43 protein-coding genes and 1 pseudogene (2 of these 44 cut by a window edge) are annotated in these 57,671 nt (G+C 59.6%); 25 read left to right on the forward strand and 19 right to left on the reverse strand.

The window, feature by feature from the left end:
* The 3 genes in view from KQI84_14840 to KQI84_14850 are tightly spaced (at most 58 nt apart) and all read left to right on the forward strand, a layout consistent with a single transcriptional unit that may run on beyond the window.
* Positions 1-2,642: the 3' portion of a tetratricopeptide repeat protein gene (locus KQI84_14840; protein MCB2156151.1), read on the forward strand. It extends 97 nt beyond the left edge of the window; the window shows 2,642 of its 2,739 coding nt (coding positions 98-2,739); its start codon lies off the left edge, out of view; the stop codon is at positions 2,640-2,642.
* Between the two features lie 52 nt (positions 2,643-2,694).
* Entirely contained in the window at positions 2,695-3,789 is a 1,095-nt protein-coding gene (locus KQI84_14845) for a VWA domain-containing protein (GenBank protein MCB2156152.1), read from the forward strand.
* 58 nt (positions 3,790-3,847) lie between these two features.
* On the forward strand, positions 3,848-4,468 hold the full coding sequence (locus KQI84_14850; GenBank protein MCB2156153.1) for a metal-dependent hydrolase: 621 nt from the start codon (positions 3,848-3,850) through the stop codon (positions 4,466-4,468).
* Here the strand turns inward: KQI84_14850 and KQI84_14855 are convergent, their stop codons facing one another.
* The 5 genes from KQI84_14855 to ppdK form a co-directional block, all read right to left on the reverse strand.
* Entirely contained in the window at positions 4,469-7,234 is a 2,766-nt protein-coding gene (locus tag KQI84_14855) for a helicase C-terminal domain-containing protein (GenBank protein MCB2156154.1), read from the reverse strand. It abuts the gene before it with no gap.
* Between the two features lie 54 nt (positions 7,235-7,288).
* Positions 7,289-9,013, reverse strand: coding sequence for a DEAD/DEAH box helicase (locus KQI84_14860; protein MCB2156155.1), 1,725 nt, complete (start codon positions 9,011-9,013; stop codon positions 7,289-7,291).
* Between the two features lie 214 nt (positions 9,014-9,227).
* Entirely contained in the window at positions 9,228-9,854 is a 627-nt protein-coding gene (locus KQI84_14865; protein ID MCB2156156.1) for a hypothetical protein, read from the reverse strand.
* A 193-nt stretch (positions 9,855-10,047) separates the two neighbouring features.
* Positions 10,048-11,580 (reverse strand): hypothetical protein, encoded by a 1,533-nt coding sequence (locus tag KQI84_14870; GenBank protein ID MCB2156157.1) that lies wholly within the window; start codon positions 11,578-11,580, stop codon positions 10,048-10,050.
* A gap of 225 nt (positions 11,581-11,805) precedes the next feature.
* Positions 11,806-14,772: a pyruvate, phosphate dikinase gene (gene ppdK / locus KQI84_14875; GenBank protein MCB2156158.1), complete on the reverse strand. Its 2,967-nt coding sequence runs from the start codon at positions 14,770-14,772 to the stop codon at positions 11,806-11,808.
* Positions 14,773-15,137: 365 nt separating this feature from the next.
* Here ppdK and KQI84_14880 point away from each other — a divergent pair, with 365 nt between their 5' ends.
* The 8 genes from KQI84_14880 (at position 15,138) to KQI84_14915 (ending at position 23,998) form a co-directional block, all read left to right on the forward strand.
* On the forward strand, positions 15,138-16,235 hold the full coding sequence (locus KQI84_14880) for an HAD-IIIA family hydrolase (GenBank protein MCB2156159.1): 1,098 nt from the start codon (positions 15,138-15,140) through the stop codon (positions 16,233-16,235).
* Between the two features lie 10 nt (positions 16,236-16,245).
* Positions 16,246-17,709 (forward strand): pyruvate kinase, encoded by a 1,464-nt coding sequence (pyk, locus tag KQI84_14885; GenBank protein MCB2156160.1) that lies wholly within the window; start codon positions 16,246-16,248, stop codon positions 17,707-17,709.
* Positions 17,706-18,314, forward strand: coding sequence for a nucleotidyltransferase family protein (locus tag KQI84_14890; GenBank protein MCB2156161.1), 609 nt, complete (start codon positions 17,706-17,708; stop codon positions 18,312-18,314). Before pyk ends, KQI84_14890 begins: the two co-directional genes overlap by 4 nt.
* A 107-nt stretch (positions 18,315-18,421) precedes the next feature.
* A complete protein-coding gene (locus KQI84_14895; GenBank protein ID MCB2156162.1) occupies positions 18,422-18,640 on the forward strand; it encodes a hypothetical protein in 219 nt (72 codons plus the stop codon).
* Between the two features lie 14 nt (positions 18,641-18,654).
* Positions 18,655-19,248 (forward strand): hypothetical protein, encoded by a 594-nt coding sequence (locus KQI84_14900; GenBank protein ID MCB2156163.1) that lies wholly within the window; start codon positions 18,655-18,657, stop codon positions 19,246-19,248.
* A gap of 34 nt (positions 19,249-19,282) precedes the next feature.
* Positions 19,283-19,846 (forward strand): hypoxanthine phosphoribosyltransferase, encoded by a 564-nt coding sequence (hpt, locus tag KQI84_14905; protein ID MCB2156164.1) that lies wholly within the window; start codon positions 19,283-19,285, stop codon positions 19,844-19,846.
* Positions 19,847-20,217: 371 nt separating this feature from the next.
* Positions 20,218-22,833: an alpha-glucan family phosphorylase gene (gene glgP, locus KQI84_14910; GenBank protein ID MCB2156165.1), complete on the forward strand. Its 2,616-nt coding sequence runs from the start codon at positions 20,218-20,220 to the stop codon at positions 22,831-22,833.
* 121 nt (positions 22,834-22,954) lie between these two features.
* Positions 22,955-23,998, forward strand: a complete 1,044-nt coding sequence (locus tag KQI84_14915) for a low specificity L-threonine aldolase (protein MCB2156166.1) — start codon at positions 22,955-22,957, stop codon at positions 23,996-23,998.
* Here KQI84_14915 and KQI84_14920 read toward each other — a convergent pair whose 3' ends face one another.
* The 3 genes from KQI84_14920 to KQI84_14930 form a co-directional block, all read right to left on the reverse strand.
* Positions 23,999-25,111: an aldo/keto reductase gene (locus tag KQI84_14920; GenBank protein MCB2156167.1), complete on the reverse strand. Its 1,113-nt coding sequence runs from the start codon at positions 25,109-25,111 to the stop codon at positions 23,999-24,001.
* A gap of 86 nt (positions 25,112-25,197) precedes the next feature.
* Positions 25,198-25,539 (reverse strand): tRNA-binding protein, encoded by a 342-nt coding sequence (locus tag KQI84_14925; GenBank protein MCB2156168.1) that lies wholly within the window; start codon positions 25,537-25,539, stop codon positions 25,198-25,200.
* A 90-nt stretch (positions 25,540-25,629) separates the two neighbouring features.
* On the reverse strand, positions 25,630-30,630 hold the full coding sequence (locus tag KQI84_14930; protein MCB2156169.1) for a hypothetical protein: 5,001 nt from the start codon (positions 30,628-30,630) through the stop codon (positions 25,630-25,632).
* Between the two features lie 238 nt (positions 30,631-30,868).
* On the opposite strand from KQI84_14930, the gene KQI84_14935 reads away from it, so the two are divergent.
* The 4 genes from KQI84_14935 to KQI84_14950 are packed head-to-tail and all read left to right on the forward strand — an operon-like array spanning position 30,869 to position 35,679.
* Positions 30,869-31,462 (forward strand): RNA polymerase sigma factor, encoded by a 594-nt coding sequence (locus KQI84_14935; GenBank protein ID MCB2156170.1) that lies wholly within the window; start codon positions 30,869-30,871, stop codon positions 31,460-31,462.
* Positions 31,459-32,277 carry a FecR family protein gene (locus KQI84_14940; protein MCB2156171.1) on the forward strand — a complete coding sequence of 273 codons (819 nt, stop codon included), beginning with the start codon at positions 31,459-31,461 and terminating at the stop codon, positions 32,275-32,277. Before KQI84_14935 ends, KQI84_14940 begins: the two co-directional genes overlap by 4 nt.
* Entirely contained in the window at positions 32,274-33,005 is a 732-nt protein-coding gene (locus KQI84_14945) for a prepilin-type N-terminal cleavage/methylation domain-containing protein (protein ID MCB2156172.1), read from the forward strand. Before KQI84_14940 ends, KQI84_14945 begins: the two co-directional genes overlap by 4 nt.
* A 1-nt stretch (position 33,006) precedes the next feature.
* Positions 33,007-35,679, forward strand: coding sequence for a VCBS repeat-containing protein (locus KQI84_14950; protein MCB2156173.1), 2,673 nt, complete (start codon positions 33,007-33,009; stop codon positions 35,677-35,679).
* 9 nt (positions 35,680-35,688) lie between these two features.
* On the opposite strand, the gene KQI84_14955 is transcribed toward KQI84_14950, so the two are convergent.
* On the reverse strand, positions 35,689-36,120 hold the full coding sequence (locus KQI84_14955; protein ID MCB2156174.1) for a hypothetical protein: 432 nt from the start codon (positions 36,118-36,120) through the stop codon (positions 35,689-35,691).
* A gap of 301 nt (positions 36,121-36,421) precedes the next feature.
* Here KQI84_14955 and KQI84_14960 point away from each other — a divergent pair, with 301 nt between their 5' ends.
* The 3 genes from KQI84_14960 (at position 36,422) to KQI84_14970 (ending at position 38,560) form a co-directional block, all read left to right on the forward strand.
* A complete protein-coding gene (locus KQI84_14960; protein MCB2156175.1) occupies positions 36,422-36,886 on the forward strand; it encodes a hypothetical protein in 465 nt (154 codons plus the stop codon).
* Positions 36,887-36,991: 105 nt separating this feature from the next.
* Positions 36,992-37,612: a hypothetical protein gene (locus KQI84_14965; protein MCB2156176.1), complete on the forward strand. Its 621-nt coding sequence runs from the start codon at positions 36,992-36,994 to the stop codon at positions 37,610-37,612.
* Positions 37,613-37,702: 90 nt separating this feature from the next.
* On the forward strand, positions 37,703-38,560 hold the full coding sequence (locus KQI84_14970; protein MCB2156177.1) for a site-specific DNA-methyltransferase: 858 nt from the start codon (positions 37,703-37,705) through the stop codon (positions 38,558-38,560).
* 3 nt (positions 38,561-38,563) lie between these two features.
* On the opposite strand, the gene KQI84_14975 is transcribed toward KQI84_14970, so the two are convergent.
* From KQI84_14975 to KQI84_14985, 3 genes are read right to left on the reverse strand one after another with little or no spacing between them, the layout of a single operon-like run.
* Positions 38,564-39,673, reverse strand: a complete 1,110-nt coding sequence (locus KQI84_14975) for a hypothetical protein (protein MCB2156178.1) — start codon at positions 39,671-39,673, stop codon at positions 38,564-38,566.
* 19 nt (positions 39,674-39,692) lie between these two features.
* Positions 39,693-40,748, reverse strand: coding sequence for a lipopolysaccharide heptosyltransferase II (gene waaF, locus KQI84_14980; GenBank protein ID MCB2156179.1), 1,056 nt, complete (start codon positions 40,746-40,748; stop codon positions 39,693-39,695).
* A complete protein-coding gene (locus KQI84_14985) occupies positions 40,745-41,455 on the reverse strand; it encodes an HAD-IA family hydrolase (protein MCB2156180.1) in 711 nt (236 codons plus the stop codon). The genes waaF and KQI84_14985 overlap by 4 nt, the downstream gene beginning before the upstream one ends.
* A gap of 151 nt (positions 41,456-41,606) precedes the next feature.
* Between KQI84_14985 and KQI84_14990 the strand changes: the two genes are divergently transcribed.
* On the forward strand, positions 41,607-43,631 hold the full coding sequence (locus tag KQI84_14990; GenBank protein ID MCB2156181.1) for a prolyl oligopeptidase family serine peptidase: 2,025 nt from the start codon (positions 41,607-41,609) through the stop codon (positions 43,629-43,631).
* 6 nt (positions 43,632-43,637) lie between these two features.
* Here the strand turns inward: KQI84_14990 and KQI84_14995 are convergent, their stop codons facing one another.
* From KQI84_14995 to KQI84_15005, 3 genes are read right to left on the reverse strand one after another with little or no spacing between them, the layout of a single operon-like run.
* A complete protein-coding gene (locus KQI84_14995) occupies positions 43,638-44,426 on the reverse strand; it encodes an SDR family oxidoreductase (GenBank protein MCB2156182.1) in 789 nt (262 codons plus the stop codon).
* Between the two features lie 12 nt (positions 44,427-44,438).
* Entirely contained in the window at positions 44,439-45,149 is a 711-nt protein-coding gene (locus KQI84_15000; protein MCB2156183.1) for an arginyltransferase, read from the reverse strand.
* A gap of 5 nt (positions 45,150-45,154) precedes the next feature.
* On the reverse strand, positions 45,155-45,607 hold the full coding sequence (locus tag KQI84_15005; protein ID MCB2156184.1) for an Rrf2 family transcriptional regulator: 453 nt from the start codon (positions 45,605-45,607) through the stop codon (positions 45,155-45,157).
* 311 nt (positions 45,608-45,918) lie between these two features.
* On the opposite strand from KQI84_15005, the gene KQI84_15010 reads away from it, so the two are divergent.
* Complete coding sequence (locus KQI84_15010) at positions 45,919-46,536, forward strand: hypothetical protein (protein ID MCB2156185.1); 618 nt, start codon at positions 45,919-45,921, stop codon at positions 46,534-46,536.
* Positions 46,537-46,608: 72 nt separating this feature from the next.
* Positions 46,609-47,154, forward strand: a complete 546-nt coding sequence (locus KQI84_15015) for a type II secretion system protein GspG (GenBank protein ID MCB2156186.1) — start codon at positions 46,609-46,611, stop codon at positions 47,152-47,154.
* Positions 47,155-47,238: 84 nt separating this feature from the next.
* Here KQI84_15015 and rpoD read toward each other — a convergent pair whose 3' ends face one another.
* Positions 47,239-49,119 carry an RNA polymerase sigma factor RpoD gene (rpoD, locus tag KQI84_15020; GenBank protein MCB2156187.1) on the reverse strand — a complete coding sequence of 627 codons (1,881 nt, stop codon included), beginning with the start codon at positions 49,117-49,119 and terminating at the stop codon, positions 47,239-47,241.
* A gap of 515 nt (positions 49,120-49,634) precedes the next feature.
* Here rpoD and KQI84_15025 point away from each other — a divergent pair.
* Positions 49,635-50,081 (forward strand): hypothetical protein, encoded by a 447-nt coding sequence (locus KQI84_15025; protein ID MCB2156188.1) that lies wholly within the window; start codon positions 49,635-49,637, stop codon positions 50,079-50,081.
* A gap of 47 nt (positions 50,082-50,128) precedes the next feature.
* On the opposite strand, the gene KQI84_15030 is transcribed toward KQI84_15025, so the two are convergent.
* Positions 50,129-51,550 carry a sigma 54-interacting transcriptional regulator gene (locus KQI84_15030; protein ID MCB2156189.1) on the reverse strand — a complete coding sequence of 474 codons (1,422 nt, stop codon included), beginning with the start codon at positions 51,548-51,550 and terminating at the stop codon, positions 50,129-50,131.
* Between the two features lie 207 nt (positions 51,551-51,757).
* A complete protein-coding gene (locus KQI84_15035; protein MCB2156190.1) occupies positions 51,758-52,279 on the reverse strand; it encodes a YkgJ family cysteine cluster protein in 522 nt (173 codons plus the stop codon).
* Between the two features lie 106 nt (positions 52,280-52,385).
* Between KQI84_15035 and KQI84_15040 the strand changes: the two genes are divergently transcribed.
* The gene (locus KQI84_15040; protein MCB2156191.1) at positions 52,386-53,444 is read left to right on the forward strand and encodes a DnaJ domain-containing protein; all 1,059 of its coding nucleotides are present in this window, start codon (positions 52,386-52,388) and stop codon (positions 53,442-53,444) included.
* A 91-nt stretch (positions 53,445-53,535) separates the two neighbouring features.
* Positions 53,536-55,773, forward strand: coding sequence for a heavy metal translocating P-type ATPase (locus tag KQI84_15045; protein MCB2156192.1), 2,238 nt, complete (start codon positions 53,536-53,538; stop codon positions 55,771-55,773).
* A gap of 68 nt (positions 55,774-55,841) precedes the next feature.
* Here KQI84_15045 and KQI84_15050 read toward each other — a convergent pair whose 3' ends face one another.
* Positions 55,842-57,053 carry a hypothetical protein gene (locus tag KQI84_15050; GenBank protein ID MCB2156193.1) on the reverse strand — a complete coding sequence of 404 codons (1,212 nt, stop codon included), beginning with the start codon at positions 57,051-57,053 and terminating at the stop codon, positions 55,842-55,844.
* A gap of 287 nt (positions 57,054-57,340) precedes the next feature.
* Between KQI84_15050 and KQI84_15055 the strand changes: the two are divergent.
* Positions 57,341-57,671 (forward strand): annotated as a pseudogene (locus KQI84_15055) (GxxExxY protein) (it continues 86 nt past the right edge of the window).

The raw sequence follows: 57,671 nt of genomic DNA on the forward strand, positions 1-57,671 counted from the left end.
ACGTGCCGGAACCAATGCAGGATGTGACCACGGATAGCATGGTGATCGAAGCACCGACGATGGATGAGCCGGTGGTCGAAATGGCCCAGGTCGAGGAGCCCGCCGAACAACAGAAGCCTCAGAAGCCGGAGGTCAGCGCCGAACCGACCCCGATCCCAGCACCCACGCCGATCCCGACGCCGGTCATCACCGACACTCCCCCGCCAGAGCACTACCTGTTCCCGGCGCCGCTCGGCCCGATGATCGTGCCGCACACGGTGGTGGAAATGGACGATGCGGCGGAAGCGCCGCCAATCTTCGATGCCCTCGGTGAGAAGGCCAAAGAAGCGTATGTCCAGGGCGCGTTGAAGAACCAGTCCGGCTATCCGACGCAGGCGTTCGAGTATTTCATGGAGGCCGTGGAGCAGGATCCGGAGAATCTGTGGCTGAAGAATCGCGCCGCAGAAGCCGCGCTCTATCAGCACGATCTTCCGCGGGCGCAGAAACTGTCCGAGGAAGTCCTCGAAGCCGATCCGGATAATTACACGGCGATGCTGCTACTGGCGAAGCTGAGCACCTATCGCGAGAAGTACGACGAGGCCAAGGAGTGGTATCATAAGGTCCTCGACGTGAAGGACAAGAATATCGAGGCGCTGCAGAGCCTGGCCCGGATTGCGTATAGCGAAGACCAGGATCTGGAGAAAGTCAAAGAGTACGCCGGGCGAATCCTGAAAGTCGACGGACGCAATTACGAGGCGATGTTGCTGCACGCCGAGGCCAGTGCACTGACTGGAGATATTCAATACGCAGCCGGCCTTTATTCGCAGTTGGTGAAGTACAACCCCGCGATCATCTCGCGCCTGATGGGAATGGCGCAACGTCTTGTGCAGATGGATCGTGTCGACGATGCGACGGAATTGCTGCGCGAAGGTGTTATCATGCAGCCGGAATCGGTGGCTGTACGTCGCCAGTGGGAAACGATCCTGATGAAGGAAGGCGGCGACGAGGCGGTCATTGAAGGCTACGAGGCGCTTCTCGCGCCGAATCCGCTGGAGATCGACCTGCACGAGCTGTTCGCGGATTACCTGGCTCGGGCGGGCGATGTCGATCGCCTGGAAGAAGAACGCGAGAAGATGCTGGAGATCAATCCGCGCCATGTTCCAAGCATCCTGTCTCTGGCGCGAATCGCGATGATTCGGGGCGACCAGGAGCATGCGAATGAGCTGTTTGAGCGCGCCCTTGAGGCGGGACCTGAAGACGCCTCCACGTATCGCGAGATCGCGCTCGTCTACATGGATCAGGGTAAACTGGACCGCGCTGAAGACTTGCTGCGCACGGCGATGACGATCGATCCGGAAGATCCGGACACGCTGCTGGCAATGGCGGCGCTGAGTGAACGTTTCGATGATCCGAAGCAAACGGAGCGTTTGCTGAAGCGCGCTCTCGATCTCGCGCCGGCCAACGATCACATGCTGAAGCTGCTGGGCGATTTCTACCGCCGGCACAACCGCACGGAAGAGGCTTCGCAACTCTACGAGCAATTGCTCGCCGTCGATCCCGAGAACACTGAGAACCAGGTAACTCTGGCGGTCCTCTACTTCATCCTGGAGAACGAGACGGCGCTGGACCGCGTGCAGAAAGCTGCGCCGGCCGTCGTTGCTGACAAGTTCGGTTTCTTCTTCGATTACGGCCGTATGGCGATGCAGTACGGCGAGTGGGATCGCGGTCGCTGGGCATTCGAAAAGGCCCTGCAGATCAGCCCCAAGAATATCAATGTCCGTCGCGATCTGGCGACAGCGTATCTGCATCTGAACGAGAACGAAATCGCCGAGCGTACGTTGCTCGAAGCGGAGGGCATGTACACCGAGGGCGAATCCCACACGACGTGGCTACTCTCGATGGTGGGCCTGTACCAGGATTTGAGACAGTACGAGAAGGCACTCGAGTACATCCAGAAGTTGCTGGAAGAAAACCCGGATGAGCCCGTGTATCGCGAGCAGGAGATGATTTTCCTGGCAACGCTCGGTCGCACGGATGAAGTCACGGAGAAGCTGAACAGCTACATTCGCGACTACAGTATCGACGAGCCGATGCAGACGAAACTGACTCGCGCGAGCGTTTATCAGGCGCTTGGGGAAACCGACCGTGCGATCGGCGTGTTGCGGCCGCTCGTCTCGGACAATCCGAATGACATCGAATTGCTGTACCGACTCGCCAATCTGTACGGCGAGCAAGAGGAGGTGAACCTGGCCGAGCATTACTACGACGCCGTCATCGAAGAATCGGAAGGCAATCCCGAGTTGGTCGGTATGCTGCTCAATGCGTGCAACAACCTGGCCTACCTGTACGCCACCACCGGAACGGATCTTGATCGTGCAGAGGAATTGGTCGGGCGGGCGCTGGAACTGGCTCCGCGTGCAGGGTACATTCTGGACACGATGGGCTGGGTAAAATTCCAGCAGAAGCAGTACGCGGAAGCGGAGGACTGGCTGAAGCGCGCCGAGAAGTTGAGCCTCGACGATGCAGAGTTGCTCGAGCACCTTGGCGATCTTTACGAGGCGACAAACCGCCCGGAACTGGCGCGTCGATATTATGAGAAGGCCGCGAAGATCGATCCGAAGAGCGCCGCGGCCGAGAAGTTGAAGGAACTGGGGACGGAGTGAAGCAAAATGCCGCCTGTGCTACAATCGCAGCCGGCAGGGATAGGTGCTTCCTTTGGAGTTTGAATTCACATCGTTCGACCCGGAAGTCTCGAAAGAGATCAACCGCCAGAAGCTCCTGAAGCTCTTCCTGGAACTGCTGAATCGCACGTCCGGCGATGCCCAGCAAGCGCTCGACTACATGGAAGACATGTGGGAGTCGAGTCGCCTGGAGAAGATGACGGGCATCTCGTTCGAGGAGTTTCGCGATTACCTCGAGCAGCAGGGCCTGCTGGAACACAACCCAGCCACCGGCACGCTGAACGCCACGCATCGCGCAGACATGGAAATCCAGAAGCAGGCTTTCGAGGAGATCTTCCAGGACCTGTCGAAAGGCGACATCGGGGAACACTCAACGTCGCATTCCGGCCAAGGCGGAGAGAAACTGGCCGACACACGCCCGTACGAATGGGGCGATTCCATCCAGGACATCAATTTCCCGAAGTCGATCGGGAATGCGCTGGTGCGAAGCGGTTTCGATTCGTTCTCGCTGCAGGAAGAAGACCTCGAGTCCCATCAGACGGAGCACCTTACGACGACCGCGACGGTTATCCTGATCGATATCAGTCACTCGATGATTCTCTACGGCGAAGACCGCATCACGCCGGCGAAGAAGGTGGCGATGTCCCTGGTCGGGTACATCCAGCAGAAATACCCGAAGGACACGATCGACGTCGTCCTGTTTGGCGATGAGGCCTTCGAAGTGCCGCTCGATCAGTTGGCGCGCATCAGTGTCGGGCCGTACCACACAAACACGAAGGCTGGCCTGCAAATGTCGCAACGGCTTCTGATGCGTCGCAAAGCGCTGAACAAGCAGGTCTTCATGATCACGGATGGCAAGCCGAGCGCGATCACGGAGCAGGGACAGATTTACAAGAATCCGTTCGGGCTGGATCCGAAGATTGTGAATCAGACGATCAACGAAGCGACGCAATTGCGACGCAAGGGCATCACCATCACGACGTTCATGATCACGACGGATCCGTATCTGCAGGATTTTGTCGATCGGCTGACGCGCGCGAATCGGGGACGTGCGTATTACGCGACGCTGGACAAACTCGGTTCTTTTATTTTCGCAGACTACGGACGAAACAAAAAGAAACGGGTGTAGCAAATTCCGTTGGCATCCGTCCATCTCCGTCCCCATATTATGGGCGGAGGACGTTGCGATGGACTTTGTGACGCATACACTCGTTGGAGCCGGCGCCGCGCGACTTGCCTGTCCGCAGAAGGAATGGCTGCCGCAACTCACACTCTCCGCGGTCCTCGGCAGCCTGCTGATCGACGCCGATCCGTGGCTCTACCTGATCGATCCCGCATACTACGGCAAGTACCATCGCGTCGCGTCTCATTGCCTGATGGGGCTGGTAGTGATGTCGCTCGTCTGCGCCGGTCTTGCGTGGTCAATGAGCAGTGTAAAGCCATGGCGGAGATTCGGCTGGTTCGTGTCGGACAATCTTCAACGCCAGGAAGAACCGCCCTCACGCGCACCATTCCGACTCCTGCTGTTTGTTGCGGCGTGCGCGGTGGTGCTGCACTTCCTCGGCGATATCATCACGGGATTCGGAAACATGCTTCCCTTCTGGCCGTTCAGCAACATGGACTACTCCATGCACGCGGTCAGCAGCTTCGATGTGGCCATCTTCTCGACAACACTGCTCTGGCACGTATTATTGAGAACTCTAAAACTAAGCCGACGGAGAGAAGCGATTCTCTCCGCCGGATACTTCGTTCTGGTTGTCGTTTACATTTTGTTCCGCTGGAAGTTCGGCCCGACCACGGTGTGGTAATCAGACCAGCTTTGACTCCATGATCCGATCGACGCGATACACGGAATACGCGTCGCGCGTGCGGCAATGCGCATACAGGCGATCGCGCTCCAGGCTCTCCGGCGCGATGAGTTCATCCACTTCGTCGCGGTTCGCCTTGATGTAGTGAATCTCCACCTCGAACTCGTTTTCGATAGCGAAGTCCAACATGCGACGAATGTCGGAAGCCTGCTCGGCGGGGTTTGGTCCAGAGAAGTTGTACTTCGACGGCCCCGTCGGTACAGACGTCGTCACAAGGTGAGAGATCTGCTTCTTGTATTCACGCTTGACGTTTGAAACGCGGGTTTCGGTGGCGGTCTCGACGGCCTTCTTCCACGTGCTGACAAGCGGATCGGCAAGATCGTTCAGCGCTGCAAAGGCGCGCGGATCGATCTTCAGGCGCTCCAGCAAGGGCGAGAGGCGTTCGTCTGCGACCTGGCGTCCCTTCTCATTCTTCGCGACATCGAGCGTAAAGCGCAGCGACGCGATCAGCTTCACCATGTCCTCGCGGGTCAGCGATAAATTGAAGCGTTCGTCTTCGCGAACGTGGACATGTTCGCTTTCCAAGCGCGGCATGAAGCCGACCTTCTGCAGTTCGCGTGCGACCTTCTTCAGATCGACGTCGGTGTTCAGCAGGACCACGCGTTCGTCGTAGATGTTCTTAATCGATGGTGAGATACGACGATTCGCACGAATCTGCGTCAGCAAGACCTCGTCATCCATGATGATGAAGCCGCCGGCGTAGCCCATGTTCACCTCGCCGTGCTTTTCACTACATTCGCGAACCAGAATCGTCAGCGAGTCGGGGATCGGAGTCCGGCTGTGCTTCTTCAGGAATTCCTGAATCTCGTCTCCGCTCAAGCCGCGATCGAGTCCTTCGCGAATACTGCTTTTCGTGATTGTCAGCAGCGACATCACGTCGATGGATTTCACGTGGCCGATCTCGTTCAGGTGATAGAACGTGCGCAACTCCAGGTCCGGTGGCACGATCACTTCGTGGGTCGGCTGAACAATGAATGAATCAACGTCGTACCGCAGTGGCAGCACTTCGTTCGGGTGTTCCTTGTCGAACAGGTTGTCCCAACGATCCATCGGACGGGAGAAGATGAAACGCCCCAGGTCCGTGAATCGGAACGTGTACTGCAGTTGCTTCTGCTTGCGCGGGCGCCCACGGCTGCCACCGCGAGCCTTCATCGTTTTGCCGTCGCCAAGGCGCATCCCGACAAGGTCGGCATCCTTCTCGTTCTTCAGACCGATCGCCAGAATGCCGAGCCAATGCAGGCACTCCGCCATAATCGATTCGATCACAAGCTCATTGCTTCGCGTATGCTTGTCGTAACTGAGCGGCTCGTTCCGTCGCGGAATATCCTGCTGAATACGAGGCAAGACTTCCTCATAAAAGCCGTCCTCGACGCACCAACGATCCCGCGGCATTTCCGTCAGCACATCCAGCACGACCCGGCGGAATGCAACGATCGAAACGAGGCCGGTCGGCGCAGGCTCAATATGCACCGTGTTGCCTTCGACGAATTCCTCGTTCCAGCCGGTCGTTGTGAGCCACCAACTGAAGATGTCCTGGAACGCATTCTGACTGTTTTCCAGCCACTCCAGGAACGTGTGAGAAACTCGATAGGACTCGCCGGTCGAGGCGAGGAACTTCTTCTGAATCAGGAATAGCGACAAGAATTCCGCGTATTTCAGCGACTTGAATCGACTGAGCAACGGCATGATTTTCTTCAGGTCGTTCTTGCCGATTCCGCCCGTCGCCAGCACGCGCACCGGATACCGATCGACGTAGTTGCAGAACACGACGATATCGCGCAGCAACGTGTTGGAGTTATCCATAATCGCCGTCGGCTTCTTTTCCTTCTCAACGACGGTGACCGAGTCCAGTTCCTTGAATGTGCGCGTGTCGGACTGGAAGTGATTCGAGATGATGTACATGATGTCGCGCGGGATCATCAGGAGGTTGTTGTACTTGTTGCCTCCCGGAACCGCCGTGAAGACGAGACCGCTGGTGTTCAGCAACCAGTGGATCGAATCCCCACGCGAGTGATCGTAGCGCCGCTGGACATTCAGCTCGAGCAAGTCGCGATAGACGGAAACGCCTTTTCGCGAGGCAAGGCTCTGGAATACGGAGCGCTGTCCGTCGGTCAAACGATCAAGATACCGGCGCAGGAATTTCGGATCCAGGAGCGCCTGGCGGATGATGTGAATCAGATAGTTCTTGTTCGCCGATTCCGGATGCAGCCGAAGGCCCTGCGTGGCAATGTGCTTCAACTCGTTGTTCGAGAGTTCCTTCAGGAAGTGGCCGAGATAGCCTTCCCAGAAGGACGGCAGATCGATGTAACGCAAGAAAGGCTCGGGAATACCGACGAGGTTCAGCGGCTGCGTCACCGGCACTTCGTCGTTGAACACGATGCCGCGCTGCGCCAGCGAGTCGATCGTCTCCGTCATGGTCTTGCGATCGCCCTCGAAAAAACGCCGGAGGACTTCTTCTTCCTCCAGGTCGCCGCCATGAATCGTCAGGAAGTTGATCAGGTTTCTCTCGCGCTCGGAGAGACTCTCCGTGGCCGTTTCCCAGGCGTTTCGGTTCTGCAGACGCTGGTAGAGGTTGTTGATCAGGATGTCTTGCTTTTCCTGTTCCGAATCGGCCACTTCCAGGTCCGCTGGAGCAATACCCCAGTGCTCCTGGACTCCTTGAAGTTGCTCTACGGAGAGTGTTTTAAGAATGCTCTTCAGCTTCATCTTCTTGTTCTTGTCTCACCCAGAGTGGGATCGCCGGAAAAGATCGGCGGTCGCTTACTTCTTCTTAGTTTTCGTCGACTCCGACTCGGCCTCTTCCAGCTCCTCAAACTCGATCTGGTAGGCATAGCCTTGCTGTGTCAGGAACATCTGGCGATTGTACGCGAATTCCTGTTCCTTCGTGTCGCGTGTCACGACCGAGTAGAAATGCGCGATGTTCTCGACGCCTTCTCCCTTGGGCCGCAGCACACGCCCCAACCGTTGCGCTTCTTCCTGTCGTGATCCGAACGTGCCGCTGACCTGGATCGCCACATTGGCGTCTGGCAGGTCGATGGCGAAGTTCGCGACCTTCGACACGATGATCATCTTCAATTCCTTCGTCTTGAAGCGCGAGTAGATGTCCTCGCGCTCCTTGTTGGGCGTCTTGCCGGTGATAATAGGAGCTTTGAACTCCGCGGCAAGTTTGTCCAACTGGTCGAGATACTGACCGATGATCATGATATTATCGCCGCGATGGCGTTCAATCAGCCGATGAATCACGCCCATCTTGGCCGGATTCTCGGATGCCATCCGGAATTGCTCACGCTGATCCGCCACGGCGTAATCGACACGCATGGGCTGGGGAAGTGGGACGCGGATCTCGACGCAGATCGCCGTTGCGATCCAGCCCTGTCCTTCCAGTTGCTTCCACGGCATGTCGAATTTCTTCGGTCCGATCAGCGAAAACACGTCATCTTCCCGTCCATCCTCACGCACGAGCGTCGCGGTCAGCCCGAGACGGCGGCGTGCCTGGATGTTGGCCACTGTTCTAAATACCGGCGCCGGAAGCATGTGGACTTCGTCGTAAATTATCAAGCCCCAATTTTCGGCGTTGAACAAGTCCATGTGGACGAACTCGTCACCCTTGCTCTTCCGATATGTCAACAACTGGTAGGTGGAGACGGTCACCGGCCGGATATCCTTGCGCTCGCCGGAGTACTCCCCCACCTCGTCGCGGGTCAGTGTTGTCTTGTCCACCAGTTCATCGATCCACTGGCGAAGGGCTGTAATATTCGTCGTCAGAATCAGCGTCCGCTGCTTCACACGGGCCATCGTGGCGATGCCGATCACGGTCTTGCCGGCGCCGCAGGGCAGGACCAATACGCCGCTGCCACCCCGAACTCCGCCCGCCGCGTAGAAAATGTCCGCGGCATCCTGCTGGTACTCGCGCAAGCGGAAGGGCTTTCCGTTGGAGCCCAGCGCCCCGCGGATCGAGATGTCGAGGGCTTCGCCTTCTGTGTAGCCGGCCAGATCCTCGACGGGCAGCTTCGCCTTAATCAGAGCCTGCTTCAGCAGCCCCCTGTTGGCTTGCTCAACGCGGACCTTCAGGTCGTCGATAACTTCCGCAATGAACGGCTTGACCGACTTCAGGCGAACGACCTGGGCCATGGTCGGTTTGTCGGTAGAACTGAGGAAGAGGGAATCGCCTTCCTTGGTGAGTTGCAGCCGACCGTAGCGACCGACCTGCTCGCGGACTTCGATCATCACGTTTTCCGGCACCGGGTACTTTGCGTACTGGTACAGGGCCGTGCTGATTTCCTCCGCGGTCATCCCCGAAGCCGCTGCATTCCACAGGCTCAACGGGGTAATCTGGTAGGTATGTATATGCTCCGGGGATTTGACGAGTTCCGCGAAACGCGCCAACTGATCCCGGCAGTCGGCATAGTGCGGGCTGTTGACTTCCAACAGAACCGACATGTCTGCCTGGGCAATCAGGGGATTATCCGGGTTGTATCCATTCATGGTTTCGAAAAGTCCACTCAGTAAGGCCGTATATCCTGCACAACTTCCCAAATACTTCGACGGAAGGTCGATTCCCTCCGACACCCGCAAAAAAGTTCACTCTCGCCGGGGAGGGTGAAACCCCACCTCCTGCGTATCGCTCCACTCGATAGCGGTGTCGAGCGAACCTGTCAATTCCGAAGGCGCCTCTGCCGCGAATGCGGTCTGCCTCGGATCAGCCGGACGGCGTCGGCTTTGGCCGTGTGCCCCGGCCGGAAGGAACGGGAACGGCCCCCCAGTACACGGGAGGCCCGTCGTCGCCTTCGGCTGCATCACCCGACTCGCCGGATTCGCCTGTCGCCCCATCGGAGGCCGCCGGTGCGGCTCCTGGAGGCGCGGGTCTCGGTGCTGCGGATGAGCCTTGTCTTCCATCCGGTCCCGCCCCGGCCTGGCCGTCGGGACGTTGATCCGGAGGACGCCCGGCAGGATCAGGCGATGAATCTGGAGCACCAGGCCGGTCCGACCGGTCATTTCCTCGGGGACCGGGGCCGGAGGGGCGGGCCTGGGCCAGTTGCGTTCCTGGATTCAGTGTGCGTGCATCCGAGGTCGTTTGCCCACGGGGATTGAAGCTCGTCTCAGAGCCTGGGGCGCTTGGATTGTAGTCGGTTTCATCCTCGGGATTGGAGATGGGCTGATCCGAGGGCGATTCGTCGTCTGCGGGTTCCGTATCGTCCGCGTGGACGATCGGAGATAGCGTCGTACTCGTATCGACTTCAACCGGTCGACTTTCGAGAAGCACGACAAGCAGGAGCCCGACGGCTGCCGCGACGAGGAGTATCTGGAGGGTAAGTTCCCTCTTCATAGTCATCCAATCTCAAGATTACTGACACGGCCGCCCTTGGGAGGCGACCTCTCTTGCACCATAGCCGACTGTCCTCGGGCAGGCAAGCCCGACAATCGCCTGCAGACGCAAAGAATCCGAAGACTAGGCTCCCCCCATGGGAATGTCAAACGCGGATCGTGCGTTTGGACCGGTTGACTTTGAGAGAAATCGACTAAAGGGGACTGGTCGGCGGTGCTTCCATTAACAGACGTTTCCAGTCCGCCTCAAAAACCCAGGGCAGAAGGTCTGAGAGTGGCTGGAGTCGCTCAGCGGGAAATGCCTTTGGGACTGGTCGGATACTGGATGGGCGCAGGAACCGGCAGGCATAGTCCTTCACAATCTCACACAGCATTCCACGGACCAAAGCCAGAGCCTCAAAGACATCCTGGCCAGGTGGGTTTCGGCTGGCGCGCAGGATGTGCTCCAGGTCCCGAAGCGGGAATATCACGCCGGATCGATCGGCATACTGGATTCGTCGGCAAACATTCGGGCAGGAGATAGCCCGCGCGTGAGTCCACTCCCCTGCCTGGCAGAGCAGGTGAACCTGGTAACTCTGGATCATCGCGGCGGTACGCTGGCAGCATCGATCTGCCAGTTCGCGCAAGATTGGCCGTGATTCGTTGAGGATCTCGGTCAGGTCGTGCGCCATTCGAGCTCGGCCGATCCAATAGATCGTTCGCACATGCAATTGAACATGGTCGGGATCATCCGCGGTCTTCTCCAACAACTGGCGCAACTGGCGCATGGCTGCCGGCAAAAGCGCCGGGCGATCCCGCTCGAAGGCCTCACCCAAGACTCGATGCAGATGGTAGGCCTGCAGCGTGTGGGCATCGCTGGGACGGCCCGCGTCGTAGGCTTGGGAGACGAATGCCTCGATGTGTTCTTCAAACTCAGCAGTGTTGTCGGCCCCTTGCGCGATTGACCGCACGAGCAGTCGCGCAATTCGGAAGTAGGCCTGCGGATCGCTCGACTGCAGACCCTCGCGTTCGATCTGGTGGAATTGTTCCTCCAGGAAATCATGGATCTGGCAGAGGCCGCTGACGGCGTCAAATGCCTCTCCCCAAAGGGCAATCAGGCGCCAACGTTGCCGCTCGTCTGCTTCAGGAAGTGCGAGGCGAACAAGCCGCTCGACATCATGTCCCGAGCCGTGGCGGATGAGGCTTTCGCCGCGCCATTCAGGTCCGTCGCTGTGGTAGGATTGCGATTCGGCGATTTCGTCCGTCAGCCAGCGGGCAAGCCGCTTGCCCTCTGTCGGAGTCGCTCCCAGCAAGGCCCAGCGCGATGCGACCATCGTCTCGGTACCGGACAAGACATCGTGGCTGCGGCAGGGGTTTTCTCCGAGGTCTTCCTCATCGAATCCAGTTTGTGTCGGCTCCGTCATTCCGAGCGACAGCGTTCCGTCGGCCCGGCCGCGCTTTGCCAGGATCAGGCGCCCGTCTCCGGGAGTCAGACGATTGTACTCGGCAATGTTTCTTCGCAAGTCCGACAGCAATCGCCGGAAACGATCTTCGCGCTTGAAGATCTCATCGGAATCCGGGGATTTGCCCAGTTCCCAGATGGCTTCCTGAAGTTGGGGGACAGAAAAAGTCAATGTCTCGGAACCCATGAGTTCCGCGATCAATGCAGACTGGTTGCGCGCCCTGGGATGGACGTCGATCAACCATGACTGGAACTTTCCCCACGCCTCGCGGCTGGAAACTGCCACCGGTAAAACCCCGCACTCAGTTTTTGATACGCAATGATAGTATGCGGCCAGTACCCACTCGACAAGGGGAAATGCAAATTCTGGACATTCTGTGGTAATTCACACGACTTATTCATTATCAAGATTGCAAGACGCCGCGCGGCGATTCGATTGCCCAAAAAAGCCGCCCGCGAGGAGGAGTTCCTCGCGGGCGGTGGTTGTCCGACGATTAGCCAGAGTCAGCGCTTAGCGCCTACGTCCCTTACGGGCCGCCTTCTTCGTGGCCGCCTTCTTTGTGGCTTTCCGGGCCGTCTTCTTGGCAGCCTTGGCCACCTTCTTCACGACCTTCTTGGCCGTCTTCTTCGCGGCCTTCTTGCCGGCTTTCTTAGCCGTCTTCTTCGCCGCTTTCTTCACGACCTTCTTGGCGGCTTTCTTTCCGGCGACCTTGCGGGCCTTCTTAGGAGCGGCAGCGCCGCCCTGGCCGGTCAGTTCGCCGTGCGAGAACTTGATTGCCGCCTGCGCAGCCGCCAGGCGTGCGATGGGCACGCGGAACGGCGAGCAACTGACGTAATCAAGGCCTACGCGGTGGAAGAACTCGACGGAGGCGGGATCGCCACCGTGCTCGCCGCAGACACCAACCTTCAGGTTTCGGCGGGTTGCGCGGCCGTTCTGAGTTCCCATCTGCACCAACTGGCCAACGCCCTGCTGGTCGATCGACTGGAACGGGTCCTGAGGCAGCATCTTCTTGTCGAGATACTCGGGCAGGAACGTGCCGATGTCGTCGCGAGAGAAGCCGAACGTCGTCTGGGTCAGGTCGTTGGTGCCGAAGGAGAAGAACTCGGCGCCGGAGGCGATCTGTCCGGCGGTCAGAGCAGCGCGCGGCAGCTCGATCATCGTGCCGACCATGTAGTCGAACTTGATCTTCTTCTTAGCCATCACGTCCGCGGCAGCGGCGTGAACGATCGCGGCCTGGTCCTCGAACTCGGCCAAGGTGCCGACGAGCGGGATCATGACTTCCGGCAGCACCTGAACGCGTTTCTTCTTCAACTGAGCGACAGCCTCGAAGATCGCGCGGCTCTGCATCTCGGTGATCTCCGGATAGGTGACGCCGAGGCGGCAGCCGCGATGTCCCAGCATCGGGTTGAGCTCGTGAAGCTGCTCGATGCGGGTCTTCAGATCCTTCGCGGTAATCTTCATCTCGTGGGCCAGCTCTTCAATCTGTCCGGGCTCGCTCGGGGCGAACTCGTGCAGCGGCGGATCCAGCAGACGGATGGTAACAGGCAGTCCCTTCATGGACTTGAAGAGGCCGGCGAAGTCGCTGCGCTGATAGGGCAGCAGCTTCATAATGGCCTTGCGGCGCTGGTCGGCATCCTTGGAGACGATCAGCTCGCGGATGGCCTTGATGCGGTCCGCTTCGAAGAACATGTGCTCGGTGCGCGTGAGGCCGATGCCCTGGGCGCCGAAGTTGCGCGCCATGGTCGCATCGCGGCCGGTATCGGCGTTGGTGCGGACCTTGAGAACGCGGCGGGCGTCCGCCAGCTTCATCAGTTCACGATAGTGCTTGTTCTTGTCGGGATCGGCGGGGAGGAGCGGAAGCTGGCCGGCGTACAGCTTGCCGGTCGTACCGTTCAACGTCACCCACTCGCCTTCTTTGTACTTCTTGCCACCGACGCTCATCACGCGGGTGCTGTAGTCGATGGAGATCTCGCCGCAGCCAACGATGCAGCACTTGCCCCAGCCGCGGGCAACGAGAGCAGCGTGGCTGGTCATGCCGCCGCGAGCGGTCAGAATGCCTGCCGCTGCGTGCATGCCGGCGACGTCTTCCGGGCTCGTTTCGACGCGGGCCAGGATGGCCTTCGTGCCCTTCTGGGCCATCTGCTCGGCGCGATCCGGGGAGAAGACCAACTGGCCGGTGGCTCCACCGGGACCGGCGGGAAGACCACTGGTGATTGGGGTTTCTTTCTTCTCGGCCTTCGGATCGATGGACGGGTGCAGCAGTTCGTCGAGCTGCGAGGGCTTGACGCGCATCAGGGCCTCGTCGGCCTTGATCATCTTCTCATTGAACATCTCAACGGCCATGCGAACGGCGGCGGTGCCGTTGCGCTTGCCGACGCGGCACTGCAGCATCCAGAGCTTGCGATCTTCGATCGTGAACTCGATGTCCTGCATGTCGCGATAGTGCTTCTCCAACTTATTGCGGATGGCCACCAGTTCCTTGAAGGCCTTCGGCATGGCCTGCTGAAGGCTCTTCACGCCGCTCTTCTTCTGGTCCGGGGTCTTGTCGCGGTTGGAAAGCGGGCTCGGCGTACGAATACCTGCCACAACGTCTTCGCCCTGCGCATTGACCAGCCACTCGCCGTAGAACTTGTTCTCGCCAGTGGACGGGTCGCGGGTGAAAGCAACGCCGGTTGCCGACGTGTCGCCCATGTTACCGAACACCATGGTCTGTACGTTGACGGCGGTGCCCCACTCGTCGGGGATTCGCTCGAGGCGACGATAGTCCTTGGCGCGCTTGCCCATCCAGGAAGCGAACACGGCGTTGATGCCGCCGTAAAGCTGCTCCATCGGATCGTCCGGGAAGTCGGCTTTTAGGATCTGCTTCACCTTCTTCTTGTACTTCTCGCAAAGCTCCTGCAGATCTTCGGTTGTCAGGCCAGTGTCCAGTTCGCAGCCGCGCTTTGCCTTGGCTTCATCGAGGAGTTCCTCGAGCTGAATGCGAATGCCACAGTCTTCCTTCACTTCGACGCCGGCGGACTTTTCCATGACGACGTCGCTGTACATCGTGATCAGACGACGGTAAGCGTCATAGACAAACCGGGGGTTGCCGGTCTTCTTGATCATGCCCGGGATGGTCTTGCTGGTCAGGCCGATGTTGAGGACGGTTTCCATCATGCCGGGCATCGACTGGCGAGCGCCGGAGCGAACCGAGAGGAGCAGCGGGTCTTTCGGGTCGCCGAACTTGCGGCCCATTTCGCGCTCAACCTTCTTCAGGGCTGCGCGGACCTGGCGATCAAGCCCCTGCGGCCATGCACGATTGTGCTTGTAGAAATAGACGCAGACTTCAGTGGGAATCGTGAAGCCGGCGGGGACGGGGATGCCGATCTTGCACATTTCGGCGAGATTCGCGCCCTTGCCGCCCAGCAATTCTTTCATGCTGCCATCGCCGTCAGCGCTACCTCCCCCGAAAGAATACACCATCTTCTTTGGACTCATCGAGTGCCTCCTGTGACTACGGTGAAATTAGTTAAGGGCATTCCGCCCGTGACTTCGCCGTTCTGTTTGTGGGTTGAAATCTTATGCATTGGTAGACAAAAAAAAGGTGGCTCCAAACAATCGGTGCAACTCCCCTCGTGGCGGCCCGTGTTGTCAACCATATACAGTGTGAATGGCAGTGTTGGGGAAATCTTTCAGTCTTGGAATCGCTCAGGTTGCCTCTTTGTCCCTCGTGCAAACCGCGAAAAAAGTTTGTCGTCATTGCCCCCGATGGTGCAAGGATTCGTCTGGAGCGAGCGGCTCGCGGCTTGACGCGGCGCCGGGGCCCACCGAACCATTCGCACCGCCAATTCAAGGAGTTCACCGTGACCACAGAGAATAAGTACCGCGCCCTTGCACTGATCGATCGCGATGGTTGCCTGATCGAGGAGAAGAACTACCTCGCCGACCCGGAGCAGGTTGTCCTGCTGCCGCGTGCCGCGCGTGCCATCGAGCTGCTGCAGGAGCAAGGCGTGGCCTGCGTGCTGTGCTCGAACCAGTCCGGCGTCGGCCGCGGTTACTTCGATGAGGACACGATGCGTGCGGTTCACGACCGCGTGGTCAAAGAGCTTGAGGCCCAGGGCGTTTCGCTCGACGGCGCTTTTTACTGCCCGGCCCATCCAGAGGCGAAGCACGAACAATACCTGACGGGTCTGGAACGCCGCAAGCCACAGCCAAGCATGGCGATCGAAGCCCGACGCGAGCTGGGTCTCAACGATGTTCCGGTCTTTTCGATCGGCGACAAGGTGTCCGATATCGAGTTCGGACGCGCGGCGGGGGGCACGGGAATCCTGGTGCGAACGGGGTATGGTGAGAAGAGCGAGGAGGAACTCCGCCAGCGCCAGGATGACATACTCGTTGCGCCGGATGTGTACGATGCGGCGCGGATTCTGCTCGCCGAGCTCCTGAAGCGCGAAGCGAACGATGAGACGCTCTCGCGCAAGCTCCGGTCCCTCGGCCAGTTGCGTGATATGGCCGCCGAAGCACAGGTCGCCGGCAAGAAAGTTGTCCTTGCAAACGGCTGTTTCGACCTTCTGCACGGCGGGCATGTCAGCTTCATCGAGAACTCCAAAGCTGCGGGCGATATCCTGGTACTGGCCGTGAATTCGAATACAAGCATCAATCGCTTGAAGGGCGCAGGACGACCGATTCTGCCGGAACACCTTCGCCTCCAGGTCCTTTCAGGGCTCGAGTCGGTCGATTACCTGACGATCTTCTATACGAATTCGGCGGACGAGGTTCTGGAGGATCTGCGGCCCGATGTGCATTCGAAGGGCACTGATTATCGTCACGATAACGTCCCCGAGTTGAAGACGTCTCGACGGCTGGGAATCCAGACCGTAATTGCCGGAGCGCCAAAGGAAAACAGCACCCGCGACATTATCGAGGTCGTCGTTGAGCGAGCGCACGCGGGTACTCTCTGAAGGAGCGGCCATGCCCAAAACTCCCCCGATGCAAAAGTCCCGGACGAAGGTCGTCGTCACCGTCGGTCCCGCGTGCGCGAAGTTCTCCCAACTACGCGCGCTGGCCGACGCAGGCGCGAGCGTCTATCGCCTGAACTTCTCCCACGGCGATTACGAATCTCACTCGGCGGCGATTGCGAATATCCGGAAGGTTTCGGAGAGGATTGGGCGCCCGCTGGCCATTCTGGCAGACCTCAGCGGGCCAAAATTGCGCATCGGAGAAGTCCCAGGCGGCGAGGTCCCGCTCACTCCTGGCGACGTGATTACGCTGACTTCGAGCACCCCCGGCAGCCGCAATCGGACCTACCGGGTGAACATCAAGGACTTTGAGAAGTACGTCCAGGCGGGCCAGACGGTCCTGCTGGACGATGGCATGGTGAAACTGAAAATCCTCGAAACAGGCGACGAGGACGTCACATGCGAGGTACAAAACAAGTGCGTTCTCCGCTCGCGCAAGGGCATCAATCTGCCGCACACAAGTCTGCCAATACCGGCGCTGACACCGAAGGATCGCCGCGATCTGGAGTTTGCGCTGAAGGAAGGCGTTGACCTGGTTGCGCTGAGTTTCGTCCGCAGCCCCAAGGACATTGAGTTGGCCAAGCGCGCCATGCGACGGATCGGCCGCGAGGTCCCCTTGATCGCAAAGATCGAAAAAGGCGAGGCCCTGGCGGCTCTGGACGAGATTCTGGAACTCGCCGACGGCGCCATGGTCGCCCGCGGCGATCTCGGCGTCGAAATCCCCATTCACGAGGTTCCTTCTGCCCAGGTGCGCATCATTCGCCAATGCAATTACCTCTGCAAACCGGTCATTACGGCGACGCAGATGCTGAACAGCATGGTGACCAATCCGGTCCCGACACGTGCCGAGGTAACCGACATTTACAACGCGATTCTGGACGGCACAGACGCTGTCATGCTCTCAAACGAAACGGCGATGGGAGACTATCCGATCGATGCAGTCCGCGTGATGCACAATGTCTCCAAGGAGGCCGAACGCGATCTGGAGTGCTGCCGCGAGATGCTGTGGAAGACGGCGCCGGGTGAGACTCCACTTGTCGCCGAGGCGGTGAGCGAAGCAGCCGTCGATATGGCGCATGCCCTGGAGCTGGATGCGATCATCTGCCCGACCCAGTCCGGGGCGACGGCCATGCGCGTCGCGCGATTCCGTCCGAAGTGCCGCATCCTGGCGTTCAGCACCGAGCCCTCGACGGTCGGGCGCCTTTGCCTGAGTTGGGGCGTGCAGACGCGTGAAATGCGTCAGTTGTGGGGGACGGAAGAGGAATCGAGCGAGACGGACGCGATTATTACGGCCGCCCTCCGGACGGCGCGTGACTACAAGTTGCTCAAAAAGGGCATGCGGGTCGTCGTACTGGCGGGGATGCCCCTCCGCACGCCTGGAAAGACCAACTTCCTGCGAGTTCTCGAGATCGAATGACACCACCGGTGGCAGCCATTGTCCTGGCGGCCGGCCATTCCAAGCGCATGGGCCGGCCGAAGCCATTCCTCCCCTACCAGGGAACGACGTTCATCGCTGCTATCCTCGGGAAGCTCCGTGATGCGGGCTTCTCTTCGCTGATCGTCGTCGCGAATCCAGCCCATTCCGAGCAGTTTGATGCGAATCCACTCTCGGATGTCCGGCTCGTCTACAATCCAAACGTGGATGCCGGAATGCTGAGTTCGCTCCAGCAGGGAGTACGCCAGGTGGATTCGAGTGCGAGCCATGCAGTGTTCTGCCTCGTCGATATGCCCGAGATTCAGGCCGAAACGCTTCGGTCGGTATTCCTGGCGTGCCGAGAGAACCCCAAACATCTGATTGTGGCGACATTCGATGGGCGATGGGCGCATCCGGTGGGAATTCCAAGGGAGTTATTCGACGCGCTTCTCTCCTACAATGGTCCGAACGGTCCTCGGGGGTTTATCGAAACCCACCTGAGCCGCGTCGTGGAGGTGGATCAGACCGATCCCGCTACTCGTGTCGATGTGGATACGCCCGCAGAGTTCGAGGCCCTGCGCCGCCGAGAGAACGATTTTGCCCAATAGGCGACTCCGGGCTTGCCCGCCGTTCCCTGCTTTGTCACATTGCCGTTGCCCCGCGTTCGCGAGGAACTAGCCCCGGCCAGTCCGAGTCGGCAGGAAAGGACACGCCAATGACTCATGATTCGGTGTTGAAGAAGATTCAGGAAAAGATTCACGAGAAGGATGAGGTGATCGACGAGCAGATGGATCAGATCACCCAATTGGAGGACAAGGTCGCCGAACTGGAACTGCAGTTGGAAGAGGTCCAGTCGAAGACCAAGGACTTGATGAATATCAAGCAGGACTACGACGAGCTGAAGGCCGAACTGGACCAGATGCTGGGGGAATGAGAGGTTTCTGCATCGTGAGGAACTTGCTGGGATTGCGTCTGTCTGCCGCGCCTTTTGGGGTGATGATGCTGGCTGCGGTACTTCTCCTTACCGCCTGCAAAGACAAGCCAACGGAACTGGCTCCGGATCCGGAGTTCTCGATTAATGTCATGGCTGTGCCCGTGGATTGGCCACGGGAGGAGCTGGACTGGCCGGACAATCCAACGCTGCGGCGAACGCAGCAGGAAGCCTGGGCGCGCTACGGAACGCCGGACTTCATTCGCTTCATCTACACCATGGATCGCCGCATCGTGAAGCCTTCCGAGGCGATCGAAGGCCATCGCATGGCCGGGAAGTTCACCGAGCAAGAGCAAGAGTGGGTCTATCTTGCGGATGAGATCGTGCTGCGATTCAAAGGCGCCGAGACGATCGAACGGCCGTTGGATGATATTCTGCGCACGGTCGTGATGTACGGCGATCCGAATGAGATTAAGCGTTGGCCCGAGTTGGGCGTCGAACGAACCAGTTTCACTTACTACGATGCCGGAAAGACATTCAATTTCTCCGGCAACAGTTTGTCCGATGTGTACGAATTCACGCCCATGCCGGGCTTCAATATGCGTGACTGAGCACTGATCAAATCCCAGGGAAAAGCGATCTATTATGCCGAGTAAGGACAATCCCCTTCTGAATCACATGACGGAAATCCTCTACTCGCAGGCGGATATCGAGCGCCGCGTGCGGGAACTGGGTCTGCAGATCACCGATGACTATAAGGACCGCCAGTTAGTGCTGGTCGGGATTCTTCGCGGTGCGTTGGTATTCTTGTCGGATCTCTCGCGGGCCATCCCCCTCCCCCACTCGTGGGACATGTGCGGCGCATCATCCTATGCGGGCGGAACATCATCGCAGGGCTACGTTCAAATCACGAAGGACGTCGAACTCGACCTGCGAGACAAGGACGTGATCGTCGTCGAGGATATTTACGACTCCGGCCGGACGCTGCGTGCGATTTGCGATCTCCTTCGCGTTCACCAGCCTGCGACGATCGAAGTCTGCGCGTTCCTTTATAAGAGGAAGGTGAAGCGTGCGAACGAGATCTCGGTGAAGTATCGCGGCTTCGAGATCGACGATCAGTTCGTCGTCGGCTATGGGCTCGATTACAACGAATACTATCGCAATCTGTCGTGCATCGGCGTACTGGATCCGAAGATTTACTCGGAGTAAGCGCCCTTTGCGGGATCAGTCGAATTGCATGAACCCGGGCCCGTTGATCAGACGGGGCCGGTTCTTTTTGCGCTCATGGCCTGAATATGGCGCACTCGCGTCGAAGAGCCGATAAAACGTTTTTCCGTCGCGTAAGTCCTGGAAAATCGGCCTTTTTTCGTTCTGCGGCTTGGCTTTTTGGGTTGCCGCAGGCGGATTCGCTCATCTGTTCTCTTTCCCTCATTCGGCCCCATCCGACACATTCTCGTCGGAAGTTGGGAGTTGAGACTCGGCAGCGCGGGGGGATGCACCAGGCGCGCACCGGACGTCTCGCATTGGAAATGCAGCACCACAGGGAGACCTGAACCCGTCCCAGTCAGAGGTTAGCTACTATGTTGCAAAGAAAAGTTCCGACACAATTCCTTGGCAAGCTTCGCGTCCTGCCGAAGCTGCCTGCCCCTTTGGAGGGTCTCGAGGATCTGGCCAACAATTTGTGGTGGTCCTGGAACCCGTCCGCTCGCGCGCTCTTCCGGGAGATCTGTCCCGAGACGTGGCGCCGTACCGAAGGCAATCCCGTGCGCTTCATGGAGACAGTGTCTCAGAAGGTCCTGGAAGAAGCCTCGAAGAGTAAGCCCATCCTAAAAATGTACGATACCGTCATGAAGCAGTATCAGGGCTATCTTGGCGACAAGAAGACCTGGTTCGACGTCACTCATGGCGGCAAGACCGGCACACAGATCGCCTACTTCTCCGCCGAATTCGGCCTGCACGAATCGCTTCCGATTTACTCCGGTGGCCTGGGCGTTCTGGCCGGCGATCACTGCAAGTCCGCCTCCGATCTGGGCCTGCCCTTCGTGGGCGTCGGCCTGCTGTATCGCGAAGGCTACTTCATCCAGGACATCGATCACGACGGCCAGCAGCGCGCGATCTACAAGGCGCTCGACTGGCGCGATCTGCCCGTGAAGCCTGCGCTCGATTCCAAGAACGAGCAAATCTATGTGACCGTCGATTTGCCCGGCCGCGTCCTGACCGCCAAGGTCTGGAGGGTCCAGGTCGGTCGCAACCCGCTGTATCTGCTCGATACAGACATCGACAAGAACACGGCGGAAGATCGCCAACTGACTTTCCGCCTGTACGGCGGCGGCCACGAGATGCGCATCCAGCAGGAGATCCTCCTCGGCATCGGCGGCGTGCGTGCGCTGCGTGCTCTCGGCGTCGAACCTTCGATCTTCCACATGAACGAAGGGCACTCGGTGTTCCTGGGCCTCGAGCGTCTGCGCGAGTACATGCACAATGATAACCTGGCGTTCCGGGATGCCGTGGAAATGGTTCGTTCGTCGACGCTCTTCACGACGCACACGCCCGTCCCAGCTGGCAACGATGCCTTCCCGCCGGCGCTGATGGAGAAGTACTTCCGTCCGTTCTGGGAATCCCTGGGGATCTCCCGCGCGCAGTTCCTGGCCCTTGGCCTCGACACGCAGCAGGATGGTTCACAGCTCTACTCCTTGACGGTTCTGGCGCTGAACCTGGTCGCCATGGCCAACGGCGTTTCCGAATTGCACGGTCACGTTTCGCGCGCAATGTGGCAACACATCTGGCCGGATGTTCCCGCGCGCGAAAACCTGATCCAGCACATCACAAATGGCGTTCACACGCGGACGTGGCTCAGCATCGACATCCAGGAACTGTTCGACAAGTACTTCGAGAAGAACTGGCGCGAGCGCCTCTCCGATCCGAAGCTGTGGGAGCAGGTCGACAAGATTCCCGATGAGGATCTGTGGAACGCGATCAGCAAGCTGCGCGCTGACTTGATGGACTTCGTGCACAAGCGCGTGACGTCGCAGCACGCTCGCTTTGGCGAGTCGCCGGACAGGCTGCGCGAGTGGTCTGAGATCATGGACAAGGATACGCTGACGATTGGATTTGCGCGTCGTTTTGCGACCTACAAGCGTGCCACGCTGATCTTCCGCGATCGGGAGCGTCTCGCTCGCATTCTGAACAACCCCGAGCGCCCCATCCAGTTGATCTTTGCCGGCAAGGCACACCCCGCCGACGTTCCGGGTCAGGCGCTGATCCGCCAGATCCAGGAGATGTCCCGCGAGCCCGAATTCCAGGGCAAGATCATCTTCCTTGAGAACTACGACATGAACATCGGCCGCCGACTGACCAGCGGCGTCGACGTGTGGCTGAACAATCCGCGCCGCCCGTACGAAGCATCCGGTACCAGCGGCATGAAGGTGCCTCTGAACGGTGGCCTGAACTGCTCGATCCTCGACGGTTGGTGGCCCGAGGCGTTCCGCGACAATCACCTGGTGGGCTGGGCGCTTGGCGAAGAGCGCTTCTACGACAATCCCGATCAGCAGGATGAAGCGGATGCCGAGTCGATCTACGCGACCTTCGAGCATCAGATCGCGAAGCTGTTCTACAAGCGCGACAACAAGGGCATTCCGCGCGAGTGGGTAAACCGCGTTCGCGAATCCATGAAGGAAGTCGCCGCCATGTTCTCCACGCACCGCATGGTGCAGGACTACACGAACATGTACTACGTGCCCGCCGGGCAGCGGCATGGGCTGCTTGTCGCGAATCGCTACGAGCGCGCCCGTCAGAACGCGAAGTGGAAAGAGGAGATTCGCACGAACTGGCCGAGCATTCGGATCCACGCGTTCCTGGAGAACAACGGCGCCCCGGTGCACACGGTGCGCGTCCGCGAGAAGATGGAACTGGTTGCCGAAGTCGATCTCGGCCCCATCGATCCCGATGACGTCCAGGTGGAGATCTACATGGCATCGTTGGCCGAAACGGGCGAGGACGAATTTCCCCGGGCCGGATCGATCCCGATGCATCCGGAAGGCAAGAACGACAAGGGCCGGTACGTCTTCCGCGGCAACTTGCTCGAAGGCGATTCCGGTGAATACGGCTATACGGTTCGCGTGGTGCCGAAGCACCCGGACCTCATCCACCCGAACGAACTCGGACTGATCAGTTGGGCGAACAGCCACCAGCACTGATCGGCCCTGAAATGCAGCTCTCACAGCCCCTCGCCTGCCACGGCGAGGGGCTTCTCATTGGGCTTGGCCCCCGTGGCGGCTTCTGCGAGGGTTCCTGTAATTCTCTGGGGGTGTTTCCAACATGAAGATTGAGGTCGATCTCTACAGCGATACCATCTCGCGGCCTTCGGCGGGTATGCGGCGCGCCATGGCCGAGGCCGAGGTCGGGGATGAGCAAAAGAAGGAAGACCCGACGGTCAATCGGCTGTGCCGCATGGTGGCGGATCTCCTGGAGAAGGACGATGCGATCTATCTGCCATCCGGCTCGATGTGTAACGCGATCGCCCTTCGCGTACATTGCGCACCGGGTGATGAGGTCTTGATCGACAAGACAGCACACCCTGTGCACTTCGAGGTTGGTGGAATGGCCGCGCTGGCCGGCGCGATGCCCCGGCTCCTCGATGGAGATCGTGGCATCTTTTCGGCGGAACAGGTCCAAGAGGCCTATCGCGTTCCCGGAAGTAACCACAACCCTCGCTCGCGACTGGTCAGCGTCGAGCAAACCACCAACATGGGCGGCGGCCGCGTGTGGCCGCTTCCGGAGATTCGCAACGTCTGCGGGCTAGCGAAGAAGCTCGGCCTCGCGCGCCACATGGACGGTGCACGACTCATGAATGCCGTCGTGAAGTCCGGTATTCCGGCTGCTGAATACGCCGCCGAGTTCGATTCACTCTGGCTGGACTTCAGCAAAGGCCTCGGCGCGCCGGTGGGTGCGGCGCTGGCCGGCAGCAAGGACTTCATTCGCGAAGCCTGGCGCTTCAAGCATCAGTTCGGCGGAGCGATGCGACAGGCCGGCGTGATTGCAGCCGCGGCCGTATACGCACTGGAGAATAACGTCGATCGCCTGGCGGAAGATCACGAGCACGCACGAATCCTGGCCGAAGAGATCTCCGACCTGCCCGGTATTCAGGTCGAAATGCCGGAAACCAATATGGTTTTCTTCGACGTGAAGGATCTGGGGATGACGGCTCAGGAGTTCGGCGCTAAGACGCTGGAACACGGCGTTCGCCTGAGTTCCGGCGGGCCGACGCGCATCCGCGCCGTCACGCACATCGACGTGTCGCGGGCGGGAATCGATCAGGCGATCCGCGCGATTCGATCTGTCGTGGAGTCGGCGAAGAAGTAGTTAAACCTCACCAAAGACCCGCTGGCAGTACTGCATCTCTTCCATGATGGAGATGCTCTGCGTGCAATTCGATTCGCAGCCGCCGCAGAGCATGCACTCGTCGGCCTTGGGCGATTCGATCTTCTGGTACTTCTCGAGAGCCGCTTCGCGGAATCCCCAGAAGCGTTCTTCGAACATCGCCGCCATCACCGCCGGGATATCGATTCCCTGCGGACACGGCAGGCAATAGCCGCAGCCCGTGCAGTACTTCTCTTGCTGCTTCGCGACCTTCGCCAGAAACTTCTCGATCTTCTTCATCTGCTTCTTGTCGAAGCTGCCGGCGTTGACCGAAGCAATCGTATCGTCGACATCCGACGGGCGCGTCATTCCGCAGATCACCGTATCGATGTAGGGATGACTCATGATGTAGCGCAGGGCAAGATCCGGCACCGAACACGCGCCGACTTCTCTGCCCAGTTCGAGAAGGACTTCGCTGGCCTCCTTCAGTTTCCCTCCACCGACGGGGTTCATGACGATCGTGCCGATGCCGGCCTTGTGGTAGGCCTTCAGCACATCGCCGTAGCGCGTGTTCAGAAGGTTGAAAGAGAGCAGCACGATCTCGCACCAGTCGACTTCGGGCAAGTACGAGAGGAGATTCTCCGGCGTGTCATGGGAGGTGAATCCGATGTGACCGACGAGGCCTTCGTCCTTCGCCTTCACGATCGCATCGAGCATCCCGCCCTTCGCGATAGCAGCCTCGTATTGATCGCGCTGTTGGATATTCCAAATCTGGTAATAGTCAAGGTAGTCCACTTCGAGGCGCGTCATGGATTCCTCAATGCGTTTGCGCGCGCAACTCTCAGATGCGTCGTCCGATTCCTCGATTTTGACGATCCATGGCGCCCACTTAGTGGAGAGAATGACCTTCTCGCGATAGCCGTCCTTCAAAGCCTGGCCCAGCTTGATCTCCGAATCCCCGTACCCTCGGCTGGTGTCGATGTACCGCATTCCGGAATCGATGGCGTGGCGGATCAGCGCCACAGCCTCGTCTATGTCCTCGGGCAGACGCATTGCGCCGATGTTGCCGCGGGGGACTTCAAAACCGGATCGTTGGCCGAATTTCCTGAGTTCCATGTACCGTCCCTTAGGTCGATTGAGCGCGCTTCAGCCGCTCGGGTATGGGCATATAGGCCATCTCCCCCCGGCTTGTCGATACGGAATCAGCCCAGTTTGTCTCCTGGCGCCACGTGGGGCGAGTCATCCGGGGCGATCAGAATCACGGGGCCGCCGGCGCTGTAGACCCCAAGCGTGAGCACTTCGCTGCGATAGCCAGCGATCCGTCGCGGCGGGAAATTGACGACTCCCATGACGAGGCGTCCAACCAGGTCCTCGGGCGCGTAGGCGTCCGTAATCTGGGCACTGGACTGCCTGATTCCAATCTCCTCACCGAAATCGATCCGAAGGCGGTAGGCAGGCTTGCGGGCGCCTTCGAAAACAGTCGCCTCCAGCACACGGCCGACTCGGATGTCCAGATTCATGAAATCGTCGAACGTGGCCGTCATCTCGAAAGCCTCCCGGAGGGTGAAGTAGAATCGGGCCGGTCGATGTGACCGGCCCGACTCTGTCGTGGGGGTATTGATGGGGGATCCCGGTTACGGCATCAAGACCAGTTCCTCGAAGATGAACTCTTCAAGCGAGATCGCCTTGTTGAGGTCGTCCTGATCGTTGAAGTTCAGAATGTCGAAGGCCACCAACGCACGGGCGTTGCCGGTCGCGTTCTTCGGCATCACGAGGTACGCGTCGTAGGCGCGCGCGCCGTCGATGGGCGATTCCGGGCCGCCGTTCTCACTCGAGATGTTGACCACTGCAGCGAGATTCGCAGCGCTCGAGTTGATGCGCAGGCGGAACTCCGGAACGGTTTCGGGATTTGTGGAGGCCGACTTGACGAGGAATCGGGCGCGATAGATCTTGCCCGCTTCGAGCGTCACGCCGGTATCCTTGAACCAGAAGCCGAACGTATTCGTGTCCGTCGCGGCGAGATCCAGCGAACCGCTGGCTCCGGTGCCGGCCGCGGGCGGGGTGAAGCGCTCGGGCCAGCCGCTGAAAACCCAGCCGTTCGTTCCCGCTGCGAAGCGATCGTCGATGAACGTGCGAGCGACAGAGAGACGATCCATGTCGATCGGACGAACGTCGATGCCCTGCAGACGGAACTCTGCATCCTGAGCAAACTGCGAATCGAAGTTCAGCATGTCCATCGAGAGGAACCACTGGCGTTCCAGCAAGCTCGCCGATTCCATCTCGACCGGTGCCGTCATCACGAACGTGTACTCGAAGCCGTCCGTCGTCGGACTGAAAGTTCCGCCGTTGTAGGAGTCGACCACGAGGCAATTGCCCTTCGCGAAGTTACGCAGGTTTGTACGCAGGCGAAGCGTTGGAATCTCCGAACGGTTTTCAATGTTCGTCGCAACGCGGACGCGCACTTCATACAACGTGTCCGGATCGCCGGTGAAGGAATCCTGCGGCAACGCGACATAGCCAAACGTGTTGTTGCTGGCGGAAACGATCGCAGGCTGGCCCAGTTCATTGATGCGGCCGCTCGTGATGTCGAACATCTCCATTCCGCCGGTCGTGACACTTGCGTGGCGAGTGATCACGTTGGCAATCAGTTCGCCGTCCTGGATGTGTACCTGGATGTTCACCAGGTCGCCGATGGCCAGATCCGCGAACTCGATCGCATCGCCTTGATGCTCGCGAATCACGGTCTGCTCGACGGCCTGGACGGTGCGTCCGTTGGCAACGAGCGTCAACGCCTCGCGATCGATGTCCTGGATGACCGTCAGGCGAACGTCGATCGTGATGGCCGTGACGACGCCGCCTTCGTCTTCCGTTCCGCGAACGCGGACGTAGTCACCGATGTTCAGATCGGCCATGGCGATGGGCTCGCCATCGAATCCATGGATGACAGTATCAGCATCCACGATCACCGGCGTCGCGCCGACGGTCATAGTGCCGCTGGTTCCGAAATCCGTGATGAAATCACGCAACACGACGGTCCGCGGATCGTCATCGCCGGGGCCGGGGTTCTCCTCCTGCACCTTGATCAACTGAGCAACGAGAACGCCAGTCGAGGCACGCTGTCCGGCGACATCGACAAGCTGACCGACTTGGAGATCAGCGAAGTTGAGCGGCTCGCCCTTGCGGCTGATGATCTGCGTGGCTTCAACAACCTGCACGGTCGTCTCGCCAATCAGGAGTGTCTTTGCGGCAGCGTCGATGGAGACGATACGCCCGCGAATATGATCCGGCTGTGCGGGCGGTGCCACGGGTTCGAGCAGACGAAGCTCGCACGCAGAGATCGCCGCCTCGGACGTCAGCCAACCAACGACGCGGAAGTCCGCACCGACAGTCAGATCGCCGAAGGTGATGGGATTGCGCTCCGAATCGAGCAACACGGTGTCTGGATTGATCACGACGAGGATGCCGTCGGAATCGATCGCCATGTTGGATTCATCGATCGAGTCGATCGTGCCGAAGTAGATCGAGTTCTGCGGGCAGGGCTCGCCGGGCTCGCCGGCGAGGCGAACAACGACATTCGCCATGATGTTGCCGGCTCCATCCAGGCAGCCTTCAACGTGGACCCAGTCGCCGATCTGGAAGTCGGAGATTTCGAGAGGTTCGTTCGTCTCGTGATCGATCAGGCGCGTATCCCAGGCGATCAGAACGTTCTCCTCGCCGACGATCATGCCGCCGACAAGATTGTCCTGCGTCGTCACCAGGAAGTCCATAATCGGCCCGTTCAGATGAACTTCCGGGCAGATCGGATCTTCAAGCTCGATCTCGAAAGCGACGATGTAGTTGGTTCCGGGATTCACGACGCCTCGAACGGTCACAAACATACCGACCTGCAGATCGCCGAACTCCAGCAGTCCGCCGTTCGGGCCAATGATCGCCGTCTCGGGAGTCACCTGAACAGGTCGGCCGGCCACGACAAGGCGCCCTTCGTTCGGATTGATGCGCGAGATGTTACCGCTGATTTCGACTTCGCGCGGTTCGGGATTCGGAAGGATCTGGATGAAGTGCGCGAGCACCGAATCGTCATCCAGTACGACACCGCCGACGTGGACGAATTGCTCGACTGCGAGAGCGTCGAAGCCCACTAGGTTGCCTTCCGGATCGTGGATTTCCGTCCTGTCGGTTGTGCGGATGAAGTGCCCCTGCACAACAAGCGTATTGGAAGTCGTGTCGAGCTCTTCGACGACGCCTTCGAGTTGAATGGGTTCGCAGGGAATGTCTTCGCGATCAAGCAACGTGACCGTCTCTGCGACCAATCGCAGATTCTGGAGGTTGAAGTCTGATGCGCTGTTGAGCGACAGGTAGGCGTTGATGCGAACGATGTCGCCGGGGAAGAGATCGGCCATGCCGAAATCACTGCGCTCGCGTCCGTCGATGAACTCGGTCTCGTTCGAGATCGAGATCGGAATCCGGTTCACGATGAGGAGGTTCTGTTCGAAGTCGACGAAGTTGACGCGGCCCTCGATGACGAGACCGTCGCCCGGTTCGCCGAATACGAGAACAAAGCGCGCCTCGACGGCTCCATCCGTCGAATCCAGAATGGTGAGACCGGCCACGGCGACGCGGTCGCCAACGGCCAGGTCGGAGAACTCCAGCGGATCGCCGCGGAAGTTGAAGATGCGCGTCTGGTCGTTCAGAACGATCGGACGACCGTCGACCATCATGGCTGTACGGCCGGTCGCCAGCGACTCGATCTGTCCATGAACGATGATCGGTTCGCCGACCGGAGGCCGAGGATCTTCTACGATGATCAGGTGAGCGAAGAAGACACCATCAGCCTGCCATTCGCCCTCTGCGCACGCATGCATGTCGGTGGTGAGATCAGAGAAGGGGATCGGGTTGTTCGCCGCATCGACAATTTGTGTATCGGGGCCGATCATCACAACGATGTCGTTGATGGTCAGGCTGCCGGTGCTGTCGATCGCCGTAATCGGTCCGCAAACATGCTGCGGGGGAACTTCGCCGAACACGTGGATTTCCTGAGCCAGCATTTGGTGCATGTTCGGATCCGTCGTGCCGGCAGGATCGGTCGCGGGAAGTTCCTCTCCGATGGCCTCAACCAGTAGTCCCTCGCTCAAGTCGGAGAACGGCAAATTGTTGCCGTTGGCATCGACGATCAGGGTCTGGTTGTTGATCTGAACGGCCCAATCCAGCATGTAGATCACATGGTTGGTTGATTCGATGCGCTCAATCGGTCCTGCGATATGAATGAGCGGCGGTTCGTCGCTGCGGATGAAGATCTGGTTGGCCACAAACTCGCCGAGTCCAATCGTCCCGGCGGATGTCGGCTCCGGGTACCTGGTGACTTCGCCGATCGCCTCGACGGTCATCGTCTCAGCCAAAACCGAGAAATCGACAGCATTGCCGGCCATGTCGATGATTTCGGTCTCATTATTGGTGATCACCTGGAACTCATTCAGAAGGAACGTCGCGGCAGTGTAGTCGATGTCGCGAATCGGGCCGAAGAGATGCGTCGGACCGGGTTCCCCCGGAACGTGGATCATCTTGGCAAGGACGACCGGCAGGAAGTCGCCCCCTGCCGGATCGGTTGTCGTATCCATCGGAATGCCGACGATTTCCACAAAGAGGCCCTGGTGCAGATCGGCGAATGGGATGACTTCCCCGCCGGGGCCGGTGATTTCCGTTTCGTTGTCGGTCAGGACCTGCGTGCCCTGAACGATCAGGCTCTGATTCGTCGTGTCGATCGCCTCAATCTCCCCCGCCAGCGTGACAACGACGGGATCCTGGGGGCGAAGGATGACCTTGCGGGCTTCAAATTCCTCCGGGATCGTGCTCGGATAGCCACGAACGGCGACGTACATGTCCAACGCCAGGTCGCCGAAACCTGCCGGCCTGTCGTCGTAGTACATGAACACAGTCTCGCTCGTCGTTGTGACGTGAAGATGGCCATCGAGCTCGAAGGAGGTCTCATTCGGAAAGATGTCGGTCACGCGTCCGCTGACGGTTTCGAGGTTCGGATCGGAGCAATCGTTGGACTTCCGCAGGCCCTCGGCCAGGAAGACGGGCCACTCGGGAATCGAAGGCAACGGAATGCCCGCCACGGTCACGCAATCGCCGACCACGAAGTCTTCGAAGACGAGAGATGATCCATCGAAGTCCTCGTAGACGATGTTCTGATCGAGGATGACCAGATTGTGGCCGACGACCAGGGAATCGTTTTCGATCAGAGAAATCCGACCGGTAAAGGTCACCATCTCGGGTTCCGGCGGAACGGTTGGATCGAGCAAGTGCACTTCAGTCGCGATCAACTGCATGTTCTCCATGCCGCTGGCCGTGGGACAGAATTCGACATTCGCCCACTCGCCCTGCTGGATCATTGCGAAGCCGCCCGTGGATCCATCGATGTTAAAGAATTGGGTGTCGGCATCGGTGTGGAAGACCATGCCTGCTACATTGAACGCTCGCGCGTCTGCATCCACGGCTGAAATCTGCCCGTAAATCGCCTGCGGTCGTTCGCACTCGACGGCAAGTGCCTGATCGGGTGCGAGCGAAAGAAGGCCGAGCATCATGCCGAGAATCGCAAAGGCGCGATACGCTGAAAGGCGTAATACGCTATTCATCGGTTCTCTCCTCTTCGGAAGAAGCGTTTTTGGCAATGGGGGATAATGTTGAGGGTAGTGCTGGCTCTGAAAGGGTAGACACCCCGTGTCTCGGTTTTCTTACAGCCCGGAATAAAAAAGTTGGTTTCACATCGCCCGGATCGGGTCTCCTCCCATTTGGCCAAGAAACTGCTCGATCCATGTAAGAAATCCGTCCTTCATGGGGTCAATCTCGGTAGTAAGGGGCCACCGACACGCGATGAACGAAGCGGTATGCAAGGGCAGACTGGCCGATCTGGCTCTCCGCTTTCAAGAAGGAGAACACGAAGCGGTGCATGAATTGGTGGCTATTTATAGCCGTCGAATTCAGGCCTTTGTTCGTACCATCGTTCATTCACCGGAACTGGCGGAGGAACTGACGCAGGACGTTTTCGTGCGAGCCTATACCAAAAGGAACACATTGGCAAATCGGGATAAACTGGAAGCATGGCTCTTCGCGCTCGCACGCAATTGCGCCCTGAAGGAAATGAAACGGAAACGGTATCGCGTGGAATCGGTGGTCGACCAAGACGAAATCGCGGAACGAGCGGGGGGCGAGGATGCCCCCCCACAACCCCGGGAGGTGCAAGAGGCCGAACTGGCCGAATTGCTGGATGAAGCACTGGCCCAGCTCGATGAGAAGAGGCGCCAACTCATGACCTTACGCTACTACTCCCACCTGGGATTGGCGGAGATCGCAGAAGTGATGGAAATGCCCATCGGTAGCGTTGGCACCACAATCAGTCGCAGCCTGGCCCAGTTGAAGGACTTCTTCCAATCCCGGGGATTCCGAATCGAGGACTTGATGCCATGAAACGGGAATCGATACCCGAGCTTTCCGAGGATCTGAAGGCCCTGGATCGTGCCCTGGGTGAAGCGGCCGATCGCCGTTTTGCCCACGATGTCAGGCCTTCCCCGGCGTTTTCCGCTCAGCTCGAGCGGCGCCTGGAGGAGGTGGACCTCGCCCGGAGCGAATCCAATGGCTCGCGCGGAGGACGCCGCTCGCTGGTCGCCATCGCCATCCTGGCAGCGGCCGCGTGTGTGGCGCTGGTTGCAGGACTATCCTTTCTGGGGGGAAGCCCGGCAGGCCAGGTTCTCTACACCGAAGGCAACGTCCTGCGTGGCGATCGCGCCGAGGTGCGCTCCGGCAGTGAGTTACAGACCGATTCAGGCCGGATCGTGGCCCTGGTGGACTCACGGGCGCACGTGCTGTTGAACGATCACAGCAAGTTGCGCGTCGAGGCCGAGAACCGCCTGCGCCTGGATGAAGGCGAAGTCTGGGTACACGTCGTCCCGGGCTCGGGAGCCTTCAGCGTGCGCACGCCTGGAGCACTGGTGGAGGTCGTCGGAACATCGTTCACCGTGACCTATCGCAACGGTGAAACAACGGTTGAAACATACAGTGGAACCGTGCAATTGACTGGTTCGAAAGCTGCTGAAGGAGTGGCCATCGCGGCCGGGAATCGAGGCTCGGTGAGGAGCGACGAGGAGACGGCGAAAGTCGAAGCGCTCTCCGAGTCGTCCGGAGCCCAATGGGCAGCATCGCTGGCGGATCGCTATCAGCGATCAAGCCTCAGCTCCTTCTTCCCGTCGGTTGCACCCGTAGACGAATCAGGCCAAACGCCATGAATCGAAACAGGCAGGGATTCACATTATTGGAACTGCTGATCGGGGTCGCGATTATCGCGATCCTGGCGGCTGTTGCCCTGCCGAATATGCTGGAAGCACAACGTCGCGCCAAGACGGCGAAGGCGAAGGCAAACATCCGCGTTCTTCTGGACGGAGCGGACGCATATCGGATCGACTGGAATGCTTATCCAAGCGCCGGCCCACATCTCCCCGACGATCCCTACGGGATTCTGGCAGATGCCCAGCTTCGCGTTCTGACAACGCCGATCAGCTACATTTCAACGGCTGCATTCTCCGATCCGTTTGGCTTGGTTCAGAGCCAGAGTCTGTCCTTCCGTCGTGTCGGTTTTGAAATGGAAACAGCCCCGCGACCCGGGCCGCCGCCCGGACCGCCCCCAGGGCCCGGAACTCATGATCCGGAGTTTCCCATCCCGGAAGTCCCCAACAGGAATCGTAGCCTGTTGTACTATCACTATCCGGACTTCGCGGAGCAGACCGGCAATCCGAAGGTCTACGCCCGAGGTATGGCGATCGTCAGCCTGGGGCCGGACCAGCTGGACAGCTTCGGGGCGTTTCGGCCCTTCGATCAGGATGCCCTTCCCCCATTGGCGCGCCAGTTGGGTTACCAGCAACCCATCGACACGCAGTACGATCCCACGAACGGGACGGTGAGCCGGGGTGATCTCTTTGGTTTCACAGGCGAACTCTCCATCCAGCGAATCCCGTAACATGAAGGCAAGGCTCGGCGCCCTGCTGTTCATGTGTGCGGTTCTGGCGTTCACGAGCGCCGGCGCAGTCGCGCATGCGGCAGAGGATTTCGGATGGGTGCCTCAGTCCATACAAGCCATCGACTATCAGGATGACGGGCGATTCGATCTCGCCGTCGCTTACGCCTTCACGGATAACGTCGCCGTGATCGGAACGGATCCGGTAGGCAACGAGACGCTACTCTACACAACAGAAGTGGGATTGAACGACGGCATTTTAAATGACTTGCCGCGGCAATTGTTGGTCAGAGATTTTACCAAGGATGGTGTCGACGACATCCTGGTGCTGTGCTCGGGAAACCCGAATGCACTCACACGTTCTTCCATCCAGGTCCTTCGCGGTTCCGCAAACGCTGGGTTCATTCCTCTGCCGGCGCAAATGGCTGAGATTCCAACCGGAGAGTTCCGCTTCCCGACTTGCATCGACACGGCGGACTTGAATGGTGATGGGTTGCTCGATCTGATCGTCGGGAACACCTATCGGAATAGCTTCACGCAATTCAACGGAGTCGGTTTCGGCCAGTTTGAGTTCGAGGGAGAGCGCATCACGCCGGATGGCACAGGCGTGACGGATGTGGCGCTGGTCGATCTGAATGCCGATCGCCAACCCGATCTCGTCTTCACAACGTACCAGTCGCTGTGGGTTGGCTTGGCGGCGGCCGACGGCAGTTTCCCTTCACTCTGGCAAGTGTCGCAGGAATTCAGCGGAACGCTGTTGGCCTTTGCAGTCGGCGATGTCGACGAAAGCGGCCGGCCCGACATCGTCACTACAACGGATTCCGGCGGAGTGACCATCTTCCACGACCTGAACGCCGTCGGACAATCGTTTGCCCGCCGACAGGAAATGCCGCTTCATTCCGGCGCGTTTCTTTCGGACGTCGCGCTGCTGGACTGGACGCGCGACGGACGTATGGAGATCGCCGTGCTGGACAAGCACTCCAATGAGGCTGTGATCCTATTTCCAGACAACAGTATCGCTCCACTGTGGCTGCCGATTCCGGCTGCTGCGCCGCGCCGGATGGCAGTGGCCGATCTGGATGGCGATGGCACGCCTGATATCGCGACTGCAAATGAAGGCGATCAAGACGACTTCCCCAATCCAGACGTTTCCAGAATCTATAACTCGTTCACAAACTCCGCCGCAGGTGACTTGGTTCCCGATGGCGTGATTCGCCTGCGTCCCCTGTTTCCAGGCAGTATCGAGATGGTCGGCGCAACGGGCGCGGGCCTGCTCGGTTTGAGTTGGGTCTTCGACACATCGACTCAGGAACTGGCCGGCTTCGATCCTGAGGGAAATCGCATCGAGACGCTGCACATCGTAGGTGCGGGACCTGGGTCCAACGCCTACGTCGACCCATCCGGGCTCGCGTTCGAAAGCGCAACCGGCGGACGCGTCTTTCTGCTGGATGAAGCGAATAGCCGGATTCGCCAGTACTTGCTGAGTGGAGACGAATTGCGCCCGCTTGGCTCCATCGCTATCGCGAATCACGAAGGGCTCAGCGGACTGGTTTACGAACAAGCGGCACAGCGCTTCTGGACAATCGATACCGTGCAACAGCGCGTGCTTGTCCTTGAAGAAGATGGCTCGCCGGCGATGCAGTTCGACATTGGATTCCCGGCGGACCTGATCGCTCTGGAGTACCCCGGCGATAAGGTTTACCTCAGTCGCCGCGGAGGAGGACGGATCATCGAGTTTGCGCCGGGCAGCATGGGCATAATGCCGACGGGAAATCAGTTCTTCCTGCCACAGTTCGCCCCCGAACTGCGCGAAGATGCGATCGCCGGAATCGCGTGGAACAGCCCGGCGGAGAAGCTGATCGTGACGACCTGGAATCGCGCGATGGCCACACTCACGCTTCCCGAGCCGCCAGACGCGTCGAATCCCTTTGGGCTTCCCGAAGCGAAGCTGGCGCCGCTTAGTCGAGGCGGACGGATCGAGGCGCTGGCGATCGATCGCGATCGCAACGAGTTGTTGATCCTGGATCGCGACGGAATTCCATCCGTGATTGTGACGGGGCTCGGCGGCGACTTGAGGCGTGTCCTGGAGCTCGATGTCCACGGCGATCCAAACAACCATCGGGAACCATCGATACCGTTCGAGCCGGCCACGATTGCCTGGGATCCGCTGCATGACGAGATCGTTGTGGGCGATCGGTGGTCGACGCGATTCATCGTGCTCTCCCCCGCCGGAGACATGATGGGATCGATCCAGTGGAACACGCCCGGTACGGCAGCAGACTCCACGTGGCCCCCCTTCACGGGTCTCGAGATTGATGACCAGGGGGACTTCCGGCTGCGCTCGCAATCGGGGATTCTGACGGCTCGCCGCGATGGAACGATCATCGATTCAACTTATCTGGCCACACAGGATGCGGGCGATCTTGCCGGAGACGGCACGTCGTTGTTCGGTCTCGCGCCCGCGGACAAACGCCTCGATCAGCTCGCGGGCAATGCGCTCGATGCGAACAGCGTCTACCTGAACTACTTGGCCAATCCTGCGGAAACGCTAACCGGTCTGGCGACCGCCGAAGGAGCCTCGCTCTTCCTGGTGGGTGCGCCCGCCCCACGCGAAGTCCATCTGCTCCGCCGCACCACCACGACGGCCGCGGAACCCGCGTGGGCGATGTACGAGTAGTCTTCGCGCCTACGCCTTGTCTTTTTTTCTGAGTTCCGCCGCTACCAGATCATCCACAGACATCTGCCGGGCGATCGCGATCAGCGTGGGCAAGTCGCAGTCCCGCGCGCCGGGCAGGAGCATGTAGGATTCTCGATCGGGGATGTAGTGCCTCTTCCGGCGCAGGTGAACGATCAGCACGTACGCATCCAGAAGCGAGACCCACTCGTAGCCCTTTTCGTTCATAATCGATTTGAGGCGAATGGACTGGACGAAGATGAAGAGCGGCAGCGCCAGCCCGACCAGGAACAGCCCCAGAAAGACCCACTCCCACGTGCCGTCGTACCGATTGGCGAGCCGCGGCATCGTGATCATGAACCCGGAAAAGAGAAGCAGATAGACAAACGGCCGACGTCGAACGGCCTCATCGGCTTCTTTTGTGACAGGGTTTGGGGCGCTCATGTGATCCCTGGTCCTCCTGCATTTCCCAGGCTTTGTACGGGCAGAATCACATCCTCTTCAAATAGACAACTGACTATTGCAATTGACGGTTCAAGTGCGAGAGGCACAGGTTAGGTCTTGAATCCCGAAAGGGAGGGAAGGGGCAGTGGACAGCAGCGCCCGACAAGCAGTGCGTTCACCTTGGGGACTCGCTTGGCTGGCGATATCAATCTTACTGATAGCCATTCTGATCATACTCGGAAGGCCCTCTACCCCAAAGCACGAGATTCGAGTCTTTGGCGAGGCGCATCTGCCCGAGGGCATGGGGTTGTACCGAGGAGATGCGGAAGATGCCTTCCGAGACTTCGCCGATCCGAATCTCAAACCCGGTCTCGTCCGCTACTTCTGGGGATATCCCGATGAGAATGTCGCTTACATTCTCCCTCTTGGAGGCGGGTCGAGTGCTGGGAGTCCATTCCTGAATGGTGATCGCGCACTTGAGGAGGCCGAGTTTCTACTCAAGACGGAATGGGACTTCCTCAACGGAGCAGCAGGGCGACACTACAGTGGTATGGATATCCACACGAGAGACAATCGAAGGATACTTATTGTCTTCGACGGAGCCGCCGTCACTATGGCGATGTCGCCTGATAGTTCGGACCCACTCGACTACTGGCTGAAGGACGCGGGCGACGAAAGCCAAAGATTGGAGAGATTCTTCCGCAGTTACTTCGATCTGTGGAAGCAACTCTCGCTGTATGGAACCCCGGCGCCGTCCTGGATCTGAGATACTGAGGCACAACTCCAAGTAGACAGCTAACTGCTCCAATTGACGGTTCAAGTGCGAGAGGCACAGTTTAGGTTCTGAATCCGGCAAGGGAGGCATAGCGCAATGGACAGCAGCACCCGACAAGCAGTGCCCTCCCATTGGGCAATTGTCTGGCTAACGTTGCCGATCATCCTGATCGCCCTGCTAATGTTGTTCCTCAGGGGCCCTACTCCCAAGCACGAGGTTCGGGTCTTCGGCGAAGCAAGTCGCATCAGAGGTGCAGGACATTACAGCACCCACACAGAAGATGCATTCAAAACCTTCGCCGATCCGAGTCTGCGACGGGGTTTCGTCCGCTACTTCTGGGGACTTCCCAGTGATCATGTCGCCTACATCCTTCCGCTTGGAGTTGGGTCCAGTGCAGGGAGTCCATTCCTGAACGGCGATCGTGCACTGGAAGAGGCCGAGTTTCTTCTCAAAACGAAATGGGATTTTCCCCATGCTGGGACGGGTTTGCAGTACAGTGGGATTGATATCCACACAAGGGACGATCGAAGGATACTCATTGTCTTTGATAAGATGGTTTCCACCTTGTTCGTATCTGCAGATGAATCGGATCCTCTGAAGTACTACCTGCAGGATGCGGGCACGGATGCTCAGAGGCTGGAGAAGTTCTTCCGAGGTTACTTCGTGCTGTGGGAGCAGCTCTCATTGTTCGACACACCGCCTCCGTCAATGATCTGAAGCACGCAGCGGCTGGATGGGTTTCCGTTGCGGGCATGAGATTCCTCGCCGAATCTCTCGTCGGCATCGATCTCAGGCTCGGGGCGCTTCATGCTGGATATTCACTTCGGCGACAATCTGTCCGTTCTTGCGACGTTCGAGGATTCCTCGTTTGATCTGATCTACGTCGATCCGCCGTTCAATACGGGGCGAGATCAGGAGCGCACGCGGATGCGGACGAGACGTGTGCAGGAGGGCGGCGACCGGACGGGATTCGGAGGGAATCGCTACAGCACGGAGGTGATCGGAAAGTCGGCCTGGCCGGATCGCTTCGATGACTTCATGGCGTTTCTCGAGCCGCGTCTTCGCGAGGCACATCGCCTGCTCGCGCCGACGGGCAGCTTCATGCTCCACCTCGATTATCGCGAGGTGCACTACGCCAAGGTCGTGCTGGATGAGATCTTCGGGCGCGATTGCTTCATCAACGAGATCATCTGGTCGTACGATTATGGCGCGCGATCGAAGAAGCGCTGGCCCGCGAAACACGATAACATTCTGTGGTATGCAAAGAACCCGAAGAGCTACACCTACCGTTACGACGACATCGACCGCATTCCCTACATGGCACCGGGACTGGTCGGACCGGAGAAGGCCGCGCGCGGCAAGACGCCGACGGATGTCTGGTGGCAGACGATTGTGCCGCCCGGAGGGAAAGAGCGCACCGGCTATCCGACGCAGAAGCCCATCGCGATTCTGAACCGGATCGTTCGGGTGCACTCGAATCCGGGCGATCGCGTGCTGGACTTCTTCGCCGGTTCGGGGACGACGGGGGAAGCCGCCGCCGCGAACGATCGCGATTGCGTGTTGGTGGATTCGAATCCGGAAGCCATTCGAGTGATGGCCAAAAGGCTCACCCCGTGGGAACCGAAGTTCCACGGGGCGAAAGAACTCAACCTGGAAACCGATTAGCGGCTATTCGCCGCCCCAAACGGCATCTTCATCATAGCCGCCGGAACTCCAACTGTCGCCACGCTGACGCTCAAAGTCCTCCTGGATCTGATCGGCCTTCATCAAGCCCACTCGGCTGATTTCATTCTGGGCCTGGAACATCTGAACGATGCTGCTCATGTGGTTTTCCTGGGTGCGCCGCTCGAATGAGTCCTCATCGGCCCAATATGTTTCCGGTACGTCCGGCTCCGAGAACATTGGGCGAATCAAATCGTCCTCGTCGCCCCATTTTCCGTTCTTGCCGGGAGAAGAGATCATCTGCTCTGCCGGATCGAGTCGCATCTCGTGCCCCCAACCGTCGTAGGCACACCGGCTCTCGATGATCCCACGATCGACCATGCCTGCCAGCGATTGCGGCATGTCATCCTGCAGGCTCCCCATGTAGATGTACGGCTGCATGCCGTGCTCGACCATCTGCATCAGAATGATTGTGTACACGGCGAGTTTGAAATCCGTCGGGCTTTGCGGCGCGAATCCCTCCGCGATCGGTGAGGGCTCCCAGGGCACGGGCTGCGTCATCTTCAAAAGAGTGAATCCCGCGACCGAAATGATGAGGAGGGCGACGACCACAGCGATCACAATGACAAGTGGTGACACCGGGCGAGACTGGGCCCGTCGAATGTCCGCTTCGTCCTGACTGAAGAAATCTTCGCCCGGAATCCCGGAGCGAGCGCCGAAGTCCGTGATACTGCTCGGAGGTCCAGCACTGTGAGCGCTGCCATAGACGCCCTGTCCGCCTTGAGGAGATGGCGGAGGCTGATGGGCGACCGGCACGCACGGTCCGGCGCCAGGCCCTGGCGGAGCCCCCCCCTGCGAGAATCCAACAGGCTTCGGAGGTTTTGGAGCGGCTCCGCCGGTCGGCGCGAACGGGAAGCTCTGTCCGCTCCCACCGCTGGCGCCCGCGGGCGGAGGCGGAGTCGCCTGTGGTTCATTCGTGGGGGGCGGTGGCGGGTTATTCACCATCTGCTCCCACTGGCGCTGCGCATCGTCCGCGGGTGGCGGAGGCGGCTGGTTGGCGAAGTTCTCGTTGAAGCGCTGCTGCGACGAGTCTTCCGGATGCGGAAGGTCGTTCATAGTAAACACCGTCCTTGGCTCAAACGGCCGTGGATTGGGTTTCTTGCACCAGTTTATTGGCTACAGTGTATACGGTATCGGATGTCACTCTATTCATGCAACGATGATCTATTGGGCAATGGCGCAGCAGACACGGCGCGCATTCGGTCTCCTCGCGGACGATCCGGGCAATGGGTGAAAGCGGCGCGGTCGTCACCCAATCGGTGCTGCCAAAGACTGCGACCAACGGAGTTCCCAGCGCGGCCGCGAGGTGCATGGCGCCGGAGTCGTTCGTCAAATACAGACGGCAGCGCGTGAAGAAGGCCATCAGCTCGCGCAGTTTCATCTCCCCCGCCGCGTTATAGAAGGCCGGGCCGCCGGCACTCACGACCTCCTCCGCCACATCGCGCTCGCGGGGGATTCCCGTCACGAAAACGCGCGCGTCCAAATCCTTGGCCAGGCGGGCTGCGACCTCGGCGAATCGCTCCGGCAACCAACGCTTCGCAGTCCCGTAAAACGCCGCGGGATTGACCCCGAGAACGGGCTGGCCATCGGCAACGCCGCGGGCGCGCAACCACGCCGCCATGTCCTCGCGCTCCTGATCCGTGACGTGCAACGTCAGCGGAGGCGCGTCGCCGGCGTGGACTCCCCACGGCGAGAGGAGCCTCATGTAGTACTTCACCTCGTGCACGGCCAAGTCCTGCGGTCTCAGTTCGATGGGGTGCGTCAGCATGAAGCCGCGGGCATCGCGATCGTATCCGACGCGGTAGCGGACTCCGCCCAGTCGCAGCACGATCGCCGCATTCATCGAGTTCGGCAGTGCGAAGCCAAGGTCGGGCTTCAGTCCACGCAGCTTACGGACGCACGCCATATAGCCTTGGCGCGAGCGATCATCGATCGGCCACACGGCCGAAATGCATGGATGCGGGTCCAGCAGAGGCGCAACCGATGGTCGCGCCATCGCGATGATCTCCGCGTTCGGGAAGAGCGATTTCGTCGCGCACAGGAAGGGCGTGTTCATGACGACGTCGCCCACCCAGTTCGTCATGCGAACCACAATGCGCTGAATCGATGCGGGATCCGGGATCTGCTTCATGACAGAAGGTGCTCCACGGCGGCCACCAGATCGGGCCGCGTGGGATATCCACAATCGCCAAGCCGCCCCTTGCGATCGACGAGGCAGACGTTCCATCCGGCGGCAGTCGCGCCTGCGCCGTCATCGGAGGGCTGGTCGCCCACAAAGCCGAGTCGCTCGGCAGGCAATTCCGTCTTCATGCGCGCTGCGTCGAAGATCGCCGGGTCGGGCTTTTCCACGCCCACGTGGCAGGAGACGGTCAGGTAGTCGAAGTACTTCGCCAGCCCCAGTCCATCCAGCAGGCCATCCAGGCGCGTGTCGAAATTGCTGATGATGCCGGTCTTCGCCCCGACGCCATGAACACGTTCGAGAGCCGGTTCAACGTCGTCGAAGACGCGCCAACAGTCGGGCGACGCAAACGCATCGTACACAATCTGGAAGTATGGATCGGCCGGCATCCGCGCGCCGGCGAGTGCAAACGTCTGCGCAACGACCGCCCGCCAGAAGAGCTTTCCCTGCATCTCCGTCTTGCCGTAGGGAGACCCGACGGCCTTCTTGCGCGTCTCGGCCCAGGCCTGCATGAAGGTCCGATCAAGCACGTCCGATGGAACGTCGATCCCGAACTGCCGGGCCACGTCGCCATAGACGGCGCCGACTCCTGGATAGGGATGGATGAGCGTCATCGCGACGTCGAAGAAGACTGCGTCCAGCTTGCGTTCTGAAGACAATTGGCCCTCCTGGGCGGGAATATCCTGGGATTGGAACCCAACGGGACGACGGACGCAAGCATGGGGAAGACTTGCTTGACCCATCCCGCGGAGGGTGGCCCATTGGGAAACAGTGGCGCCAGCCGCCGAATCTTTCCAACTGGAGCTTCCCATGGCCCGCAAGAGCATTCGAATCGACGATCTGTTCAAACTGAAAGGCATGGCGGATCTGCGCATGTCACCGGATGGCCAACACGCCGTCGCGGTCGTGCAGTCGGTCAATGTGGAGGAGCAGCGCAACGAGACTGCACTGTGGCTTTGGCGGGCGGAAGACGACAGCTTTGAGCAACTGACCAAGGGGCCAGCGGACTCATCCGCCGTGTGGCTGGACAACCAGACGATCGTTTTCGCGGCCGGGAATCGTGAGGAAGATGAGAAGAAAGATGGTCCGTACCAAAAGACGCGCCTCTTCACGATGTCGCTGCGAGGCGGCGAGCCGCTCCTTCGCGCGACGCTGGACGGCATTGTCTTCGAGATGGAGCCATCGCCCGATGGGTCGACGTTGGCTCTGACGTTCGGTGCCATGCCTGCGGTTCCGAAGAACAAGCAGGAGCTCTGGAAGAAGGTCCCACCGCCGATGGTGGCGAACCATGTGCGCTTCAAGCTGAACGGCCTCGGCGATCTTCCGCCGCGCCTGCCGTCCATCTACTTGCTCAAGACCAAGCGCGAACAATGGAGCAAGCCGAAGCCGCTGATCGACGATCCGCTCTACTGGGACAGCGGCCCGCAGTGGCTTCCCGATGGCAAGAAGATCGTGTTCTCGCGAATGGATGCAGCCTCGGTCAATATCGAGGGCCACGTCATGATTGCGGACATGAAAGGCAAGATTCAGGAACTCGATGTTCCGGTCGGTCCGATCGGCGGAGTAGTCGTCTCGCCCGATGGAAAGCACGTCGCCGCCGCCGCAAATGGAGATCCGCAGGATGGGCACTCCAAGCCGGTGCCGCTTGGTATCTGTTCGACCGATCCGAAGAAGAAGGATTGGAAGCTGATCGTCGAGACCGATGGCCAGGTCACACGCCAGGTTGTTCTGTGCGATGGGTGCGTCAGCATGTCGGGCTTCATGAAGTGGGAATCGGAGGATGCGATCTACACGGTGCATTCCGTCCACGGGCATTGTGAGTTGCTGCGCGTCCAGCCCTCGACCGGCGAGACGGAAGTGCTTGCAGGCAAGTACGGCATCGCGTTCCCGGCGGATTGCGTCGGCGACACGCTTCTGCACGGCATCACGGCGCCGGATTCGCCGATTGAGTTGCATCGCCTTGGCCTGAAGAAGCCGCTGAGCAAGTTGAACTCGAAGACGCGAAAGCTGTACGACATCGATCTGAAACGCTGGTGGGTGAAGACCGATCCCGATATGCACGTCGAAGCGTTCCTGTGGGCGACCTCAAAGCAACTCAAGACGCGCAAGTCGGCATCGCTGCCGTTGATCGTCTACGTCCACGGCGGCCCCTCAGTTCAGACGGGCGATGGCTTCATCCACGAGTATACCTGGCTCGCCCACGAGGGATATCCGGTGGTGACGCTGAATCCGCGCGGCTCGACGGGCTACGGCGTTGCCCACGGTACGGGCATCTCCGGGAACTGGGGCGATCGCGATGTCCATGATGTGCTGACCGTAACGCGTGCGACGCTGCGCAAGTACCGCCAATTCGATCGCAAGCGCGTCTTCATCGTCGGCGGATCGTACGGCGGCTACATGGCAAACATGATGGTGACGCGACATCCCGGCGTGTATCGAGGGGCCGTCTCGCAGCGCTGCGTCTCCAACATCATCAGCATGTCGGGCACATCCGACTTCTCGAACGCGCTGCTGCCACAGATCATTGGGGTCAGCAGCATCTGGGACGATCCTCAGCGCTCGTGGGATCTCTCACCGATTTCGAAGATCCGCGACGTTCGCGATCCAATCCTGATCATTCACGCCGACCGCGATTTGCGCTGCCCGATCGGACAAGGCGAGGAGATGTTCCACGGCCTTGTCGATGCCGGCAGGAAGATCAACGAGGAGGTGCGCTTCGTGGTGTTCAAGGGCGAGACGCACGAGCTCTCCCGCGGCGGACGTCCGGAGAACCGGCGCGTTCGTCTGGAGGAAATTCTCGGCTGGGTGAAGAAGCACGACAAGCCGCGCAAGTGATGATCGTCAGATCGACTTGATCAGTCCGCCATCAACGAGCCAGTTTCCGCCGGTCAGGTAGTCGGCCCGCGGTGAGGACAAGTACGCCACCAGGCTTCCGATATCCGTCGGACTACCAAGACGTGCGGCTGGAATCGAGTCGATCGCCGCCTGGCGTATCGCGGCGGCAGGCTTGTTCATTTTCTGCGACTGCATCTCGAAGACGGCCGCGAGGCGATCCGTATCGATGCGCCCCGGCGCGATGGAATGGCAGCGGACGCCCTCGGGACCAAGTTCACTGGCGAGGGACTTGATCATCCCAACGAGACCCGGACGCATGGTGTTCGAAAGCGTCAGGCCCGCGACGGGTTCGCGCGTGGAACTGCTGGTGACGACGAAGAACCGCGGCGCTGGGCTTTCTTTCAAGAGCGGGAGTGCATTCTTCACAAGGTATGCCGGTGCAACGAGGAGCAGGTCCGCAGCCTTGCGCCATTGCTCGACGTCCAAATCCTTCAGGCCGCCCGGTGGTGGCCCGCCACTGTTGCAGACAATAATGTCGAATCGGCCGTAGGAGGCGTGGATCTTATCGAGCAACTTCTGCGTCGCATCGAGCTCTGCAGAGTCTATCGCGTACGTGTTCACGCGTCGGCCCGTCTCGTCCGCGATCTCCTTGGCCGTCTGGCGCAGAGGAGCTTCACTTCGCGCGGTGAGAAGCAGATCGCACCCTTCACGCGCCAGCGCTTCCGCGATTCCGCGCCCGATTCCTTTGCTGGCGCCTTGCACCAGCGCCACGTGTCCCTTCAGTTCCAGATCCATCGCGCAGCCTCCTTATTGCTCGTTCAGCCGGCGCCATCCTCCGTTGCCATCGCCGAGTTCGCAAGGCCGGAACGCCGTCTTGTAATTCATCTTCCTGCAATCTTCGATGTAGTAGCCCAGATAGTGATACGCCAATCCGTGCAGGCACGCGTAGTGATTCAGCCACATGATCACCCATGTCCCCAGGCTGCGGCGGTTCATTTCCTCATCCGGCTCGTAGTAGGTGTAGACGGAACTGATCGCATCCGATTCGACGTCGAAAACGGTCACGGCCACGACTCGGCCATCCAGATGGAAGATCGCTTCGCGCGATTGCAGCGGCGTCTCGTACAGAAACTGGCAATACTCCGACCATTCCGTGCACATGTCGCCGCGATGCCGAGCTTGCTGATAGCGAACGAACAGATCGAACTTCTCACGCGTGGGCTCGGGTTCCTGAATCTTCGCCTGGATGTCATGGTTACGGCGTTGGAGCTTGCGCTGCGTGCGATCGGGTTGGAACTCCCAGACCGGGATGCGAATCGGAACGCACGCCTGGCAGCCATCGCAAGCGGGCCGATAGACGATCTTCCCGCTGCGGCGCCATCCATGGTCCATCAGCAGCCGGTATAGGCCGAAAGGCATCTTCTCGATCAGGAAGGCCCGGTCGCGCGCCTCGCGATCCGGCAGGTAGGGACATTCATGCGGCGGACCCTTTGGAAGTTCCAGGGTATCGAGGTCCACAGTGCTCAGATTCCTTCTCCGAAGACGAACTCCTGATCTTCGATGATCTGGCGGCGCACGATGGGAGCACCGCTGAGCACCTGGGCCAGCGTGACATCGTCGACCAGTCGATCGACCTCTTCACCGATCTCGAACAGCACGCGCAAGAAGATATCGGAGCCGGCTTCCTGGCTGGCCTCTTCATCTTCCGGTCCGGAGAAGTGGCCCTCGAAGTGGCGGAGGATCTCTCCCAGTGTGATTTCTTCGGCGGGCTTGTTCAGCCGATATCCGCCCTTCTTGCCGGCGAGGCTTTCGACGAAGCCGTTCTCGCGCAACTCGCCCATGATCGCTTCGAGGAACTTGCGGGGGATCTCGTTCTTCTCCGCCAGTTCGCGGACCGAGATGGGTGCTTCTTCGACTGCGGCGGCAAGTGCCAGAAGTGCTCGAAGCGCGTACTCGGATTTGCGGCTGAACTTCATACGGGGGCTCCCGTCCGGATTCTCCTCCTACCAAGACGATAGGAGATTCAAAGTCAACCACAGCCGGGTGCGGACGCAAGATGGCACCGTGTCATTGCCGTGGCAGCGTTCCGAAACGTACGAAGGGATCTTCCGATTCGACGGAAAGGTCCGAAGGCGAATGCTCGCGCGGAATCGTGTGGTGAGACGTAACAATCTGAATTCCTTGAACTTGATGCGACTACCTGAAGGCTTAAGTTGCACGCGCTCTGAGAGGCACAGGGGTTGCCAGAAGCAATTGCCAGAATTGCGTGTCGTGGGGGAATCACAACATGAAAAACGTCACAGGAAGTAACCGCTGGAAGCTGGTGGGATCGCTGGTGCTCCTCTTGGGAGCGATCGCCTTCGTGATGGCTCAGTACAAGTCGTCGGTGCCGCAAGCTCCGGAACCCGGCGAATTGGGCCCTCGGCATGAGCAGAATGAAAATCATTCTGCTCCGCCGCAGGGGGAAAACAAGGATGGCGAACGCCCCGAACCGGGCCGGATGCTGAATCGTCAGGAGCGCGAGAATATGCGCGCGGAAATGACCGAGCGCCTCGGACTGACGGAGGATCAGCTCGCTCAAATCGATGAGATCGACAAGCAGTTCGAAGGCAAACGCGGCCCGGAAGCCTGGGCCGGTCGAGCGCAAGCCATGCAGGAAATCCTGACTTCCGATCAGCAGCAGAAGCTGAACGGCATGCGTGACGAGATGCGCGAGCGGTTCCAGGAGCGCATGAAGCAGCGCATGATGGAACGTGCCAGCGTTCTCTCGCCTGAGGAGCAAGAGCTCTTCATGAAGAAGCTGGAAGAGCGCATTAAGAATGGACCTCCGCACGGGTTCGGTGGGCATCCGCCGGGCGACGGCCCCCCGCCTGACGGTGAGGGCGGCCCACCGCCGGAAGACTGATCCGAACGACTCTCTCCGATCATTCGCAGCAAGCCTCCAACATCGAAAGAACGCATGGGAGATGCACGACCAATGAAGACGCGAGCATTCACACTGATTGAGCTCATTATCGTTGTGGCGATCATCGCCATCCTCGCAGGCATCGGAATTCCGAACCTGCTGGAGGCCCAGACCCGAAGTAAGGTCAGCCGTACGAAGGCTGATTTGGCGACTGTCGCGACGGCGCTGGAAGCCTATCACGCGGACAACAATCGCTACCCGCCAAGCACGCTGGTCCCTCGATTTGCGCGCTTGCTGCCGCTGACAACGCCGATCTCTTACATTACGACTATCCCAACGGACGTCTTCAGAACGAAGGATGAGCACCATGGACCGTTCCGCGCGCTCGGCAACTATGCCTACGGCGCACAGCCAATCGATACGGAGAGCCGATACGCGTTGGCGAGCGATGGTCCGGACCTTCGGCCAAATCACGAACCGATCGAATTTTATCCCGGCAACAAGCCGGAAATCTGGGAGAACCCCAGCAGCGGGTATGATTACGTGCGCTATGATCCGACGAATGGAACGGTCAGCACGGGCGACATCTGGCGGATCAGCGACGGGCAGATGGAGTAGGGACTCCGCCATGCCTATCGAATGAACAACGGCCCCGGAGCAGATCGCTCCGGGGCTGGTCAGTTTCAGGTTTGTTGGGGTTCGCTATTCCATGAACTCGATGAGCTGCTTGCGGCGGCTCGGGTGGCGCAGTTTGTTGAGCGCCTTTGTCTCAATCTGACGCACGCGCTCGCGCGTGACGTTGAAGATCGTGCCGACCTCCTCGAGCGTACGCGGGAAGTCGCTGCCGCCAATACCGAAGCGCAGGCGAAGGACCTTCTGCTCGCGCTCGGTCAGGGTCGAGAGCACCTCTTCGATCTTTTCCTGCATCAGCTTGTAGGCGGTGGCCGTCACGGGGGACTGGGCATCCTCGTCCGGGATGAAGTCTCCGAAATGGCTGTCGCCGTCCTCGCCGATAGGCGTTTCGAGACTGATGGGCTGCATGGCAATCTTGAAGACCCGGCGGATCTTCTCGACCGGCATTCCCATCTTCTCTGCGATCTCATCCGGGGTCGGTTCGCGACCAAGTTCCTGGACCAGGAAGCGCTGCACGCGCGAGAGCTTGTTGATCGTCTCGATCATGTGGACCGGGATACGGATCGTGCGGGCCTGGTCGGCGATCGCACGAGTCACCGCCTGGCGAATCCACCAAGTGGCGTAGGTCGAGAACTTGTAGCCGCGCTGATACTCGAACTTGTCGACGGCACGCATCAGGCCGATGTTGCCTTCCTGGATCAAATCCAGGAACTGCAGGCCGCGGTTCGTGTACTTCTTTGCGATGGAGACGACGAGGCGAAGGTTGGCCTCGACGACTTTCATCTTGGCTTCGTGAGCCTGCTTCTCGCCGCTGCGAATGCGGTCGACGATCTGGCTCAGTTCCTCGTACTTGTTTCCGCTTTCCTTCTCGAGGCGCTTGATATTGCGCTGCGCCATGCGGAGGCGCTTGTCCAGGCGGATGAACTCGTCGAGCGTCTTGCCGTGCTTGTCGAACAGCTCCTTGGCTTCGGGGCTGTTCTTCTTCGTCTTGCGGACAACGCGGCGCAGCTCGTCTTCGCTCATCATGGCTTCGAGGATCGTCCGGCGGATGTCCTCATGGGCCTTATGAATCTGCGCGTAAATGTCCTTCACGCGCTGGGCGATTTCTTCGACGATCGAGAAGTTCAAATCGACCTTCAGCAGCAGGGCGTAGATTTCTTCGCGACGCTGCTCAACGTCGACCTGAGCCTCTTCGCGCTCTTTGCCATCGAACGTCGGGTCTTCCAGCAGGTCGAGCTGGTCGGCAACGACTTCGAAGTGATCGAGTACGGATTTCAGGTTGTCGAGGATGAGCTTGATCATCCGGGCGCGCTCTTCCGGATCGCTCTCATCGACGTTTGCGCGCAGAATATCGTTCAGATTGAACTGGCCGACTTCGATCTTGGAGTAAATGCGGCCCAGTTCCTGGGAAGTAATCGTGGCTCGGGAGATGGCGCCGGTGATTTCGTGCCGGCCCTTCTCGATGGCCTTGGCCAGATGGACTTCTTCCTCGCGGGTCAGCAGAGGAACCTTGCCCATCTCCATGAGGTAGAGGCGAACCGGATCGTCGATGCGCTGGTTATCGGCCTGAGCGCTTGCGTCGCGGCCGGTGCCTTTCGACTTGGTCGCCTTCCGTGTCGACGTCGAGGCCGCCTTGCGAGCCGATGTCGACTTCGTGGCTTTGCTCTTCGTCGCAGTCTTGCGTGTCGTCGTCTTGCGAGTCTTGGAGCTCTTCGCCGCCTTCTTTGGTTTTTGCTCGGCTTCGCTCTCCTCGACGCTGTCGTAGACCTCGATATCCAGGTCCTCGAGTTCATCGAGCAGTTTTGCCATGTCCTGAGCGGTGTAATCGGCGGGAAGCTCTTCGTTGATCTCCTCGTAGGTGAGATGTCCACGCTGCTTGCCGGTTTCGATCAGGCGGGTGAGTCCCGCTGTCAGCTCCGACTTTTTTTTCTTCTTGGTCCGCGTAGGCATATTGTGTCGTCTGACTCCTGGGGAGAGGGTTTGGGGTGCGTTGGTGGTGTCTCTTGGATTGATCCTGCGGTGGTTCGAGTGGAGTCTGTGGTGGCCTGAGGGGTGAGGAGATCGGAAATCGTCCGAGGCGGTATCAGGGCGCACAGCTCCCCCATTATAGATTCCGGCAGCAATTTCCGGACCGCCCGGACCGGATCGGTCGAATCGCTGTCAAGAAAAAAGACTCCGTCCCTGCAAGAAGTGTTTGTCTGAGCCTTGCGGAATCCTGATAAAACAACACTTGCCAACTTGGACCGTTCTACTGTTAGAATGCTGGTTTGTTTCCGTCTCTCTCGCAAGTCCGCCTTTCCCAAACAGGCTTCATCCACAGTTCTGCGCATTTTCGACACTCTTCCCGTTGCATTCGTGAAACGTGCCGGTTCAAATCCACCTATCGGTGGAGATGCCCCAAGTTCAGGAATTCGAGTCAATCAGGCACTGCTCGAAACCGCCGATGCAGAGGAAGGAACACCCTGATGAGTTCCCCACACCCCCCGCGCGATCCGAAGCAGCTCCTGGTGGAAATGGACGCCCGGATCAAGGTCCGCGACATCCGCGAATGGGAGAAGCTGAAGCACCAGGTTTCGATCAAATGGTGGGAATCCGGCCTCCTGTTGCTCCTCTTCCTCAGTGGCCTCGGGATCCTCGTGACCATCGCGAAGCTGGTTCCGCGCGATAATGGGTTGCTGTACGCGTTCATTCTTGTCTGGTTCGGACTATTCGTCCTCGCCGTGATTGCGTGCCTCGAGTTCCTGGTTCTGAAGTTTCGCGCCCTGCGCCGGATGCAGACCGAGATGAATCGGCATCTCCTCGATCAGGAGAAGGCGATGAAGGCGATACGCGATTATCTGGAAGCGCGTGAGGAGTTTCTGTCCTCATCCAGCGAAGAAGAGCCTGAAGCAGAAAGCGGCCAGACCACTTAGGTCCGACCGCCTCTTTCATTCCGCAAAAAGTTGGGTCTTTCGCTTACCTAGCTTTGCGTCTTTTCCTGTTCTTCGCGTTCCCGCTCTGCGGCGGCGCGCTCTTCGAGGAGACGCTCGATCATCTTTGTGTCTTCCTCACTGATATTGTCGGTCACGCTCGCCTGCAATTGCTCGCCAAGTTTCGGGAAGGACTTGCTGACGCGTTGGATGATCCCATCAATCTCGCGCAGGTTGTCGGCGACTTCTTCGGTCTCCGCAATGATGTCGCCATCCTGCATGAGCTCATTGGTATCTTCACCTGCAAGCAGGAAACGACGATAGATATCGCGCACGGTGACGACCGCATCGGCTTCGCGCCGGTTCAGCAACGCGACCTGGCGGCGCAGCGCCATGATGGAATCGATGCCGCGATCCAGCTCGGCCTCAAGCGCATCGGGCAGCATCTCGAGGATGTTCTCGCCGGACATGGAGAACTGATCCGACGATTCTGCCTTCTCGCCGGCAATCGGTCCAGCCATTTGACGCGCAAGAATCTGCGACTGAGCATTGAGGCGCCGCGCCAGGGTGACGAGGCGCTGCAAACGCTGGGCGCGCTCTTCCTGCTCTTCCTCTGAGAGGGGCTCGCCGATCAGGCCTGTCGGCGCTGCTTCCTTCTTCGGAGCCTCGGCGACGGGTCGGACGGGAACTGGTGGCTCAACGCGCGGAAGGCGAACTTCGCGGGCTTCCTCGATAAGATCCGGCGGCAGGAGTCCGAGGAATTCTTCGGGGAGATCATCGAGCGAGATCAGTTCAGCCTTGGCGTTGAGGGCCGCCTCGGCCGTGACCAGCAAAAGGTCTTCCGAGTTGCCCGGCCATCTCCACTGACGGAACAGCGCGAGAACCTGGGCGTCTGCGCCGCGGGCGTTGCTGCGGCCGGTCTCTCGAGCACGCGCCGTCGCATAGCGGACCAACGCGGGAATATCCTCGGGACGTTCGCGAATCGGTGGAATGTTTACGTGATGTCCGCCAAGCAGTTCGCGCAGCTCGGGCAGAATCCCGCGCCCGCCGGGCGAATGCAGTTCGGGCTCGTGCGATGTCAGGACAATGCGCACATCGGCCTTGATTCGACGACCGAGCGTCGGGTCTTCGTAGCCGCGATCATTGACCAACTCCAGCAGCAGATACTGCAGATCGATCGGGAACTCGCGCTGTAGATTGATCACCAGCGTTCCATCGGCCGCCGTCCGCAGGTGGTCGCCCATGTTGGAAGGCAGCTTCCAGGTGATCGAGATTTTCGCAATTGGACGACTGGCCCGGTGACTGTGGTGATGGAGCAGTTTGGCGGCAAAGGACTTCTCTGTCCCCGTCTCGCCAGTGATCAGGACCGGCAAGTCGTCGTCGGCAAAGCTCTGGATCTGCTGATTGATCTCCGCCAGGGCGGCGGAGATGCCAGGAAGGAGTTGTGGAAGGTGCGCCTGGGAGACTGACACAATGTGCCTTTCGTCCAATCGGTGAAGCGATCTCGTTGCTCGCGGCGACCGGCCGGGCCGCAGTCGATGCGATGAAAACCGGCGCAGCGGATATGCCGCAAGCAGGATTCCCCAAAATCCCTTCTATGTCATTGAGGATACGGGCGAGGCGGTCAAGTCCAACCCTGATTTCCGAGGATTTAAGTCACGAGCAGGCGGGGAAGCGGGCTACTCCTTGACGTGCAGCTTCTTCTTCAGCTCCTCGCGCTTAGCGGGGTCGATGTCCTCCTGGTCCAGCAGGTCCGCCAGTTTGGCCGCGTTCGGGGCCACCGGGAAGTAGCCGCACTTTGGCAGGAACTCGGGGCTCGCATCGAACAGGAGTGCCCGTGGGTAGTCTCGACACATGCCCGGTCTGGAATGGTACGAATCGCAACGACGCGTCTTCGTATCAAAATGGGTGCATTTGAAGACAAAAGCGTTCTGCCGCGGCAGTTCGGACGTCAATTCAAAGCCGTTGACGCGCTTGTGCCAAGCCAGCATCAGGCGCCTGATCACCCGCGATCGGAAGTAGATCGGGTTTGTCTGAACAACCGGCGATTCACAGCATTGGGCGCACTTCTCACACGCTCCGCCGAGCCGATAGACGGATTTCCCCTGCAGTCGCCACAGAAAGCGCGTGGCGCTCAAGTCGATCGTGAAGCAAACCAGAGCGATTCGCTTGACGATAGTTCTGATGGGCCCGTCCTTCATTTGATCCTTCCGTCGTGGCTGCGCGTTACGGTCCTTGACGACTGCCACAGAGGCAAAAAGAATATGCGCGGACAGGAGATGATCTCAAGGGGTACGCGGCGGTTCCATGCAAATCCTGTACGTCAGTTCATCGGATTTGATCCGGGCGCCGATGGCGCGTGTGCTGAGCATGAAGCTGGCCGCGGAGATGAACGCGATCGGCTCGAGCTTCGAAAGCGCCGGCCTGGACGTGGAAAACGCTGCTCCTCCCCCGCTGCCGGTCATCCAGTTTCTCCGCAGCAACCGATTGAACATCTCGAAACATCGCAGCAAGCCGGTGGATAGCCCGATTCTGCGTCGCACGGATCTGATCGTCTGCATGACGCACGATCTCGCCAAGCGCGCCCGCTCGGTCGTTGGTGCAGAGCACGAGGGCAAGATCGTGATTCTGAACGAGGCGGTCGGATTTGGCCGAACGCCGCGTGAAAAGGATATCCAAGAGCCGGAGATTCTCGAGTACGGCCCGCTGCTGAGTCTATATAGCCAGTTGAAGGCCTCTGTCGGCAGGCTCTGCCGAATACTGAGCGAGGCAGACGTCACGCCGGCCGACTTTGGTGCTGTCGAGACGGACACGATGCCGGAGCATTTCCTCGACGATCCGCATCTGCGGCATTTCCTGGCGCATTACATCCATGAGTTCATCGAACGCGCCTTCGAGCCGCCGGCAGTGAAGCAAATCCAGGAAGCCCTGGAGGCCATGGGGCGTCCGCTTTCGCGCCTTGATGTGGAGGAACTGCTGCGCACCGATCTTCGTGGGCAAGTGAAGCGCACGCACGATGGATGCTGGGAAATCGATGCGACAGCCGCTCGGGAAAAGGAAGAGCAGGCCCGTAAGGAGCGCGAGCAGAAGAAGGCAGAAGAAGCGCGCCGTGCCCGGGAGAAGGCCGAGCGCGAGAAGGCCGCCCAGGAACAGGCCAACATGAGTATCGACGAGGCGCTCGATATCCTCTCGGTCACGATGCAGACGCCGCGCGAACAGGCTCAGAACACGTATCGTAAGCTGCTGATGCGGTACCACCCCGACAAGTTCCACGATGACGAAGACTTCCGCAAGATGGCCGAGTCGAAAACCAAGCGCGTCAACATCGCGTGGGGGATGCTGAAGGATCGCCTGCCGGCGGGTTGATATTCCCGGCACGGATTGGGCTTCAGCAATCGACCAGCGATTCGATCGCCGCGGAACGGCTCGGATCGTACTCCCTGACCGGTTGAGCGCAATGAATCAGGCTGCATTTCGAATACTGGGAATGGACTGCGCAGAGGAAATCGCCGCGCTGAAGGCTGAACTGAGCCCCATGGATGGCGTGGGCGAGCTGTCGTTCGACTTGTTGTCTGCGAAAATGACCGTAGAATTCGATCCTGCCTCGACGAATCTAGAGGCCTTGGCTGCCGCCGTCAAACGCACAGGCATGACTGCAAAGCCATGGACCGAGAAGGGGGCGGACGAAGAGACGGCCTTTTGGGAGCGCCGGGGGCGCTCGGTCATGACTACGGCGAGCGGAGCTGCCACGGCGGCCGGCTTTGTGATTCACGCGGCGATCGGAGGCTTCCCTGCTGCCTTTGGTTGGGGAGAAACCGACGGCCCCATGCCAATCGCCCCGGTGATTCTTTACAGCCTGGCGATCATCACGGGCGGCTGGTTTGTCTTCCCGAAAGCGGCGGCATCCGCGCGCCGCCTTCGCCCCGACATGAATCTACTGATGACTGTTGCTGTGATCGGCGCCGTGGTTCTCGGTGACTGGTTCGAAGCGGCAACCGTGGCATTCCTGTTCGCCTTATCGCTGCTTCTTGAATCATGGAGTGTCGGCCGCGCGCGCCGGGCGATCGGTACATTGATGGCGCTGGCTCCGCCAAAGGCGCGCATCATCTGTCCGCACGACGGCGACGAAGAGATGGTCGATGTCGACCGCGTCGCCGTAGGCACGACCGTGATCGTGCGCCCAGGTGAGAAGTTCCCGCTCGATGGACAGATTCTAAAGGGCGACACGACGGTCAACGAAGCCCCGATCACGGGCGAATCAGTCCCGGTCGAGAAGGCGATAGGCGCGAACGTTTACGCCGGAACAATCAACGGTTCGGGCGCGATTGAATTCGAATCGACGAAGGAAGCAGAAGAAACAACACTGTCGCGCATCATTCATATGGTGCGCGATGCACAGAGCAAGCGCTCCCCCACTGAGCAGTGGGTCGACAAGTTCGCCCGCGTCTACACGCCGGCAGTGATGGCTATGGCGGCACTGATCGCGGTCGTCCCGCCGCTTCTGCTCGGCGAGCCGTGGGACGAGTGGTTCTACCAGGCACTTGTTCTTCTGGTGATCGCGTGCCCCTGCGCGCTCGTGATTTCGACGCCGGTCAGCATTGTCGCCGCGCTGGCAAGTGCCGCTCGCCAGGGGGTTCTCGTGAAGGGTGGCTTGTACCTTGAGCTCCCATCGCGCCTGAAGGCGCTCGCGCTCGACAAGACGGGAACACTGACGATTGGCAAGTCGCAGGTTCGCAAGGTCGTTCCTCTCAATGGACACACAGAGGAAGAGTTGATCGAGATTGCGGCATCGTTGGAAGCGCGTTCCGAGCATCCGCTGGCGCAGGCCATCGTGCAGCACGCGCGTGAAAAGGGACTGCAGTTCGAGGCCGCCGAAGACTATCAGGCGTTGAAAGGCCGTGGCGCGCGTGCCCGGCGAAACGGCCGAGAATTCTGGATCGGGTCGCATCGGCTGCTGTCGGAAAGCGTTCACGAAACGCCCGAGTTGCGTGCCCAGTTTGAAGAACTCGCGTCGGTCGGCAACAGCGTGGTCGTGCTCGGGAACGAAGAGCATGTTTGCGGTCTGATCGCGCTCGCGGATGCGGTGCGACCAGAGGCGCATGAGACCATTCACGCTCTCCACCACGCAGGCATTCGCAAAGTCGTCATGCTGACAGGCGATAATGAACCGACGGCTCGCGCCATTGCCGCGGAATCCGGCATCGACGATGTCCGGGCTGAACTGCTGCCCGAGGACAAACTGACTGCCATCGAGGAATTGGTCGCCGAGCACGGCGCCGTCGCCATGGTAGGCGATGGAGTCAACGACGCACCGGCCATGGCACGCGCAAGTCTGGGCATCGCGATGGGTGCCGTCGGGACGGACGTCGCCCTCGAAACCGCGGACATCGCACTAATGAAAGACGATCTCTCACGCTTGCCGTGGTTAGTGAAGCACTCGCGCCGCACCCTGGGGATTATTCACCAGAACATCGTCTTCTCACTTGTCGTGAAAGGCGCATTCGTCGTCGCGACGTTGCTGGGCATCGCAACACTGTGGGCTGCGATTGCAGCAGACATGGGCGTTTCATTGCTTGTCGTGATGAATGCGCTGCGATTGCTGGGCGAACGCCCGGACAGCGCTGAAGGTGGCGCGGACATCATGGTTGGAGAGGCCTGCGGTTGCTGCGGGGACGATGAGAAGTGCTCCGCCTGAACTAAAAAGAAATCCGCGGACAGGGGACCATCCCCCGCCCGCGGGCGTAACTCGATACTCTCTGCGATTCAGTCCAGTACATCATCCGCCGCTTCGACTTCTGCCGGATCCGGAAGCGGATCTTTGTAGTTCGTCGCGGTCGCGAAAATGTCGTCCACCCATGGGCGATAAACTTCGGTGACCATGTCCTTCGAGCGAACGAGCACGGAGGCTTCGTTGTTCTTCTCCAGAGCCTCGAAGCTCCAGTTCGTCGAACCAACGACGACCGTGTCGTTGTCGATCAGCAGCATTTTCGCGTGTGTCGTTCGACCCGGATCGTCGCGATAGACCTCGATGCCAGCGGCATCCAGCCGATTCGCGAACTCCATCTCGGAGTCGTCCCACTCGATTTGTTGCGTGCTGGTCCAGCTAAGATCCATGCACACCCGAACGCGAACGCCGCGCTTCTTGGCGGCAACCAGTTCTTCAAGCAGCAGGTTTGTCTCCGAGGGCTTCATCGCCGGACGGCCGGGGACTTCGCCGTAAACACTGTTATACCACTTCGCGTAATTCTGCACGACGTCGATGCTCTTCTGCGCCTCGCGAATGGCGTGGGCCAGGCGGACATAGTACCAGCGATTGTTCAGATACTCGATGTCGGCGGCGGGATAGGTTGCCATGTCAACGTCGGCAGGCGATACGGCCTCGGCCAGCGGAGCGAGGTCGGTGCCCTCGGGAACGAACGGAGCCGCATCGGCCACGCGCTTCGCGAAGTACTGGTAGTACTCGCGGCCCGCTTCCTTCGACCACAGAATCACGCCGACCTCGTTGTTCAGCACCAGTGAGTAGTGCTTCCAGTTTGCAGAGGCGACAACAACCGCGTCGCGGTCGACGATGATGACCTTCTGGTGGCTCGTGATCTCGTCCGGGTCCAGGTAGACCATCGCACCGGCCTGAGCCAGTCGCTTGGCCACGCGCATGTTCGGAATGTCGTGCCGTCCCGCGGCCCAGAAGGAGGAGCGATCAATCACGGCGGTGACCTCGACGCCGCGCTCTGCGGCATGGATCAGGGCTTCGACCAGCGCATTGGACGGACTGTCCGGGTAGTTGAGGTAGTACTCGGCCTCGTAAAGACAGATGTTCACCGAATGCTTCGCGCCGTCGATCAGCTTTACAACGCCCGGAAAGTACTCGCGGCTGTTGATCGGCGTGACCTTGCCGTCTTCAGCCCGCGCTGAGGTGCCCAGGAGAACTGCCACAGCCACCAGGATCAATGTCGACTTCCAAAAACGATTCACCATGTCTGCTCCCACAATGATCGGAATCCCCCCGCGCCCATCTGCCCGGGGCTGAATCAGCAGAGTAGCCTAGATGGGCGATGGTGCGATGGCAAGAGAGAGTTGGGGGGAGGCATCCGCAGATTTCGCAGATTGCGCAGATTGGGAAAGAGAGAGTGCCAAGGATCTGGGATTTCGAGCGAAAGAATATTGAATCTGCGTAATCATTCTAATCTGCGGATAACATCAACTGCACTTGCCCACTGACTGTTGGAGTACAAAATCAGCATTAGGCCATGAGGAGAAGGAATATGACCGCGTCCCACAATTCCTCTGAGAAGCGTGATCCGGAGACTTATGCCATCATCGGAGCGGCGATGGAGGTGCATAAGGTCCTGGGGCGCGGGTTCCTTGAGCCAGTTTAGCAGGAAGCCCTCGCGATCGAATTCGAGTCGCGCGGCATCACGTTCCGGCGCGAGGTGGCGCTGCCCGTCACGCACAAGGATGTTCCTCTGAAGACGAGCTACCGGGCGGACTTCATCTGCTTCGATTCAGTCATTGTGGAGTTGAAGGCTTTGTCGAAGCTCACCGGAACGGAGACAGCTCAATTGCTCAATTACCTGAAGGCCACTGGCATCGAGC

The sequence above is a fragment of the bacterium genome, from assembly GCA_020444065.1.
GTDB lineage: Bacteria > Sumerlaeota > Sumerlaeia > SLMS01 > JAHLLQ01 > JAHLLQ01.

Excerpts from the sequence above, each read along its gene's own strand:
- KQI84_14930 (MCB2156169.1), bottom strand. The coding sequence starts at position 30,630 with ATGAATAGCGTATTACGCCTTTCAGCGTATCGCGCCTTTGCGATTCTC.
- KQI84_15005 (MCB2156184.1), bottom strand. The coding sequence starts at position 45,607 with ATGAAGTTCAGCCGCAAATCCGAGTACGCGCTTCGAGCACTTCTGGCA.
- KQI84_14975 (MCB2156178.1), bottom strand. The coding sequence starts at position 39,673 with ATGAACGACCTTCCGCATCCGGAAGACTCGTCGCAGCAGCGCTTCAAC.
- rpoD (MCB2156187.1), bottom strand. The coding sequence starts at position 49,119 with ATGCCTACGCGGACCAAGAAGAAAAAAAAGTCGGAGCTGACAGCGGGA.
- KQI84_14960 (MCB2156175.1), top strand. The coding sequence starts at position 36,422 with ATGGGGTTGTACCGAGGAGATGCGGAAGATGCCTTCCGAGACTTCGCC.
- KQI84_14855 (MCB2156154.1), bottom strand. The coding sequence starts at position 7,234 with ATGAAGCTGAAGAGCATTCTTAAAACACTCTCCGTAGAGCAACTTCAA.
- KQI84_14935 (MCB2156170.1), top strand. The coding sequence starts at position 30,869 with ATGAACGAAGCGGTATGCAAGGGCAGACTGGCCGATCTGGCTCTCCGC.
- waaF (MCB2156179.1), bottom strand. The coding sequence starts at position 40,748 with ATGAAGCAGATCCCGGATCCCGCATCGATTCAGCGCATTGTGGTTCGC.
- KQI84_14940 (MCB2156171.1), top strand. The coding sequence starts at position 31,459 with ATGAAACGGGAATCGATACCCGAGCTTTCCGAGGATCTGAAGGCCCTG.
- ppdK (MCB2156158.1), bottom strand. The coding sequence starts at position 14,772 with ATGAGTCCAAAGAAGATGGTGTATTCTTTCGGGGGAGGTAGCGCTGAC.
- KQI84_15050 (MCB2156193.1), bottom strand. The coding sequence starts at position 57,053 with ATGGTGAATCGTTTTTGGAAGTCGACATTGATCCTGGTGGCTGTGGCA.
- KQI84_14955 (MCB2156174.1), bottom strand. The coding sequence starts at position 36,120 with ATGAGCGCCCCAAACCCTGTCACAAAAGAAGCCGATGAGGCCGTTCGA.
- KQI84_15040 (MCB2156191.1), top strand. The coding sequence starts at position 52,386 with ATGCAAATCCTGTACGTCAGTTCATCGGATTTGATCCGGGCGCCGATG.
- KQI84_14890 (MCB2156161.1), top strand. The coding sequence starts at position 17,706 with ATGACACCACCGGTGGCAGCCATTGTCCTGGCGGCCGGCCATTCCAAG.
- KQI84_14995 (MCB2156182.1), bottom strand. The coding sequence starts at position 44,426 with ATGGATCTGGAACTGAAGGGACACGTGGCGCTGGTGCAAGGCGCCAGC.
- KQI84_14925 (MCB2156168.1), bottom strand. The coding sequence starts at position 25,539 with ATGACGGCCACGTTCGACGATTTCATGAATCTGGACATCCGAGTCGGC.
- pyk (MCB2156160.1), top strand. The coding sequence starts at position 16,246 with ATGCCCAAAACTCCCCCGATGCAAAAGTCCCGGACGAAGGTCGTCGTC.
- KQI84_15025 (MCB2156188.1), top strand. The coding sequence starts at position 49,635 with ATGAGTTCCCCACACCCCCCGCGCGATCCGAAGCAGCTCCTGGTGGAA.
- KQI84_14895 (MCB2156162.1), top strand. The coding sequence starts at position 18,422 with ATGACTCATGATTCGGTGTTGAAGAAGATTCAGGAAAAGATTCACGAG.
- KQI84_14945 (MCB2156172.1), top strand. The coding sequence starts at position 32,274 with ATGAATCGAAACAGGCAGGGATTCACATTATTGGAACTGCTGATCGGG.
- KQI84_15035 (MCB2156190.1), bottom strand. The coding sequence starts at position 52,279 with ATGAAGGACGGGCCCATCAGAACTATCGTCAAGCGAATCGCTCTGGTT.
- glgP (MCB2156165.1), top strand. The coding sequence starts at position 20,218 with ATGTTGCAAAGAAAAGTTCCGACACAATTCCTTGGCAAGCTTCGCGTC.
- KQI84_15010 (MCB2156185.1), top strand. The coding sequence starts at position 45,919 with ATGAAAAACGTCACAGGAAGTAACCGCTGGAAGCTGGTGGGATCGCTG.
- KQI84_14965 (MCB2156176.1), top strand. The coding sequence starts at position 36,992 with ATGGACAGCAGCACCCGACAAGCAGTGCCCTCCCATTGGGCAATTGTC.
- KQI84_14990 (MCB2156181.1), top strand. The coding sequence starts at position 41,607 with ATGGCCCGCAAGAGCATTCGAATCGACGATCTGTTCAAACTGAAAGGC.
- KQI84_14860 (MCB2156155.1), bottom strand. The coding sequence starts at position 9,013 with ATGAATGGATACAACCCGGATAATCCCCTGATTGCCCAGGCAGACATG.
- KQI84_14865 (MCB2156156.1), bottom strand. The coding sequence starts at position 9,854 with ATGAAGAGGGAACTTACCCTCCAGATACTCCTCGTCGCGGCAGCCGTC.
- KQI84_14915 (MCB2156166.1), top strand. The coding sequence starts at position 22,955 with ATGAAGATTGAGGTCGATCTCTACAGCGATACCATCTCGCGGCCTTCG.
- hpt (MCB2156164.1), top strand. The coding sequence starts at position 19,283 with ATGCCGAGTAAGGACAATCCCCTTCTGAATCACATGACGGAAATCCTC.
- KQI84_14950 (MCB2156173.1), top strand. The coding sequence starts at position 33,007 with ATGAAGGCAAGGCTCGGCGCCCTGCTGTTCATGTGTGCGGTTCTGGCG.
- KQI84_15015 (MCB2156186.1), top strand. The coding sequence starts at position 46,609 with ATGAAGACGCGAGCATTCACACTGATTGAGCTCATTATCGTTGTGGCG.
- KQI84_14850 (MCB2156153.1), top strand. The coding sequence starts at position 3,848 with ATGGACTTTGTGACGCATACACTCGTTGGAGCCGGCGCCGCGCGACTT.
- KQI84_14920 (MCB2156167.1), bottom strand. The coding sequence starts at position 25,111 with ATGGAACTCAGGAAATTCGGCCAACGATCCGGTTTTGAAGTCCCCCGC.
- KQI84_14970 (MCB2156177.1), top strand. The coding sequence starts at position 37,703 with ATGCTGGATATTCACTTCGGCGACAATCTGTCCGTTCTTGCGACGTTC.
- KQI84_15045 (MCB2156192.1), top strand. The coding sequence starts at position 53,536 with ATGAATCAGGCTGCATTTCGAATACTGGGAATGGACTGCGCAGAGGAA.